We start from the raw sequence: 57,671 nt of genomic DNA, 5'->3' as shown, positions 1-57,671 counted from the left end.
GTTCCTGCGGTCATCCCACCGATCCCGCCCACACCACCAGATCCCCCCCGCCCCAAACGCCGCCTCTGGCTGTGGATGGCTGGCGGCGGGTTGGCCTTGGCGCTGGCCATCCTTGGCTATCTTCAACCCTGGAAGACAGCAGTCACGGAAGTCGCCGTCGAAACCGTCGCGGCCGCTCCGGCCACGCGGGTTCTTGCCGTGAACGGCCGCATCTCCGGTGTCCGGTCTGTCGATATCCGCCCACAGGTCAGCGGCACGCTGGTTTCCATCGCCGTCACCGAAGGTGCAGTCGTCAGCATCGGGGAGACGGTGGCACTCATTGATCCTTCGTCCCAACAAGCCGCCGTAAGGCAGGCAATGGCGGGCCTGGATGCCGCGCTGGTGGCCGAAGACGCGGCGCAGGCCAATCTTTCGCGCACACTGGCACTTGGCAACAACGCCGCCCGCGTCGTGCTGGACAGCGCGACCCGTGCCGAACAAACCGCAGCGCAAGAGGTTGCCCGCCTCTCCGCCCTTCTGGATCAGGCGCGGATTCAGTTGCAGAAGTTCACCATCCGCGCCCCCCTTTCCGGCACCGTGCTGGAAGTGGCCGCCGATCCCGGACAAAGCGTTGATCCCGCCGTCATCTTGATGACCATCGCCGACATGACGCGCCTGCTGGTCGAAACCGACGTGGACGAATCCTATGCCACGCACATCCGCACCGGCCAGCCGGCGGCCCTGCAATTGTCGGGCGAGGCGGTGGTGCGCGCAGGCCATGTCAGCTTTGTTTCCCAACGTGTCGATGCCTCGACCGGCGGTCTGGCCGTCCGGCTGACGCCGGACGTCGCGCTGGTCGCGCCCATCGGGCTGACGGTCACCGCCAACATCACCGTAGACGACCGCGCCGACGCCATCACCGTACCGCGCGCCGCGCTGATAAAGGCTGCCGAAGGCGACGCCGTCTTCGTGCTTCAGGATGGCACGGCCCGCCAGCGCGCCGTTCAGGTGATCGACTGGCCCGCCGCCCGCCTGATCGTGACCAAAGGCCTGTCGGTTGGCGACATCGTCCTTGCCGATGCCACCGGCATCGCAGACGGGCAAACCGTTTCGGCAGCACCCTGATGCCTTATGCGCTCAAGATCGCCTTGCGCTACCTCACCGCCAGCAAGGCGCAGACCGCGCTTCTTGTGCTGGGCGTGGCAATTGGGGTGTTCATCTTCATCTTCATGTCGGCGCTGATCGGGGGGCTGGCCGAATTCATCATGGCGCGCACGGCGGGCGATATGGCGCATATCACCATTCAAGCCGAAGCCGTGGACCCTGCCCTTCTGCTGCCCTCCACCGGTCGCACGATGCTGCTGGTGCAGGAACCCTCTACGCAGCGCACGGCTGTGCTGAAGGACACGCCCGCCCTTCTGCCCCTGATCGAAAACCTGCCCGGGGTGATCGGCACCTCCCCACAGATCAACGGATCGGGCTTCCTGACGCGCGGCGCTCAGGTCACGCAGGTTTCCATCAGCGGGCTGGAACCCGGCCGCGAATCCGTCATTGCCAACCTGTCAGGCTACATCACCGAAGGCACGGCGAACCTTGGCGCGGGCGGGGTGCTGATCGGCAAGACGCTGGCCGAAGACATGGACCTTCGGCTGGGCCAGACCGTCCGTCTGCAAAGTGGCAACGGGATCGACGCCTTGCTCACGATCACCGGCATCTACGAAATGGGGTCTGGCGGGCCTGATCGGCGACAGGCCTATGTCAGCCTCGCCACCGCGCGCACCCTGTTCCAGATGCCACAGGGGGTCACACGGATCGAAATCAAGCTGGCCGATCTTTACACGGCCGACACCCTCGCCCCGCGCATCAAGGCGCTCACAGGGCTGGACGCAAAATCCTGGACAGAACAGGCCGCCCAACTCCTCGAAGCACTCAAGGCACAGGCGCAGACGGGGTACATCCTCAAGGGCTTTGCGCTTCTGACTATCATCATCGGCGTGGCCTCGGCGCTTTTGCTGTCGACCTATCGGCGCAGGCCGGAAATCGGGATCATGCGCGCCATGGGGGCCGGGCGATGGTTCGTGACCATCGTCTTCGTCACCCAGGGCGCGCTGATCGGGCTGATGGGCGGTCTGTTCGGCGCCGCCTCCGGCTATGCGGTTCTTCTTGCCTTTCCCGGCCGCGAAAGCTTTGCCCCGGGGCAAAGCGGGCTGCCCATCGACATCACCCAAGGCGCCTATGGCCTAGCCATCCTTCTCACGACACTGGGCGCTATCGCCGCCTCGATCCTGCCCGCGCGCGCCGCCGCCCGGCTGGACCCGGTCACGGCCATCGGCCAATGACCGCGCTGCTTGAGGTTCGTGATCTGGTCAAAACCTTCGGCACCGGAGATGCCGAAACGCGGGTGCTGCGTGGGCTGAACCTTGCGATGAATACCGGCGAACTTGCCGCCCTGCTGGGCCCCTCCGGATCGGGCAAAAGCACACTGCTCACCATCCTCGGCACCCTGATGCATCCCACATCAGGCAGCCACACCATGCTGGGCATCGATCTGACGACTGCCACGGACAAGGCACTGACCGAATTTCGCAACCTGCACATCGGGTTCGTATTTCAGTTCCACAACCTGCTGCCCGATTTCACCGCGCTGGAAAACGTCATCTTCCCCACCGCCGTCCGCGAAGGACGCGAAACGGCGGCGGCCCGGTCTCGCGGGCAGGAACTGCTGGTGCGCATGGGGTTGGCCGAACGCATCCATTTCCCTTCTGCCAACCTGTCCGGCGGGCAGAAACAACGGGTGGCCGTGGCGCGCGCCCTGATGAACCGCCCTGAACTGGTGCTGGCAGATGAACCCACAGGCAACCTCGACCGCGCCTCCGCGCTTCAGGTGATGGACCTGATCGCCGAAATCAACCGCGACGAAGGCACGACCTTCTTGATCTCCACCCATGACGAAAAGATCGCCGCGCTCTGCCGCCGCCAGATCGTCGTGGGCGATGGCCTCGTCACCGGCTGACGTGGTCACTTTCCCCGCGCGGCAAGCCGTCCCGAAGGGGATGCGCCTAACCTGCGTCAAGCCACGGCCCGACAAGCCCCGCTACTCTTGCCCCACCACGGCGACAGGAGCCAGCAATGCGATCCACCGAGAAAACCGGGTTCCGCTTCCCCTCGGCCTTCACCATCCTCTTCGGCCTCATCATCCTGATCGCCGGGCTGACCTGGATCATCCCGGCAGGCCAGTATCAGCGCATCCCGTCCGAGGTTTTGGGAAAGGACGTCCCCGTCGCGGGCAGCTACGCGCCCACCGACGCCAATCCGCAAGGCGTGTTTGACGTGATCCTCGCCCCCATCGCGGGGTTCTACGATCCGGTCGCTTACACCGCCAATGCCATAGACGTATCGCTTTTCGTGCTGATCATCGGCGGCTTCATCGGGGTGGTCACGGCCTCTGGCGCAATCGACGCCGGCATCGCCCGCGCCATGCTGCGCCTCAAGGGGCGCGAGACGTGGATGATCCCGTTCCTGATGGCGCTTTTCGCGCTTGGCGGCACAACCTATGGGATGGCCGAAGAAACGCTGGCCTTCTACGTCCTGCTCATCCCGGTGATGATCGCGGCAAAATTCGATGCGCTGACCGCCGTGGCAGTCATCCTTCTGGGCGCAGGCGTGGGCGTTCTGGGCTCCACCATCAACGCCTTCTCCACCGTCATCGCCTCAGATGCAGCAGGGGTAACCTTTGCCGACGGGCTGATGCTGCGGCTGATCATTCTCGTCCTGTGCTGGGCTGTCACCGTGGCCTTCGTGATGCGCTACGCGGCGCGGGTGCGCGCTGATCCGACAAAATCGCTGGTCTTTGACAAGAAGGCCGCGAACGAGGCGCACTTCCTCAAGGAAACCGCGGCCGAGGCCGCCACCTTCACCGGCCAGCACAAGATCGTCCTGATCCTCTTTGCCCTGACCTTCGCCATAATGATCTGGGGCGTGTCCATCGGCGGCTGGTGGATGGCCGAAATGAGCGGCCTGTTCCTCGCCGCCGCCATCGTCATCGGACTTGTCGCCCGGTTAGGTGAAGGCAAGCTCGTGGAAAGCTTCGTGAACGGCGCGCGCGATCTTCTGGGCGTCGCGCTGATCATCGGGCTGGCGCGCGGCATCGTCGTGGTGATGGACGCGGGAATGATCACCGACACGATCCTGCACAGCGCCGAACTCTCCGTCGCGGGCCTGCCAAAGACCGCCTTCATTCTGATGGTCTACTGGATCGAGGTCGGCATGTCCTTCTTCGTCCCATCCACCTCCGGCCTTGCGGTCCTGTCGATGCCCATCCTCGCCCCAGTGGCCGATTTCGCAGGGGTAAAGCGCGAGCTTGTCGTCACTGCCTTCGCCACCGCCAGCGGCATGGTCAACCTGATCACCCCCACCTCTGCCGTCGTCATGGGCGGGCTGGCGATTGGCCGCGTGCCCTACGAACGCTGGCTGCGCTTCGTCTGGCCCCTGCTGGTGGTCCTCACCCTGATCATCATGGCCGCCCTCGCGCTTGCCGTCACCCTTGGAGCCCCCGCATGACCCTGACCTACGGCGTTCACTCCGAGGCAGGCCAGTTGCGCCGCGTCCTTGTCCATCGGCCCGGTTCGGAAATGGCGCGGCTGACCCCCGCCAATGCCGCCAGTCTGCTGTTTGACGATGTCCTTTGGGTCAAACAGGCCCGCATCGACCACATGGCCTTTGTCGATGTGCTGCGCGAACGCGGCGTCGAGGTCGTGCACCTGCGCGAGATGCTGGAAGAGGTGCTCACCCAGCCCGAAGCACGCCGTTGGCTCTTGGACGCGCGGATCAACGACAATTCCGTCGGCGTCGGCCTGTCCGCCGACCTGCACGCCTGCCTGATGGAACTGCCCGCCAACGCCCTGACCCATATCCTGATCGGCGGCATGAGCAGGGCGGAACTCCCCATCCCCGCGGCGGGGGTCGTGGTCCCCATGGTGCGCAGCGAAGATTTCCTCCTGCCCCCGATGCCCAACACGATCTTCACGCGCGATTCGTCCTGCTGGATTTATGGCGGCGTCACGCTGAATCCGATGTTCTGGCCTGCCCGTCGGTTGGAAACGCTGAACCTCGCCGCCATCTACCGCTTCCACCCCGATTTCGCCGGCGCGGGTTTCCCGATCTGGTTCGGCGATCCGATGGTCGATCACGGGATGGCCACGCTGGAGGGCGGCGATGTCATGCCCATCGGCAACGGGGTCGTCCTCATCGGCATGGGCGAACGCACCACGCCGCAGGCGGTGGGACAAGTGGCCCGTGCCCTTATTGCGGGTGGCGGGGCAGAACGCGTTATCGCCTGCCAGTTCCCCCGTGCGCGGTCATCCATGCACCTCGACACGGTCTTCACCTTTTGCGACCGCGATCTGGTGACCGTCTTCGCCGAGGTGACGGATGCCATCCAGACCTATTCCCTGCGCCCCGGCGACAAAGGCGGTGTGACAGTAACCGCCGAGACCGCGCCCTTCCTCGATGTCGTCGCAGGCGCGCTGGGGATCAAGAAGCTCCGCACCGTGCCCACGGGGGGCGATGCCTATGAATCCCAGCGTGAACAATGGGATGATGCCAACAATCTGCTCTGCATCTCGCCTGGTGTCGTCGTCGGATACGAACGCAACACCCATTCCAACACCCTTCTGCGCAAGGCAGGGGTAGAGGTGATCACCATTTCCGGCGCCGAACTCGGGCGCGGGCGCGGCGGGTCGCATTGCATGACCTGCCCCCTGATCCGCGATGCCCTGTAACGCGCGATTTCCCTGAAAGGACCACCCGATGCCGCAAAACCTGCATGGCCGCAGTTTTCTGAAACTGCTGGATTTCACGGGCGATGACCTGCGCTTTCTCCTGCGCCTTGCCGCCAGCCTGAAACAGGCAAAATCCACAGGCACCGAACGGCCCTTGCTGCGCGGCAAGAACATCGCCCTCATCTTTGAAAAAGACAGCACCCGCACCCGCAGCGCCTTCGAAGTGGCGGCCTTCGATCAGGGCGCGCATGTCACCTATCTCGGCCCATCGGGAAGCCATATCGGCACGAAAGAAACGATGAAGGACACCGCGCGTGTTCTGGGCCGTTTCTATGACGGCATCGAATATCGCGGCTTCGCGCAGTCCGATGCCGAGGTGCTGGCCAAATTCGCCGGCGTACCGGTCTACAACGGGCTGACGGATGAATTTCACCCAACCCAGGTTCTGGCAGACCTGATGACAATGCGGGAAAACACACACAAGCATTTGTCCGATATCGCCTTCTGCTTTGTGGGTGATACGGGCGGCAATATGGCCGCGTCCCTGATGGCGGGGGCGGCGCTGATCGGAATGGATATCCGCCTCTGCGGCCCGCAATCGCTCTGGCCAGACGCGGCCTTGCTCGACCAATGCCGCAAACTGGCCGAAGCCAGCGGCGCGCGCATCACGCTGACCGAAAAGCTGGCCGAAGGGGTGGAAGGCTGCGATTTCATCTACACCGATGTCTGGGTCTCGATGGGCGAGGCCGAATCCATCTGGGCAGAGCGCATCGCGCTCCTGTCTCCCTTCACCGTCACACAAGGGGTGATGGACCTGACCGGCAATCCCGATACCAAATTCCTGCACTGCCTTCCCGCCTTCCACAATCGCGACACCGTCACCGGTGAAAAGGTTTTTCAAACCTATGGGCTAGACTGCATGGAAGTGACGGATGAGGTGTTTGAATCCCCCGCCTCAAAAGTCTTCGATCAGGCCGAGAACCGGCTGCACTCCATCAAGGCGGTACTCGTCGCCACCATGTGGTCCTGACATGCGCATTGTGGCGGCCCTTGGCGGCAATGCCCTTCTCAAACGCGGCGAGCCAATGACCGCCGCGGCACAGCACACCAATGTTCGCATCGCGGCGGCCGCGTTGGCCGACCTCGCCCGCGATCATCAGATCATCGTGGCACATGGCAACGGCCCCCAGGTCGGGCTTATGGCGTTGCAGGCGGCCAGCTTTGCGCCGGGCAACCCATGGCCGCTCGATATACTGGGGGCCGAAACCGAAGGCATGATCGGCTATCTGATCGAACAGGAACTGATGAACGCCCTGCCACCCGGCACCGATTGCGCCACCCTGCTCACGCGGGTCGAGGTCGATCCCCAAGACCCGGCCTTCGACCAACCCACCAAACCCATCGGCCCGGTCTACAGCGCCGAAGACGCGAAACTCGTGCGTGCCGAACACCACTGGTCTATGGTCGAAGAACCCACTGGCGGCCTGCGCCGCGTGGTCCCCTCCCCGCGTCCTGTCGCGCTTCTGAACAGCGCGCCGATCCATCTGCTGGTCGAGGCGGGGGTCTGCGTAATCTGCGCAGGTGGTGGCGGCATCCCGGTCGTGCGGCGCAAGGATGGCGCGATGGAAGGGGTCGAGGCGGTGATCGACAAGGACCACACCGCCGCGCTTCTCGCCCGCCTGCTGAAGGCCGACATGCTGCTCATGCTGACCGATGTCGAAGCCGTGTTTCGCGATTGGGGCAGCCCGGATCAGGCGGCCATTTCCACGGTCACACCCGACGCGCTTGATGACCTGCCTTTCGCCGCCGGCTCCATGGGGCCAAAGATCATCGCCGCAAGCGATTTCGTACGGGCAGGCGGCAAGGTCGCCGGGATCGGCCGCTTGCAGGACGCCCGCCCAATCGTCGAAGGGCGGACAGGAACGCGGGTGCAGGAAGGCGACGGAACAGCCAAGCGCGCCCCCGCCACCTCCTAACCATGCCGAACTTCAGGTCGGGGCACGACCATCCCCAAGGCCCCGCATAGGGGCATCCGGATGATACCCGCTTGCCGCGAGCCCGCCTTGGATGGCGCGGCAAATGGGCTACTTTGCTGAAAAAGCTGATCCCAGCACGGCCCCGCAGGCCCCGAAACCGTCTGGACAGACTTGACTTTACACCTCTTTCCAGCCGTTTGTTAACGCGGGTCCGCTGTAGGGCGACGGTGTTTTGCGTCGCCAATGCGTGATGTGTTGGTTGAAGGTCGAGTGGTCGTATGCGGGTAAATGGTTCGATGTGGTCTAGGGCGGGCGCGGAGCGGTCTGCCCATCACGCAAGATACCTGCCCCTTATGGCGGCTTTTGCCACCCTTCTTGCGACAGCAGGCTGCTCAACACTTCCCAGCGGCTCTCCCACAGTCCGTGATGTCACGGAAGAGGTGGAAAAAGACCCCGACAGCAACGTCGTCTCGGTCAAGGCCTCTCTCGCCCTTGTCAGCGGATTGAACAAGAACGGCGCCTCCGCCACCGCCACATCCGGCTTCTTCCGCGATACCGGCCCGCAAGGCACGGTCCTCGGCGCAGGGGATGTTCTGTCCATCACGGTCATCGAACAGGCAGCCGGGGGCCTTTTCTCCGCCTCCAGCGCAACAGGCGTGCAGGTCGGCTCCAACCTTGTCACCCTGCCCGACGTTCAGATCGACTCGCGCGGGATGATCACCCTGCCCTACATCAATTCCGTCAAGGCGGCAGGTCTTACCGAACAATCGCTCGGTAAGCTGCTTGTCGAACAGCTTCAAAGCCAGACACCCTCACCCAACGTGATGGTGCAGCGCACGACCGATGTATCGAACACCGTCCTTGTGGGCGGCGTGGCGCGCACACCGGGCCCGGTCCTGCTGACCCCGGCAGGCGAAACCCTGCTGGAAATCATCGCCCGTGCCGGCGGCAGCCTGCACCCCCCAAGCGACACGCTGATCAAGATGACGCGCCGCGGTGAAACGCGCGAGGTGCGGCTGTCCGCCTTGCAGGATCGCCCGCAACTCAACATCCGCCTGCAACCCGACGACATCATTACGCTGGACCTGTCCCCCCAGAACTACACCGTCCTCGGCGCCGCAACGAGCGAGGCCAGCCAACCCCTGCCCGGCGCAGGCCTGACCCTTGCCGAAGTCATCGGCCAGGCTGGCGGTCTCGATGACGGACGGGCCGACAGCAAAGGGATCTATGTCCTGCGCCATGAACACCGCAGCCTGCTGCGGTCGCTTGGCGTCACGATCCCGGCTTCGGTCGCCCATGCCGAACGGGTGCCCACGATCTACCAGTTCGATATGGACAGCATCGACGGCATCTTCGCCGCACAGGCCTATTCCATCCGGGCCAATGACATCGTGCTGATCGCCAATGCACAAAGCGTGGACCTGACCAAGGCCTTCCGCCTGCTCACCGGTGCGACCCAACAGGTTTCCTCCACCACCACGCTCGCAAACCGCCTATGATCGGCCTGATTTTCAACCGCGACAGGGACCGCGCAAAGGCGTATTCTCTGTTCCCGTTATCTGTTGTGTGTCCGGCTGCGAAATGTGGCCTGTACGAGTGCAAGACGCGATGAAAGAACCCAGACGGCTGCAAACATCCACCGGCCCGAATGTTCAGGTTGTCGAAGGCATCCAACCAGGGGATGAGCCGGCGGCAAAGGACTGGTCCAAGGTCGTCAGCCAGCTTCCGAAACCGGCCCGCGCCCGCCGCAGTCGCACCGTGCTTGGCTGGTTCCTCATTTGCGTGATCGCCCCCCTTGCGGCCACCTGGTTCTATATCATACAGGTCGCCACCCAGCAGTATTCGGCCAGCTTCAGCTATGTCATGCAAGGGTCCGGCGGTTCGGCAGGCACAGCCAACAGCGACGGCACCGTCAGCACCAGCCCCACCTCTACCGGTGCGTCCATGGCGGAAATGATGGTCGCGAACTTCATGGTCTCCGACTACCTGTCCAGCCCGCAGGCCATCACGGACATCGAACAGAAACTCGACCTCCGCGCGATGTTCTAGCAAAGCCGGATCGACAGGCTGGCCCGCCTGCCGGAAGACGCCTCGCAGGAAACACTGGCGCGCTACTGGCAAGGTCAGATCAGCACCAACTTCGACATGATGACCGGCCTGACAACCGTCACGATCCGGGCCTTCTCTCCCGAAGATGCGCAGGCTCTGGCTGCCGAAATGGTGGTGCTCAGCGAAAACCTGATCAACGAGTTGAACCTGCGCCCTCTGGCCGACAGCGTGACCTTTCTGGAAGGTCAGGTCGCCGCCTCGGTCAAACGGTTGCAAGCGGCGCGCGATGCCGTGCAGGCCTTCCGGTCAAAGTACCTCAGCATCGACCCCGCCGCCGAAGCCAGCATGACCGATCTGCTCGTCGGCAAACTCACCGATCAATATGTTTCTGTCACCACGCAGATTGCCGTCCTGTCCTCACAGCTGACAGAGGATGCCCCTTCGGTCACCCAACTCGAACGTCAGGCCGCCGCCATTGCCGACGAAATCGTCAAGGCCCGCCAGCGCGTCGCGCAAAGCTCGGCAGAGCTGAGCAATATCAGCTCCCCCGCCTCCTATGCCGCGCAGTTGCAGGAATTCCAGAACCTGCAACTTGAACTCACCATCGCGACCAGCAATTACCAATCCACCGAGGCCGCCCTGAATGCCGCCAAACAAAGGCTAAGCCAGCAGCATTTCTATGTGCTGACCTATGTTCAGCCCTCTGCCCCACAAACATCGAACTATCCCGATCTGTTTCGGGCGCTGATCATCGTGCTGGCCGTTTCGCTGTGCTTCTGGATCGTCAGCACCCTCGTGGCGCTGTCCTTGCGCGATCATCTGTAAGGTCGGCCATGGCACCCATGCAGGCGAACAACACGGTCCTGACAGGATCATCCGGCCTGCGCCTGCGGTTCGGGGTCATGCTCGCCCTGATGCTGCACGATATCAAGGTTCGCTTCCGCATCTCTGCGATGGGGTATTTCCTCGTCCTTGCAGAACCGGTCGCCCAGTTCTTCGTGATGTTCCTGATCTTTCACGCCATTCACCGGCAACCGGATTTCGGGATCAGCCTGGGTGTTTTCCTGGCAACGGGCATCGTGCCGTTTTTCCTGTTCATGCACCTCAGTTCACGCATCATCAGTGCCATCCGGTCCGGCCGTGCCTTCAACAAAGTCCAGACTGTCGGCTTCATTGATATCGCCGTGGCACGCGCGGTTCTGGAATTCCTGACCCTCGTCATTTTTGGCACCGCCGTCTTTGCCGTGCTGGCCTTCTTCGGTGAACCGGCCATTCCGCAAAACCTGCTCGACGTCATCTATGCGGTTCTGATCCTCGCCATCACGGCCTTCGGCTTCGGTCTGATCAACGGCGTCCTGACAAAGATCTTCAAACTCTACGCGCTGGTCTATTCGCTCTTTGCGCGCGGAATGCTGTTCTTCTCGGGCGTGTTCTATGTCGTAGCAACCCTGCCCCCGCTGGCGCGGCACTACCTTTCCTACAACCCGCTGCTGCATGGGGTGGAATGGTTCCGGCTCGGTTTTTTCGAAACCTATCCCGCCATTGATCTTGATCGCGGCTATCTCGCCGCATGGGCCGTCGGCACCGTCACCCTCGGCCTCGTCATGATCAAGGCCTGTGAAGGCAGGCTCAAGGAATGATCCTCGCCTTTTCACATGTCACCAAGACGGCGCATGGCCGCCCCCTTCTTTCCGACATCAGCTTCTCTCAGCCGCCCCATGTCTCCATCGGTGTTCTGGGCGCACGGGGCAGCGGCAAAAGCACATTGATCAACATGGTTCTGGGTGCCGTAACCCCTGACAGTGGCCGCATCCAAAGGCACGGGCGGCTGTCCATGCCCATCGGCTTTCCCGCCACGCTCAACCGCTACCTGACGGGCGAAGAGAACGCCCGCTACATAGCCCGCCTCTACGGTCTGGACCCGAAAACCCTCTGCGCCTTTGTCGAGGAATTTGCGGACCTCGGCCCGATGTTCAAGCGGCGGCTGTCGTCCTACAACGCCTCGCTCCGGTCGCGGCTGGTCTTCGCCCTCAGCTATGCCATTCCCGCCGATTGCTATGTTGCGGATGGCACCATCTTCGGCGGCGACGCAGCCTTCCGCGACAAATGCCTCGCCATGGCCAAGCAGCGCCGGCAAGAGGCCGCCTTCTTCTTCACCACACGGTCCCCGCGCGACATGCGTCTTTTCGCCGATGTCGGTGCCGTCATCCAGAACCACAGTCTGGTTTTTTATCCCACCGTGGCCGAGGCCATCGCCGCATTCGGGCAGGCCGATGATGACGCACCCGCCCTCATCGCCGATCTTCCCGCCGATGATCCCAACCTCGACAGCCTGCTTCCGGATTTCTAGGAAACCCGTCGCGATCAAAGCCCCTGATCACGCCGGTCACGCGCGCGCTGCACGTTGGCCTCGCGATACAGCAAGATCACAAAGACGCACATCATCACCAGCGCCGCCCAACAGATCAAAACATCACACCACGTGATCCAAAGGCCCAGAAGCGGGAACGGCTCGGCCCCGGAAATCAGAATGGCCAGATTCATCAGAATGATGCCAAGGCGCATTTCCGTCGGCCCGAACCCCATCACGTCGATATGAAAACGCCGCGTCACCACGCTCAGAACAAAGCTGTGGATCGACAGCATGTGATAGGCCGTCAACATGAACAGCGCGGAATCCATCCGCACCCAGGGCGAAAGCCCTACGCCCAGCGCAATCACCAGATTGCCCACCACGTCAATCGTCTGGTCCAGATAGAACCCGTAATTGGGCCGCTCGATCCGGCGCACCCGAGCCAGCGTCCCATCAAGGGAATCGCCGAACCAGTGAAACAATAGCCCCAAGTTCGCCAGCCAGAGCCAATGCACCGACACAGCCGAGGCAAGGTATCCCACCAGACACACCACCGCCCCGAACACGCCAAAGCCCGTCAGACGGTCCGGCGTCACCCAGAACGGCAGGCGCAGCGCCAGCCAGCGCAGCACTTCCCGTTCATGCCGGGACAGAAGGCTCGCCTGCTTGCGCTCGATCATCCCGCTCTCCGTGCGACCGGTTGGGCCAGTTGCGGCGCCTCGGTTAGGAATGCTTCGATCATCGCCACAAAGCCTTGCCGCGCTGCTTGCAATTCGGCCGCCGCCCGCCGCGCGGGGCGATGCGTGGCGTTGCGTGCCGCCAGCACCGCCTCTGCCCATCCCGCCACATCCTGCGGGGGCAGCAATGTCCCGTTTGGCCCCATCACTTCGCGATGCGCCGGGATATCCGATGCAATCACCGGGCATCCCAACGCCCGCGCCTCCAGGATCGGCAAACCAAACCCCTCGGCCAGCGATGGCATCAGCAGGGCCCTCGCCCCGGAGATCAGCACCGCCAACCCCGGCGTGGACAGGCCAGATGCAACATGGATGAACGGCGTCGTCGCCTCACAGGCCGCGAAAGCCGCCAAAATCTCGTCCCCCCTGAAATTCGGGGTGCCCACCACGGCCAGATGTGGCGTCGCTGGCCCAAGCCGCGCCACCAGATCGCGCCAAACCTCCAGCAAAAGAGCAAGGTTCTTGCGCGGCTCTATGGCACCGCAGACCACGAAATAGGATCGGCTCGCCAGTTCCGGATCAGGACGCGTCAGCACATCAAACCCCGGATCCAAAGGCAGCATCGCGGCAAGGCTTGGAATGTCCATCCGCTCCTCCCGCCGCAGCGCCTGCAAAACAGCCGCCTTTGCCGATTGCGTCGTCACGATCACACCATCCGCATGCCGCGCCGTGGTCTTCACCATCCGGTCGTGAAACTGCACCGACGTCCGCGCCACCAGATCAGGATGTTCCAGCGGGATCACGTCATGCAACATCATCGCCGCCCGCACATCAGGCCGCCGGTCAAGCCAGCGGAACATGGATTCCAGCGCAAGGCTGATCTGCCCCACATTCAGATAAGCCGCATCCTGCGGCAGCGATGCCGTCACCGACCGCCCAAAGGAAAACCCGGTGGCTCCGATCATCGCCCCGATCCGCTGCACCTTTTGCAGCGGCGTCAGCTTGCCCACCTGCGGGGCGGGCCCCATCTGCCGTCCCAAAATACGGCTGCGCAGCCAGTGCAGCGCCCGGTCATCCTCGGCCCTGCCCTTTTCCGCCCACAGCCCCTGCAACCGGTCCAGTCCCCGCAGAACACGCCGGCTGTCATAGGTCCGCACCCCCCAGGGCGTGGGCAGAACGCCGACGGTCAAATCCGGTTGCGTGCCAAAGAAATGCTGCGCCAAAAGCAGGTCGATCCGGTCAATCCCGCGCGGCGTCCGGCTGATCGGGCCAAGAAACAGCCGCGTCACATCATAGGCGACAAAGGTCACAGACCGAACCCTTCACCCTTGCCCGGCCAAACTGCCGCGCAGGGACCGCCGCAATAAACGGCTGTGACCTGCGACGCTGTCCAGCCAGTCAGCGCGCCCGCTCCACGCGAAAATCTGTCGGGCAAAGCTCGCATCAGATCGACAACAGATGCGCCGGCAACCGGTTGTGAAACTCTTCCTCACACAGCCGCTCCAACTCTTCCGCCACAACCTGAACAGCCGTTCGTAAATCGCTTTCCTCATGCAGCGATGAAATGAAAAACCGGAGCCGCGCGGATTGCATCGGCACTGCCGGAAAGATGATCGGCAGCGCATTCACGCCCCGCGCAAGGATCCGCTCCGACAGTTTGGCCGCCAGCATGGAATCCCCCACCATGACGGGAACCACGGCATAGGGCTCGGCCAGCCCCGTATCCAGCCCGGCCTCAGCCGCGAGTTTCAGGAACAGTTTCGCATTGGCCTGCAAACGGCTCACCCGCTCCGGCTCTGCGTTCAGAATGGCCAGCGCCTCGGTGGCCGATGCGGCAAGGGCCGGGGCCAGCCCCACCGAATAGACAAACCCCGACGCGTTCGACTTAAGAATATCGATCAGCGCCGCGTTTCCACAGACATACCCCCCCGATGCGGCCAGCGTCTTCGACAAGGTGCCCATCCAGATATCCACGTCATCCGGATTCACACCAGCCGCCTCAAAAGACCCACGCCCCCGCGCGCCGACAACGCCAAGGGAATGCGCCTCATCCACCATTAGCCAGCAGCCATACTTGCGCTTCAACGCCACCAGTTCGGCCAAGGGCGGCGTATCCCCGTCCATGGAATACAATCCTTCGACCACGATCAGGGCGTTGCGCGCCCGAAACCGGTTCTCCTCCAGCAGGGCCTCCAGCGCGGACATGTCGTTATGGGCGAAACTGCGCCGCGCTGCGCCCGACAGCCGCGCGCCGATCTGAACCGAATTGTGGATGTAGGCATCGTGAAGGATCAGATCCCCCTCACCCATCAACTCCCCGATCGTGGCCACATTGGTGGCATGGCCACTCACAAAGACGATGGCCGCCGCCGTGCCATAATGGCGCGCCAACGCTGCCTCCAACGCGGCATGAACGGGGCGTTCGCCCGCCACCAACCGGCTTGCCGACGGCGATACCCCATAGCGGTCCAGCGCGGCATGCGCCTGCGCCACCGGTCGCGGATCACTGTTCAGCCCGATGTAATCATAGGACGCGAAGTTGATCACTTCACGCCCGGCGATCTCGGTCTTGTTCGATGCACGGCCTGCATGGCTGCGAAAGAACGGGTTCTCGATGCCCATGATACTGCTGGCCATACGCATCTTTTCCAGATTGCGATACTGGACCAGCTGGTCGAACGGCGTCGCGTGAAAGGCCACGGACTGCGCACTCGCCGTTGAACTGCGCCGCTCCGCGGCATAGCGCGCCTTGGCGATCAGCTTGATTCTATGATCTTGCGAATTCATGCCGGGAACCCTTGTTTTGCCGTCTTGGGCGGCACCCGCCTGAATGGCGCGATGGATGCCGTTGGCCCACCCGCCGGGGCCGGTCGCTGCGCAACGTCCGAATTGATATGCTGCTGGATCAGGGACTGGTTTGCCGACAGGGCGGGGTCCGTCCGACTGGCCTCATGCAGATGCGTCACGATCCGGTCCGAAATCTGCGCAATGCTCAGCCCATCGGAAACGGCGGTCACCGGCAGGTCACTGCCCAGGCTTTCCTGAAGCGTCAGCCCCAGTTCCACCCCCATCAGCGAATCCATCCCCAGTTCCGTGATCGGACGCCGGATGCTGACAGCCTTTTCCGACACATGCAGGATGTGGGCGATGCGCCCCAGCAAAAAGGCCGAAAGCCGCTCTTCCGCCTTGGCGCGCGGCAGGCTCAGCAGCGTGTCGCGCAGGTTTTCGGTATCGGCGCTTTCCCCTTCACGCCGCCCCAGACTGCGCAACAGCCGGAAACTCGGCCCGGTCATCGTCTTCAGCGCCGCACTCGTCGCGCCCCAGCGCATCGGCGTGACATGCACCACCGCCTCGCTTGTCGCCCCTTCCTGCAACAGACGGTCCAGCGCCGCCGTCACATCGCGCGCCGTCATCTGCACATGTCCCGACATCCGCTTCACCAGCGCCGCCTTGCCGCTGTCCCGCGTCAGATACCCCGCATCGCTGATCGCCCCTAGGCCAAGCGCCAACCCGCACAGCCCCGCGTCCCGCCGCGCCCGAGCGATCCCTTCCAGATAGGCATTGGCCGCGACATAGGCCGATTGCCCATGGTTCCCGATCAGCGTCGAAATAGACGAAAGCAGGACGAAATAGCCAAGGTCGTCCTGCCGCGTCAGCCGGTCCAGATTGGCCCCGCCGCTGACCTTGGCCGCAAGGCCCTGCTCCAGCACCGCCGGTGTCAGATCCTTCATCGGCATGTCTTGCAGCAGCATCGCCGAATGCACGATCCCGGCAATCGGCGCCCGGGTGCGGATGTCTTCCAGAACCGCGCCCAACGCTGCCTCATCGGCAACATCACAGGCCATCAGTTCAACGCTCACGCCGGCTGCCCTGCTCCGGTCGATCCAGGCCGCAGCCTCACCTGTCGGGCTGGCCGTCCGCCCCAGCAGAACCAGATGCCGCGCCCCGCGCCGCACAAGCCACCGGGCAATCTCGATCCCCAGCCCGCCCAACCCGCCGACAATCACATGCGCCCCCATCGGGTCCGCCGCATAGCGCGCCACCGCCGCGCTTTGCGGCAACCCTGCCGGCGCCCGTGGCCGCACCACGATCTTGCCCAGATGCCCCGATTTCTGCATCAGCCGGAACGCCTCGACCGCCTGCTCACCATCGAACGCACGGAATGGCAGGGGCCGCAGCGTGCCGTTTGCAAACCCGCGCATCATCTCGGCAAACAGCCTGCGGAACAGGTCCGGGCGCCCCATGATCAGCTGATCCACGTCCACGCCGAAATAAGCGATGTTCTCCTTCATCGGGCGCAGGCCGACCGCCGTATTGGCATAGAAATCCTGCTTGCCCAGTTCGATGAAACGCCCAAAGGGCGCCGTGCAGAACAGGCTCGCCTCCATGGCCTTCCCGGCCAAAGAGTTCAGCACCACATCCGCGCCGCGCCCTTCCGTCAGGCGCATCACCTCATCCGCAAAGGCGAGGCTGCGCGAATCCAGCACATGCTGCACCCCCATGCGCGACAGCACGCCCCGTTTGACACCGGACCCGGCGGTGGCAATCACCCTCGCGCCCTGCGCCAGCGCAATCTGGATCGCCGCCAATCCAACGCCGCCCGCCCCGCTGTGAATCAGAACCGTTTCACCGGCTGACAGCTGCGCCAGATGCACCAGCGCATAATGCGCGGTGAAGAACGCCACCGGCAATGTCGCCGCCGCGCTTAGATCAATTCCCTCAGGCAAAGGCGCGGCAAGGTCCGCCGCCACCGTGACATGCGACGCAAAGCTGTTCGGTCCGAAAACCGCCACCTTGTCGCCAATGGCAAAGCCGGTCACGCCCTCCCCCAAGGCGACAACCCGGCCGGAACATTCGATCCCGATGGTCGGCCCCGCAAATCCCTTTTCCAAAGCCTCTTCCGGCAGCAGCCCCATCGACCACATCACATCGCGATAGTTCAAACCGGTCGCCGCTACTTCGACCTCGATCTCGCCCGCCTGCGGCGCGCGGCGCGGGCAGGACTGCCACGAAATCTCGTCGATCCCGCTCCAGACCGGCGCGGACAAAACCGCCCTGTGCCCGCTGCCGGGTGGCGCAATGGCCCCTTTCAGGCCCTGCATCAACCGCAGGCCATGCGCCGCATCCGCCGTCAGAACAAGTTCCGTCTCGCCATGCCCCTGCGCCACAACGCCCGCCACGCGATTGGCCAGATTTGGCCCGGTCAGCTCAGGAACAGGATCGATGCAGAACACCCTGAACCGCGGATATTCATTCTGCGCGCTGCGCAAGGCCGCCCAGATCGCCACCTGTTCGGGCAAGGCGCGGCCCGCCACCGCCTGTCCGGACCCGCCCGGAACAATCGCGATCATGCGGGCCAGATTGCCCTTCGCGCTTTCCAGCAGATCGCGCAGGATCAACAGACGCGCCGCCATCCTGTCTGCCGGCTGTGCCGAAGGTTCGGGATCGAACCACAGCACCACCACGTTCTCTTGCCCGTCCGGCCGCATGTGGCGCAACCCGGCAACCCGGTCCTTCACCGGTGCGGGGGCCAATTCGGATGCCGATTGCTCGCCCGCCGTATCGCCCGGTTCATCCATCACCACCGCCCGGATCGCGGCGCGCAACGGGGCAGACCCAACCGGAAGCCGGCTCGTCTGCGCCACCTCCGCAACCAACAGCGTCGCCCCGCCCATTCCATCCGGCAGTTCCGCCGCCTGCACCGTTTCCAACCCTGCCTTGCGCACGATCCGCACCAGATCATCCGCCCCCATCAAGCGCGAAATCGGCGTCTCAAGCCCCGGCACATCGGCAAACCAGTCCCGGTCCAGCCCCAGCACAAGATCACAGAAATCCGATGGTCGCGGCTCCAGCGCGATGATCCGCCCGCCGGGGGCAAGCCGGCTGATCAGACGTTTCATCAGCTCATCCGGATTGCGCGCCTTGCCAAGCGTTGCAGGCAGCAAGATCACATGAAACAGCGGCGCCTCGGCCAATGCTTCAACCGTAGCCCCCACCACCTCCACCCGGTCCGGCGGCATTGCCTGACCCGCCGCCGCATCCCCAAAGCAATCCGCCTGCACTTCCCAGAACGCCGCGGCCTTCGCCTCGTCCAGCGTCAACAGGCGCGGCAACAGCTGCGCCCGCCCGTCACTGACTTCGGCAATCCGGAAACCACGCCCCTCTGGCCAGCGCGCCGCAAGCTTCCGGACGAGCGAAATCAGAAAGGACTGCCGCCGCTCGACAAAGATCGACCCCTCGAAAAAGTTCAGCAGCGCGCCGCGCCCAAAAGTCGCTTCCGCATCGGTCTGACTGGCGCACAGCAGCGCAGGCAAGGTTTCCGACAGACGTGCCAGCAGCGCCGTCTCCGGGCCAAGGTCGGGCCGGTCGGCCAGCAGAACCCGCAGCAAGGCATCGACCGGGGGAATGTCATCCTCTGCCATGGTCAGTTGCCAACCGGCATCCGACCGCTGGGCCAGTTCTGCCCGCTCCAGAATGCCCAGGACAGCCGCCGCATAGGCAGTGGGGGCCAAACCACCGGTCACCCCCTGAACCAGTTCCGTGTCATCCGGCCCGGACATGTCTGCAAATCGGATGCGCCCCGCCGCATCGCACAGCGCCACAGCACCTTCATGCGCAACCTGCAGCGCGACACCTTCCAGAAAGAAAAAGGCGTCATCCTCCGGCGTCAGGCTTGCAGCGCGCGCCAGATCCTGCGCCTCGGCAAGGGTCAAGGATGGTGTCGATACCGGCTCGGAAATCGGAACCGTCTCCATGCGGAACCCATGCTGCGCAAGGTTCAGCCCACGCAACCGGCTGGCCACCTGAAACCGGACGCCGTCCATGCGGGCAATTTCATCACCTTCCGCATCGAAAAAGGTGAAATCCGCCAGCAGCGACCGTTGGCCCGCCCGGCGGATCCTGATGTCACCCGATGCAATCTGAACGCCCGGCTGCGTCAGGATCATCCGCCCGATCCGAACCGGCACATAGGCCCATTGCCCCCCAAATCGGGGCGATTGCATCATGGCCCCGATGATCCCGTGGAACACCGCATCCGCGCCGATGACATCAAGGGCGAACCCTTCTTCCTTTGCGTTGAACGCCTCTCCTGGCGACAGCACAACCTCCACCCGGTCGGCGGACAGGCAGCGCACATGCTGCACCCGGCGGAACCCCGGACCGTAATTCAGGCCGATCTCCCGCGCGGCCTCATACAGAACCTCACCCGACAGATCGCCTTGCTCCGATGGCCCGCCCTCGAACCTGCGCAAATCTGCAACCGGCTGCGCCGCAAAGAACCGCGCGCGCATGTGATCGCGCCAAACGGCATCGGCACCTCGCCCCCGGCTCTCGATGCTGACCACCGATTGCGCGAGCAGGGCCGAAACCCGCACCGTCACCAGATTGCCCATCGTCAGGACAAGCGGCGCGGCAATGTCCAGATCGCGCAACTCGATCCTGTCGGTCTTCAATCCCCGCTGCGCCGCAAGGGTTGCCATTTCGGCAAATCCCATCGCCGGCAGCAGGACATCGGCACCAATCCGGTGATCCGCCATCTCGGGCAACGTGCCAAGATCCATATCCACCCGCCACGAGGTACCATCCTCCACATCCCGTATGCCCAGCAGGCGGTGGTAATCCGCGCCACTGCCGAAATGCGCATCAATCGCGGGGGTCACATCGGTCCGGTGGATTTCATTGGTCCAGGGATAACGCGGCAGATCACGATCAAACCGCAAGGGTTCCGGCATCAACGGCCCTGGCGCAATCCGCGCCCCATGGACCATCGCCCGCGCCAGCGTCCGCCGCACCGGATTGACGTCCGGCGTATCCTGCTTTTCGAAACTGTGCAGGATCGCCGCATCGGCCACGTCATTGCCAAGGCAGGCCGTCATATAGCTGGTCAGCACCGGCGCAGGGCCCACCTCCATAAAGGCCTCGAAACCCGCATCCTTCAGGCTGTTCATCGCATCGCGGAACCGCACCATCTGGCGCACATTGGCGCACCAGTAATCGGTCGTAAGCTCCTCGCCCCTGACGGCATGTCCCAGAACCGATGAAAAGAACGGAATCCGCGCCGCACGGCATTTCAGCCCGTCAAGCGACCGCGCCAGCGTCTCCAACACCTCATCCTGCGCTGAGGCGTGATAGGGATAGTCGATCGGCAGCTTCACGCAGGCCCAGCGCTTTTCGCGCCGCGCAAAGGTCACATAGGCATCAATCGCCTCGGGCGTGCCAACCAGCGTCACATGCCGGGGGCTGTTCTCCGTGGCAATCTCGATCCTGCCCCCGAACGCGGCCAGGCTTTCAACGGCCTCCTCCATCGACACGCTCAGCGCCGCCATGGCCCCCCGGCCACGCAACGGCTTTTGCGACAGGCTCCGTTGATGGATCAGCAGCAACGCCTGTTCCAGGCTCAGCGCGCCACTGGCACAGGCCGCCGCCACTTCGCCCCCCGAATGGCCCATCACCGCCGCAGGCACAAACCCCCGCGCCGCCAGGGCATTGGTCAGGGCCATCTGATCCGCAAACAACAAGGGCTGCGCTACGGCGCAATCCCGCAAGTCCTGCTCCAGCGTCGGGCTGTTCAGCGCCTCGATGATGGACCAACCCGACAATCCCTTGAACAACCGGTCGATCCGCCGCATCGCGGTGGCATAGGCCTTGTCCGTCGCCAATGCCGCCCGTCCCATGCCCGCATATTGCGACCCGTTCCCGGAATAGACGAACGCCGTCGGCGCCTCCCGCAGCATTGATCTGCCTGTGATCACCCGCGGGCTTGCCTGCCCGCCCGCAGCCTTGGTCATGGCCCGCGCGGCCCGTCCGGCATCATCGCACAGCACAGCCGCCCGCAGCGGCAGGGTCGGCCGGAACGCCCGTGCCTGCGCGGCCTCCTGCGCCAGATCGGCCGCAGTATAGGCCGCCATTTCCGTCGCAGCCCCACTCTTTGCCGCCAGCCGGTCCGACCACGCCCCCAACAGCTTGCCCAAGGACTCGGCGCTCGCCGCCGATGTCAGCAGGATCGGCGGCTCCTTACCGGCCACCGGCGCCACCGGGGCAGCCACCGCCTCCACCTGCTCCAGGATCACATGGGCATTCGTCCCGCCAAACCCGAACGAACTGACCCCCGCGCGCAAAACACCTTCACCGCTCAAGGGCAGGCTTTCCGGCACCAGCGCCAGGTTCAACCCGTCCCAATCGATATTGGGATTGACCTCGTCGGCATGCAAAGTCCGGGGATAGCATCTGCGCTCAAAGGCGATCAGCGCCTTCAACATCCCCGCCACACCCGACGCAGGTTCCAGATGGCCGATATTCGATTTCACCGAACCAACCGGCAGCGCCCTGTCGCGGTGTTGGCCCAGCGCAAGACCCAGCGCCGTCGCCTCGATCGGATCACCGGCCTGCGTTCCCGTCCCATGCGCCTCGACAAAGGCAAGCGTGGCAGGATCGACCCCTGCCGCATCATAAAGACCCGCGATCAGCCCCCTCTGCCCTTCCATCGACGGCAGTGCGACATTCACAGTCCGCCCGTCGCTGTTGGTGGCCACGCCAAGGATGGCGGCATAGGCAGCGCGGGGCAGGATGTCAGCCGCCCGCTTGCGTTCCAGCACCAGCGCAACCGCGCCCTCGGACCGCACATATCCATCGGCCTGTGCCGAAAACGGGCGACAGCGCCCCGTCGGCGACAGCATCCGCGCAGCCGAGAACCCTACGAAATGGCTGGGGTCCAGCAGGATATTCACACCTGCCACAATCGCGGTATCGATCTCGCCCCGGTCCATGGCCTGCTGCGCCAACGCCAGTGCAAAGATCGATGACGAACAGGCCGTATCCACCGTCAGGCTGGGGCCGCGCAGGTCCAGCGCATGCGATACCCGGTTCGACACCAATGACAAGGTGTTGCCCGTCATCATATAGGCGTCCGCCGTCAATGGATCATGGGCAAGCCGCGCGCCATAACCCATGGTGGATGCCCCGACGAACACCCCCACGTTCTGCCCCGCCAGCCGTTCGGGCGGCAGGCCCGCATCCTCCAGCGCCTCCCAGACAACCTGCAAAAGGACTCGCTGCTGCGGGTCCATTTGCGATGCCTCGCGGGTGGAAATCGCAAAGACAGACGCATCAAAAGACCAGATGTCGTCCAGCACACCCGCTGCGAACGTATAGGATTTCCCGCGCACTCCCGGCTGCGGATGCAGAAATGCCGACCGCGACCACCGCTCCCGCGGAATTTCGGTCACCAGATCGCTGCCCGCAAAAAGCGAGTCGGCAAATGCCTTTGGGTCATTTGCCCCCGGAAGGCGACAGGCCCGCCCGGTAATGAGGGTTTGCAAGCTCAAGGCCTACGAACCGCGTTTTCGCATGATCGATGCGCCGCAACACAGCAAAAAGCCGAACGGGCGCACGAATGATGCGGGACACAAACCCGGATCATGGCACTGGTTATCCTTTTAACTGAAGCGTTTGCCCTTCGGCTGCACGCTTCTCACCCCTTACGCACACACAGACTGACTGTATCAACGAACGACATATTCACGTCTAGACAAACCATAGGTCTACCTTGCGAACAAGCAAGTTGCACTCCGCTCCGGCCGCCCGCAGGGTGGTTAAAGCAAAATTTCGCCCAAAAAACAGGCAAAGCGCCTAAAGAACTCTCCTGCCGGTTACGATTAAGCGTCAACATACCCCCGTCCCCGGGCCCGTTCTGAGGCAAGTCTTCGGGTCTATGGTCGTTTCATCTAGGCAGTGCCGCAGCCTCGGATGGGCCGAGAATCGCCACGTATGCAGATTTTCCTTTCTGAATCCGCCGTTGACGATGATGGACAGGACAAGGAAAAACCCCTACCTCTGCGCGCAGCCGTGCAGTTCGTGGCGTGTGTGTGTGAGTAAGACGTGTTGGTACCAGTATGAACAAAGACCTGTGCGCCCGGGTTCCGGAAGACGAACCGCTGCCTCTTTCCTGGGCAGGATCGTCCACGGACATGGACTATCTGAATTTCGGCGATGCGCTCAGTCCGGTCATGGTGGCCCTGCTGTCCGGCCGCCAGATCCGCCGCGTTCCCACCCGATCCAGATCGCTCCGCATGGCGGCTGTCGGCACCATCGGCCACGGTTTCGCCGAGGGCGAGGTCTGGTTCTGGGGCACCGGCTGCTCCAGCTGGAAGAACCCCTCCGCCCCGCTGGACGAGCGCGTTCCCTTCACCGTCCCCCCCCAGTCCAAGTTCGTTGTCACCGCCACGCGCGGCCCCGTCTCGGAACAGCTTCTCGCCGGTCCTGATGGCCACAAACCGGGGGTGTACGGCGATCCGGTTTGGATCCTGCCGCAGTTCTATCGCCCGCAGGTCGAAAAGAAATGGAAGATCGGCGCCATCCTCCACCTGTCGGAACTCAAGGATCGCAGCCCCGTTGCCATCCCGCGCGACAATATCCGCCGCTTCGACATCCCGGCAGAGCTTGCAGATGACGTTCACCTGATCACCACCTGCGCGCCCATCTCGATGCAGGCCATCGGCGACAAGATCGACGAAATCCTCGCCTGCGAACGCATCGTGTCCACCAGCCTGCACGGCATGGTCATCGCCGAATCCTACGGCATTCCTTGCCTTTACTTCGCACCAAACGGTGACGTGATCGGTCCGGCGGAAAAACCGCTCGATCCGCAGGGCGATCTCGATCTGCGCATCATCGATCTGTATCGCGGCCTCGGCAAATCATCGGTCATGACCTATGTGCAGCCGCGCGACGCGTTGACGGATTGGCCCGCGGTCATGGCCGCGGTCGATCACCACTGGCGCCCCGTCACCCTCGATACGCAGCCGCTGATCGACGCCTTTCCCTTCCCGCTCAACCCTGTGGTTCCAGCACCGGGCCAGACGATCTGGCAGCATCCGGTCCTTACCGACCTGTGCCTTCAGCATGATGTCGTGGCCCTGCGACAGGCCGATGCGCGGGCCAATGCGGTTGCGACACCCCCGCGCAAGGCACCCGCGCCCCGCCGGTTCGGCCCGCAGGACAAACAAGATCTGCTGTCGCGCCTTGTGGCCGATCACGGCGGTGTTCCGCTCTCCTGGGTGGCCAGCACGCAAGGCACACCCTATGCCAATCTCGGCGATGCCCTCAGCGCCGTCGTGGTGGCCGCCCTTGCCGGCGTTCCCGTCCGCCACGCCCATTTCGACAAAGCCTGCGAACGACTGGTCGGCGTCGGCACCATCGGGCACGCGCAAAAGAATGGCACCCTGCATGTCTGGGGCACCGGCTTCGACGCCACCCGCAACGCCGTGCAACCCGATCTGGGCCATTTCATCGCCCCACCGGACACCGCCTTTCACGTCCATGCCACCCGCGGCCCCCGCAGCGCCGGGCTATTGCGCGAGGCGGGCCTGACGTCCGGGCCCTGCGCCCATGGCGATCCGGTCTGGCTTCTGCCCCGCATCTGGCCCATGGCGGATGTGGCCAAGACCACCGATATCGGCGTGATCGTCCACATCACCGAACTGGATGCGCTGCGCCCCGATGCGCCCCTTCGCGCCGCCTACCGGCGCTATGACATTCCCGAAACGCTGTCAGGCTCGATCCGGGTCATCAACACCCTTACCGAACCTACGCTTGAGGCGCTCAAGGCCAAGGTCGCCGAAATCGCGTCCTGCCGCATGATCCTGTCCACCAGTCTGCACGGCCTTGTCATTGCCGAAACCTATGGGATCCCCTGCGCCTGGTTCAGCACCGAAGGCCCTGGCACCGGCACCCGGCTGGACCTTGCCGATGACAGCGTGAAGATTGATCACCGGATGCGCGATTTCTATCTCGGCGCCGGGGCAAGCCATCTGCCCACCTTCGCCCAGGATCGCCAGGACCCCACCGATTGGCAGGCGGCAGCCGATTTCGTCATGGCAAACTGGGCCCCGCTGGAACTGGATGCCGCCGATCTGGTCCAGAGCTTCCCCCTCCCCCTCGCTCCACGGGATGCCAAGGGCCAATGGCGGCTCACATCCCGAGCCGAAACGGATTTCCGGTTCTGATCGCGCGGTGAAAGGACAGAATGTGACAACCTCTCTCAGACAGTCCGTCGCAGAAACCGGCAGCATCCCGCTGTCTTTCGTTCTGGGTGATCGTGTCGCCAACCTCGGCGACGCGCTCAGCCCGGTCATGGTCACCCTGCTCTCCGGCCTGCCCAGCAGCCACAAGGCCCAGAACAGCACAGCGATCCGCATGGCCGCCGTCGGAACCATCGCGCATGGCTTCACCGGGGGCGAGGTATGGCTCTGGGGAACCGGCACCTCGAAATACCGCAACCCCCTGCATAAGGGGCCCGGCAAGGAACCCTTCATCCCCAACAGCGTGGCCAAGTTCCGCGTCACTGCCACCCGCGGCCCGGTCACCCGCCGCATCCTTGGCGATGAAAACGCCGTCGGCACGCCCGCCTATGGCGATCCGGTCTGGCTCCTGCCCCGTTTCTATCGGCCCAAACTGAAGAAACGCTGGAAACTGGGCGTGATCGTCCATCTCGCCGATCTCAAAGATCGCAGTCTGGACGCGCAGGTGAAGGATGCCTTCCTGCGCTACCACATCCCTGAAAGCGAACGCAGCTCCGTTCGCCTGATCAACACTGTGACCGACGTCACCCCCGATGCCCTGCGCGCGCGCCTGAACGACATTCTGGAATGCGAACGCCTCGTCTCCACCAGCCTGCACGGCATGGTCTTCGCCGAAAGCTACGGTATCCCCTGCCTCTACTTCTCGCCGCGCGGCAAGGTCAGCGGTCTGTCCGAACTGGATCTTCTCGACGAAGACAGCGTCGATCTGCGCATCATCGATCTGTACCGGGGGATGGGCCGCAACAAGCTCCCGGTCTATGTGCAGGACCGCAAGAAACACACCGATTGGGCCCATCTGATGCGGACGATCGATGATGTCTGGCGGCCGATCGACTTTGACACCGACCCCTTGATCAACGCCTTTCCGCTGGACCTTTGGCCCCTCAAGGCCCCGGTAGGCAAGACGATCTTCGATCACCCGCTGATCCAGTCCATCCCGATCACCAAACGCAACCCCGAGCATCTGCGCGAGGTGTTGCAGGATTCAAAACCCATCACCGATCTGCTGCAATTCTGGCGGCGCTGATCCCAAGGCGCCCCGCACAGGGCGGAACCCCATCAAAGGCAAAGACGGCAGAATGCAAACAAGGATCATGATCGACGGGATGAACCTCGCCCTCGACAAAGGCACCGGGGTTTCCACCTATGCGCGCAACCTGTCCTATGAACTGCACAACATGGGCCTCGGCGTCGATGTGCTCTATGGCAGCCGGTCTTATGGCGGGCGGGATGGTTTGCTTCGAGAGATCGACTTCTTCGATCCCGTGACCGAAAAGTCAAAACTGGAACGCATCATTCACCAGACCACAGAGATGGCCCGCACCTTCCTGTGGTCCTCTCCAAAGGCAATCCCGCGCACCGGCAAGGTCATTTCCAAGACCTTCTCCTCACGGATGCCCTATGCAGACCAGCTTTGGAATGCGAGCAACCTTTTCGGTGCCGCTGATGCCTATTTCTATCTCACTGGACAACGCAAACCAGTGCGTCTCGCCCAACCCCCTGAAATCATGCACTGGACCTATCCGCTGCCGCTGCGGATGATGGGCGCAAAGAACATCTACACCCTGCATGATCTGGTCCCGTTGCGTCTGCCCTACACCACGCTGGACCCGAAAAAGCACTACCTCAAACTGATGCGGCGCATCGTCAAACGCGCCGACCACATCATCACGGTGTCCGAAACCTCACGCAACGACATCATCGAATTGCTGCGTTGCCCCGAAAGCAAGGTCACCAACACCTACCAATCCGTCGACATCCCGGCCAAGCTCCGCAACCGCCCCGACGACGTGGTCCAGCGCGAGGTCGAAGGCACCTTCGGCCTGCCCTACAAGGGCTACTTCCTGTTCTTCGGCTCTCTCGAACCGAAAAAGAACGTCGGCCGCCTGATCGAGGCTTATCTTTCGTCCAAGGTCGAATCCCCGCTCGTCATCGTCGGCGCGCAGGCCTGGAAATCCGAAAACGAACTGCGCCTGATCAACGACACGACCAACCGCTTTCTGGAACAGATCGGCAGCCTGACCATCACCCGCGACCGGATCCGCCGCTTTGACTATGCCCCGTTCCCCCTGCTCGTCAGCCTGATCCGGGGGGCCAAGGCCGTGACCTTCCCCTCGCTCTACGAAGGGTTCGGCCTGCCCATCCTCGAAGCGATGCTGCTGGGAACGCCTGTCATCACATCGCGCGAAAGCTCCACGCCGGAAGTGGCGGGCGACGCCGCCCTGCTGATCGACCCGTACGATCCCCGCGCCATCGCCGACGCGATCATCGAACTGGACCGCAACGCCGATCTGCGAGCGAAACTCTCTGCGGCCGGCGTGAAACAGGCCGCGCGCTATGCGCCCGAAATCTATCGCGACCGGCTGCGCGACGTTTATTTACAGGTTCTCGGCCGCCCCATCTGACGCGCCTCTGGCCCGGCCTTCCTGCACGAGAAAAGGTTCCATGCCCCTGCCCCAAGGACCGGCCATCATCACCGGAGGCTCGAGCGGCATCGGCCTTGCCACGGCGCTGCGTCTGGCCGAACGGGGCCACCCCGTCGCGCTGATAGCCCGCAAACCCGCCCTGCTGCACGAGGCTGCGCAGAGGATTCGCGCCCAAAGCCCCGGCCTGCCCGTGCATGTCGAAGCCGCCGACGTGACCGATGCTGCCGGCCTGACCGCCGCCATCCAGCGCTGCGTCGATGCGCTGGGTCCGCCGGGACTGCTGGTCTGCTCTGCCGGCATCACCGTGCCCGGCCGCTTTGCCGACATCGCGCCACAGGCGCATCTGGATGTGATGAACGTCAACTACTTCGGCTGCCTGAACGCCCTGCGCGCCACCCTGCCGCATCTTCTGCCCAAAGGACGCATCGGCCTGATCTCTTCCGCGGCGGGCCTGTCCGGGCTTTACGGCTACAGCGCCTATGCCCCCTCAAAATTCGCCCTGCGTGGCCTCGCCGAGGTTTTGCGCGTGGAACTGGCGCCGAACGGCATCGGCGTCACGCTCTGCATGCCTCCCGATACAGATACACCGCAACTCACGGCGGAACTCCCGCTGCGCCCGGCGGTCACCAGCCGGATGGCAGCCCTTGGCGGCGTCCTGAGCGCGGATCAGGTCGCCACGGCGCTGATCCGCGGCATGGCAGCGAACCGGTTTCTCGTCTTGCCGGGTACGTCGATCAAGGCGCTGCATCTGGTCGGCGGCCTTGCCGGCCCGCCCATGCGCTGGCTTCAGGCCTGGTATCTGCGCCGGTCCTGACAGGCTGCCGCGCGCCGCACCGGCACTGGGAAACGAAAAAGGGCGGGGCCTGCGCGGCCCCGCCCCCCAAATAGCCAGTTAAGTGGCTTATTCGTCCAAGCGACGCACCACGCCATCGGCAAAGGCGGCAATCAGCGCCTGATAGAACTCGTCGCTGCTGGCCGTCACGGTGGTCTGATCGAACCCTTGCGGGAAGAAGGTTGCCGCCTGCTCGACAGTCACCGTCAACTCATAGGTGTTGAAGTTGGTGTTGTCGTTCATGTCGGTCACATTCACCACGCCGACCAGACGGGTATCCGCGGCGCCCACCGCATCGGTGAACGAATTGCTCAGCTCCACTTCGGACAGGTCGATCTTGATCTCGATCCCTTCTTCCGCGGTCCGGTCCACAACCCGCGCCAGGATCGCGCCCTGCAGGTCATCGGCCGTATTGGCAAAACGCACGGCAGCCGCCGCATTGGTCAGCGCTGTGATGTCCATCTCGACATCGACGGATTTCACCTTGTCGTCCGGCGCAGCAAAGGCCGCACCAGCCAGCAAAAGCCCGACAAGCGGGCCGACAAGAACTGTGATTTTGTTGAATTGCGCCATGGGCGTCTCCGATATTTCTGTGGCCATGGGCCGAAACGGCCCTTGCGCAGAACAAACGCAAACAGGGGCCTTCCGGTTCCCCGCCTTCCGCACCCGCCACGCAGCCCGCCCCGACACCCCCACCCGCACTGATCCGCATCAGCCTTCCCCAACGGGCGCGGTGATAGGCTCACGCCCATCCCAACCGTTGCCAGATGGCACCGGACCTGCGGGTAACAGCCGGAGTCCGCGACAGCCATGCGATCCACCACAGCGACCGTCACCTTCCGCAACAGCTTCCGCCTTCCCGGCCATGACAGGGATTTCCCCTCGGGCAGCTACGATGTCCTGCGCGAAGATGAACGCCTCGACGGCCTCACGTTTGAAGCCTTCCGCCGCGTCGCCACCTATCTGCGGGTCCGGGGGCGCGGGGTGCAGGCCGGGCAAACCGAATTGCTCCCGATCACCGAAAAGGATCTCGATGCCGCCTTGCTCGCCGACCGGGGCCTGCCGGAAACCCTGATCCCGAACGACGCACCGAAAATGGAAGATCCGGCATGACGCGATCCCCCTGCCGCAAGGCGCTGGCCCTCATCGCCCCATGACGGCCCGCGCCGCCCCACCGGCGGGATCGGGCCTATGCCAATCTGCATCAGTTCCTCCGTCTGCAGAATGGCCTATACACATCCCCCGATCCGCGAATCCTCGCTGATCCGGCACAGCCCCAATCCCGGCAAACCCAACGACGTCCCCGGTCCCGCCCTCAGGCCTCACCTTCAGGCCTCGTCGGGTATTCGGCATTGTAAAGAAAGCTGCGCCCCACAAGGAACCGACCATGACGACGAAATACTTCACCTCAACCCGCGACCGGATGTCCATCGTGCGCGCTGCTTGGGAAAAAGCCCCCGCAGGTCCGAAAAAGGATGCAGCTCTGGTCCATTTTCAGGCCGCAGAGGCATCTCTCTCGGCCCATAACGATGCCGATTGCCTCAAGTCGCTCTCCGCTGCCTGTCACGCGCTTGCCTGACCCGGCCCCGGCGAACCGGGCCCGCCCGGGGCGATCCGCGCTCCGGACGGCCCCCTCTATCCCAGCAACGGCCCGTCCAGATCCAGATAGGCGCGGTCAAAATCCGCATGGGCAACCAGCGCGTCATAATCGTCAAAGGTGACCCGCCCACGCTGAAACGTCAGCAATCCCTCTTCCCGCAACTCGCGCAGCACCCGATTCACATGCACCGCGCTCAGCCCCAACGCATCCGCCAGCAGGTATTGCGACAACGGGCAGGCATAGCCGGTCCGATCCCCCAGCCCAACCATCCGCAACCGGGACCCCAGTTCCAGCAGAAAATGCGCCATCCGCACCGATGCTGAACGACGCCCCAGATCGACCAGACGCTCCACCACCATGGCTTCATCCCGCGACGCGGCCCACAGGACCGCCATGGCCAACCGGGGCGTGCGGCCAAAGACATCCAGCAGGTCCTTCTGCTGCACCTCCGATGCCTGCATCGGGGTCAGCGGTTCCACATTATGGTCCGAAGTGCGGAACAACACCGACCGCAATCCCAGAAAATCACCCGGGATCTGGAAATCCACGATCTGCCGCGAGCCGTCAGGAAGAATCTTGTAAGACGACGCCCACCCCGAGGCGAGCACATAGGCGCATTGATCTTTCTGCCCTTGATGGATCATGTCGCTGCCCACCGCGAAATGGCGGCGACGGCGATAGAGGTCCGACATCGCCTCCATTTCTTCCTGCGAAAGCCGGACGAAGGCCGAAAGTTTTCGCGCAAAGGGGCTGTCCTGCACTGACAGAACGGCGGTCGGTTCTTTCATGGCCACACTTTCCGAAGCAGGGCTCTTGGGGCACTGCTTCACTGCCATATTCTGCAAAAGAGAACGTTGAACGCTGACACAGATCAGCCCGACGCGGCACTTTCCTGCGACGATGCTGCTTAGGTGCCAAATTATGGCATGAAACCCCGTGAAAGTCGAAACCTGATGTCCACTTCCATGCACTCCGCCGGGCACGCCGCCCTTGCGATTGTCGAATCGCTGCTGCTTGCCCTGAACGACCGCAACATCCTGCCCGAGCGGGAAATTGTCGGAATCCTCAAGGATGCCGCGGCCGCCCACGCCGATGCCCCGCCCGGAGACGGCGACGAAGAGTTGCACAAAGCTGTGGCGAAACGGATCAATCAGATCATTGACGGCGGCAATTCCGTCCGTCGCCGCTGACGCTAACCCTGCTGGCGTCCCGGCTCTGCCCGCCCCGGCCAAAGCCACAGCGCCATCCCCAGCACGGATGTCAGCAGGAACACCACGCCAAAGGCCGCACTGGCCGCAAAGCCCTCGGCCCCCGTCGCACCTGCCAGCGGAAACAGCACCACTGCCGCCCCCTCGCGCAGGCCCCAGCCGCCGATGGTCAACGGCACCAGCATGGTGAATAGCACCAGCGGCAGGATCACCAGAACCGCGCCCAAGGGCAGCCAGACGCCCACCGCCGCCGCACAGGCCGCAAAGGCCAGCAGGTTCGCCGCCACCGTCCCCAGGCTCAACACCACTTGCTGCTGCCAGACCCCGTGCGCAAACACCGCCCGCGCCGCCGCCGCGCGCCATGCCGCCAATCGCGGCCACCGCGCGCCCGCCAGCACAAACAACCCTGCCGCGACCCCAAGCCCCACCGCCACCAAGCCCAGCCCCGCCAGCATCGCGCCGGGCAACACGATCCCCCCCGGCGCAAGGCTCACCACAAGCGCAGCCAGCAGCACCACCGCAACCAGCGCCGCTTGTCCCGCCAGCCGCTCGAACACCACCGCCTGCCCGGCCCGCTCCAACCCCGCCACCGCGCCCGCGCGCACCGCCCGCCCCGCATCGCCCAGCACCCCACCGGGCAAGGCAAGGTTCACCACCTGCGCCAGAAAATACTCCCGCACCGCGCGCCGCAGCCCCATCTGATGGCCAAGCTGCGCCGCCGTCAGCCGCCAGCGCAGCGCCGACAGCACGGTCTGCGCCAGCAGCAGGCCAATCGCCACCGCCACCCAACCGGGCCGCAGTGCGCGCAGCCGCGCCGCCACCTCGGCCCCGTCCACCATCCGCCAAACCAGCGCAATCACGGCCACCGCCGCTGCTGCCCGCAAGGCCTGCCGCAGCCCCGGCCTCACGGCGCCACCCCGCTGGAAAAGGTGGTGACAAACAGATCGCGCATCGCCTCCATCGGCAGCGCCTCCTGCGCCTCGGGCGGGGTCAGCCCGGGCACAAAGCCCCAAGCCCCCGCCCGCTCCACCAGATCGGCCGGCCCGATCACATGCACCGGCACATCCAGCCGGTCCTCTTGGGCCACGAACCCCGCCGCCTGATGATCGCCCAGCACCACGATGAGCGGCATCTCCTCCGCCGTTCGCGCGGCCCAGCCGAACGCCGCCTCCAGCGCATAGCCGACCGACTGGCGATACTGGTCGCGCACGCGGTCCCGGTCGCGCCACACCACATTCGGCGGATCGCCTTCCTGCGCCATAGCGTTGAACACCGTGCCGTCCCCCACCGCATCCCAATCCACCATGCGCGGCACCGGCACCCAGGGCGCGTGCGACGAAATCAGCACCACTTGCGCGAACAGCCGCCCTGCACGCGCCGCATCCTGCCGCACCAGCCTGTCAAACGCCGCCAGCGTGAACTGATCCGGCATCGTCACCCAGTTGAACGGCAACCCGCGATAGCCCAGATCCGCCGCCGCAAGGATGCGGTCAAACCCCATCCCCCGTCCTTCCGGCCAGGCCATGGTGATCGCCGGCATCACCGCCGCCGTCTCAAACCCCGACCGCCGCGCGATGTGGAACAACCCTTCCCGCCCGCTCACCAACAGCGCGCGATAGCGCACCTGATCATTGATCCGCAGTCCGTTGGCGAATGTCGCATGGGCCAGCCAGCTCTGCCCCCCCTTGGTAGAGGATGTCAGGTATCCCGACCGCATCGCAAACCCCTGCGCCCCCAGCGCCCGTTCCGCCTCGGCCAGCACCGCCCGCGTTGTCGCGGCATAAAGCGGCCCTTCCACATTGGCCCGCCCATAGCTCTCGATGAACACCACCACCACATCCCGGTCGATCCGGTCCAAAAGCCCGTCCTGCCCCCGGAACGGATCCGCCACCGCCGCCACCCGGAAGGTCCGCAGATCCGCAACCGTGCGCAGCACCAGCCGCACCCGCTCTGCCGCTACCCGAGATGTAAAGGCCGCACCGGGCGGGTCGAAGGGCATCTTCCAGCGGTTCATGATCGCCGCCGCTTCCCAAACCCCGGCCACCGCGCAGATCAGCGCCACCACCCCCGCGCCTCGCCGCAACCACGGCCGCGCGCCAAAAAGCGGCAACCGCGCCCAAACCCCCATCGCCCACCACAGCGCCCAGCCCAGCGCCAGCAACACTGCCGCAATCGCCCCATAGGCCAACACCGCGCCCAGCACGCCCACCGAACCCGACAACAGGTTGAACCCCGCCACCGCCAGCGGCAGATCGCCCACCGGGTTGAATCCCCGGCCAAAGGCCGTGAACATCGCAAAATCCGCTGCCTTCAGCACCACCAGCAGGACCAGCAACGCCGCCAGCACCCCGCGCAACCATCGCCCCGCGCGCCCGTCCCCAAGCAACGGCAAGCCCAGCAGCAACACCGGCAATTCCAGCGGAAACAGCCGCAGGGCCCCCCATGTCATCGCGCCGGGATGATTGGGCTGGATCAGTACCAGATGCAGGATCACGGCAGCCAACACCGCGCGCCAGATCATCCCCCCACTCATCCCCGATGCCTCCACAGCCACAGCACATCCCGCCCGAAGGACCAGACCAGCGCCGCCACCGCGCCCCATGCCACCACCTGCGCCACCTCGGGCATCAGCCCCGGCACCTGCAACAGGATCAACGCGGCGATCTGCACCACGCACACCACCTTGCGCCCGAACCTGTCAGGCAGGGCCGCCGCCAGCCACGGAAATGGCCAGAAGGCCGCCACAAAGGCGTATCGCATCGCCCCCAGCAGCAGCACCTCCGCCCCCGTCATGCCCCCCAGCCAGACATGCGCCGCCAGCACCAGCGCCAGCGCCGCATCCGTCTCCATGTCGAACCGCGCGCCAAAATCTGACAACAGCCCGCTGCGCCGCGCCAGCCAACCATCCACCCCGTCCAGCGCCAGCGCCACGCTGGCCAGTGCCAGCACATCCCATCCCTGCGGCCCCTGCCACAGCATCCCCGCCAGCGCCGCCACCATCGCCGCACGCGCCAGCGTCACCACATTGCACAGGCCAAACCGCGCATGGGGGAAATGCAGCGCCAGCTTGCCCCGGATCAGCACAAGAACCGCCCCCGTCCCCGCCAGCGCGATCAGAGCCGCTCTCACACCACCCTCAGGCCGCAGCACCAGCGGCACCAACGCGACCAGCAGGGCCAGAAGCGCCGCAGGCCAGAACCCGGCAGGCAAGCCAACCCTTGATCTGATCTTCTCAACCTCTACTGTCATGGGATCACAAAAGGCAGGCTCAGATGCAGACACCGTCTCCCGGATACAGCAGCGGCCAACGCGCCCTTCACTGGATCATCGCGCTGATGATCCTTCCCATGATCGCCGCAGGCTTTCTGATGGTGCAAGAGGGCCTGCCCCGCGCGCTCGGCAACACGCTGTTCATCATGCACAAAAACATGGGTGTCGTGGTCCTCATCCTTGTCGTGCTGCGCATCGTCGTGAAACTGCGCCACAAGGCCCCGCCCTTGTCCGACCGCCTGCCCGCATGGCAGCGCCGCGTCGCCCATGCCAGCCATGGCCTGCTTTATGTGCTGATGCTGGTCATGCCGTTGTCGGGCTACATCCGTGTCCGCGCCGGCGGCTTTCCGATCGAGGCGCTGGACAGGCTCGGCCTGCCCACGCTCGTGCCGAAATCCGAAACCCTCGCCGCCACGGCCAAGACGGTGCATGAACTGGGCGCCTATGCCATCGCCGCGCTTCTGGCGCTGCACATCGCCGCCGCCCTGCACCACGCGCTGATCCTGCGCGATGGCACATGGTCCCGCATCTGGCCGCCGGTCCGCCGTTAGCATCCCACGCCCTACCGCGCCCGCAGGGCGCGCGTGCCCTCCGCCACCAACCGCGCCGCGTGAACCGGCTGCCAGGCCATCGCAGCACTGGGCGTTAATGCGCAATCAAAAACCACCTCGGGGCCAAGCCCATAGGCCCGCGTCTCTGGCCGCATCGCATCCGACAGCCGCGCCACCGGGCTTTGCAGCGTCAATCCCTGCGGCCCGCCCCCGATCAGCAAGGGCGACACCGCCACCTGCAACCGGTTCAACAATCCCGCCTCCAGAAACCGCGCGATGGTGATCCCGCCGCCTTCGACCATGACGCTGTTCAGCCCAAGGTCATGCAAGGCTGCCAATATCTCGGCGGGGTCCAGCCACCCGTCATGCAACGGCAGGGTAACCACCTCCACGCCCTCGGGCCGCGCCTGCGCCACGCCTTGCACCACGATCCGCCGCGCGCCATCGGCACGGAACAGTGCGACGTCATCCGGCAAACGCCCGCGCGGGTCTACCACGATCCGCGCCGGGTTCGGTCCGCTGCACATCCGCACGGTCAGTTGCGGCTGGTCATGGATCGCGGTCCGCACTCCGATCAACACGCCATCCACCAGCGCCCGCATCCGGTGCAGATGCGCCAATCCCTCTGGCCCCGAAACATCCCGCGCATCGCCCGTCACCGTGGCCACCCGCCCATCCAGCGATTGCCCGATCTGCGCTACCGTCACCGGCCCCAGATCACGCCGGGCCAGAGGCGCGTACAGGTCCAGCGCCGCACGCTCGCCCGGCGTCCACCGCCCGCAGCAGGCACAACCGTTACCCGCCCGGATCGACAGGATCCGCTCCCAGACCTTTGGCGTGACCTCAACCGTGTGCATCCTCAGCCTCCCTCACCCGCCGCCAAAGCAGGCGGCAGGGCCAGCAGATCGCGATGCCCGATCCGGCATTCCCCCTGCCCCAGCCTTGCCCGCCGCGCCGCCAGCCACGCATCCGCTCCGGCAAACCCTGCCTCGCCCGCCGCCTGCGCAATCCCGCGCAGCAATTCCCCCTGCAACGCCGCCTGATCCGGCCCCAGCCGCCAAGGACTGTCGGCTTCGCGCACCGCATAGCCCGCCGCCCGCAACCGCGCCGCCAGATGATCCGCCGCCTTCGGCCCCAGCGCCGGGCCGAACCCCTTGTCGCCCCCCTGATGCCGGTTGAACGCCGCCGTCACCGCCGCGTCTTCCGGCAAGGCAGGCTCCCAAACCATCACCCCATCGTAATTCAGCGCCGCATAGACGGGCAGCCGCAACTCCGCCACCCGCGCAACGAACCGCTCAACCCACTCTGCCGACACCAGATCAAACAGCGCCGAAGCCGTCACCAACCCTGCCCCTTCCAAAGGCAAAGCCTCCACATCGTTCAGGTCAAGGCAATGCCCCTCCCCCCCCGCCAGATGCAGCAACCCCGCATCCGCATCCACCATCCGCCACAGCGCACCCTCGGCCAGCCCACCAAAAGCCCGCCGCGTCGATCCCGTGCCACAGCCGAGGTCCACGATCACCGCCCCCGCCACCTGCGCCGCCGCAGCCAACAGCGCGCCATCCCGCGCCGCATGGTCGGCAGGTTCACGCAAGGCCAGCCAGTCGGCGGAAAAGCCCATCCCTCAGACCTCACCCTCACACCAGGCCCGCGCCATATGGCTTTCCCCAAGCGTGATCCGCAGCCGCTTCACACGGCCCGCATCCTTCAACTCACCCGCCCGCAACCGCGCCACCATGGCCTTGTGGATCACGCCGCACAAAAACTCCGTCGTGGTGAACTTGCCCGCAAACTCCGGCACCTCGTCCAGATTGCGATAGCGCAGCGGTTGCAACACCGCCGCCAGCGCATCCACCGCCAGTCCGATATCCACCACCAACCCGTGATCGTCGATATCCTCGGCAAAGAACGCCGCATCCACGGTAAACGTCGCCCCATGCATCCCCTGCGCCGGGCCGAACACCGGCGAGGGCAGCGAATGCGCGATCATGATATGGTCCCGGACCTCAACAGCGAACATGTGTCTTTCCTTTGTTCAATAGCGAATACGATGGCACAGCGTGCCGGGCGCGGACAGCACCGCGCCATAGGTGTCGGGCAGGTCGTCAAACCCGCTCTCCCCCGAAATCATCACCTCCAGCACCGGATCGCGCAGCAAGTCCAGCGCCTTCTCCAGCCGCCGCCGATAGGTCCAGCGTGGCGCGCGCGCAGGCGGCACCTGCCCCACCTGCGAACTGACCAGCCTCAGCCGCCGGCTGTGGAACGCCCCGCCCAGCGGCACGGGCGTCTCCCCCGCGCCATGCCAGCTTGCCTCCACCACCACGGCCTCAGCCCCCGCACAGCCCAGCGCGGTCGCCAACCCGGCGGCCGAGGCACTGGCATGGATCACCACATCGCACTCCCCCGGCGCATCTTTGGGCAAAGCAAACCCACAGCCCAGCGTCGCCGCCAGCGCCGCGCGTTCCGGCTGGCTGTCCACCAGCACAACCTCGGCCCCCGGCAACCGCACGCACAGATAGGCCACCAGCGCCCCCACGACACCCGCGCCGATCACTGCGATCCTGTCCCCGGCCCCGGCCCCGCTGTCCCACAGGATGTTCAGCGCCGTCTCCATATTGGCAGCCAGCACCGCCCGCGCGGCAGGCACGCCATCCGGCACCGCGATCAGCGCCGCCTCGGCCAAGCGGAATGCCGTCTGATGCGGAAACAGCGCAAACACCGCCCGCCCCGCCAGCGCACCCTCGGTCGCCTCACCCACCATACTGTAGCCGTATTTCACCGGAAACGGGAACGCGCCTTCCTGAAACGGCGCGCGCATCCGCGCCCATTCCGCCTCAGGCACGCCACCGCCAAACACCAGCCGCTCCGTCCCTCGGCTGATGCCGGACCAAAGCGCCCGCACCGCCACGCCCTCGCCCATCGCCGCATCGCGGATTTCGGCCTGCCCGGGGGCCACGCACCACAGCGCCCGCGCCGTCATGGCAGCAGATGCCCGGATTTCTGTGCCTTGACTGCCAGATATCGCGCGTTCTGCGCCGTCCGGCCCACGGCCAGCGGCACCCGCGCGGCCACACGCACCCCCTGCGCCGTCAGCATGGCCACCTTGGCCGGATTGTTGGTCATCAGCCGCACTTCGGAAATCCCCAAACGCGCCAGCAGCGCCGCCCCAATGCGGAAATCCCGCTCGTCATCCTCGAACCCAAGGTGATGGTTCGCTTCCACCGTGTCCAGCCCACGTTCCTGAAGGGCATAGGCGCGCATCTTGTTGGCCAACCCGATCCCGCGCCCCTCTTGGTTCAGGTAAAGCAGCACCCCGCCCCCGACCTCGGCCATCGCCGCCATCGCCGCCTGCAATTGCGGGCCGCAATCGCATTTCCGGCTGCCCAGCACATCGCCCGTGAAACAGGCCGAATGCAGCCGCACCAGAACCGGCCCCACCCGATCAACAGCCCCCACCTCGATGGCATAGTGCTCTGCCCCGCCGTCATCCGGGCGGAACACATGCACCCGGCCCGCCTCAGACACCGCCATCGGTAGTGCCGCCGCGCTTATCTCATGCTGCGGCGCCATCCGCGCCAGCTCGGTCAGCACGTCCCCGGCCGAAACCAGCGTCAGCCCCTGATCCTGCGCCAACCGCCCGGCATCGGCCAGCGGCACCGACATCACCGAAGGCAGCAATTGCGCCGCCCGGGCCAGCGCGATCCCCGCCTCTTGCACCACACCGCCCGGCAGCACCTGCACCGCGACCGGCCCCCGCAGCGCGCCGTCTCGTATCGGGTCTGCCAGACGCTGCACCTGCGCGAAACTGTGGCCGCCCACCTCCAGCCTGACAACCGGCGCGGCACCATCCAGCCCCAGCGCCACCGCCCGCCTGCCCGTCAGCACCAACTCGGCCCCGCCCGCCTGCACAGCCGCCGCAAACCGCGCTTCCGACAGCCCCTCAACGGCCAGCACCATCAAGGCCCCGCCGGGCCCTGTCACCACCACCGGCAAACCCAGCCGCAGATCGCCGCGCGCCCGCATCACCTGTTCGCGGCTTGTCGGCATAAACTGGTTTTCAATCAATGGGTCCGCACGCAGCGCGCGGTTAGAAACAGTCATGGGCAATCCCGGGCAAAGTGGCACACGTTACGTAGTCCTGCGACTCACGCGACAAGGGCGATGACAGAAAATCGATAATCAGATCACGTTTCCGTGGGTCAAAGCTTTCCGCCTCGAAAGTGCCACACCCGTCCTACTCTCAACCTGCGGCAGTGTGCGCGTCACGGCAGGGGGAGTTTATGGGTATCCGCATTTGGCTCGGTCTGGCCCGATCCCTTATCATTTACAACAATCCTGCCCGTACCATTCCCCTGCGTCGCTTCTACCGAAGCCTGCTGTCCCCCGGCGATCTGGTCTTTGATGTCGGCGCCCATGTCGGCACCCGCGCCCGCGCCATGCGCGCCGCCGGGGCGCGTGTTGTAGCGCTTGAACCGCAAGAACCCTTCGCCACCTTCCTGCGCCGCACCTTGCCGCCAGACATCACCCTGATCGAGGCCGCCGCAGGCCCGCAGGAAACCACCGCCACCATGGCCGTTTCCTCGCTGCATCCCACCGTCTCATCGCTGCACCCGGATTTCGCAGCCACAGCCGGGGCCACCCCCGGCTTTGCCCATGTGAAATGGGACCGGCAGCAAAGCGTCCGCGTCACCACGCTCGACCGCCTGATAGAAACCCACGGCCTGCCCGCCTATGTGAAAATCGACGTCGAAGGGTTCGAACTTGACGTCCTTTCTGGTGTCAGCCGCCCTCTGCCGCTCGTCTCTGTCGAATACCTGCCCGATCTGCCCGATCAGACAGTCCGCGTGATCGAACGGCTGCAAACCCTTGGCCCCTACCGCTTCAATCCCGTGCGCGGGGAAAGCGGGCGGTTCCTCTGGCAAGACTGGCGCAAGGCAACCGATACCATCGCATGGCTGCGCGCCCTGCCGCCCGGCGCAAAATCAGGTGATCTCTACGCCCGGCTTCAATCCGCGAAATAGCGCCCCATCACCCGGTCCAGATCGACCCGCGCGCGCAGCCGCGCCACCAGCAGATACAGCCCCCCGAACTTGCGATGCAGGAACAGCACCTCGGGCGGCGGCACATGCCACAGGTCGCGGTCCATCCCCAACGCCATCCCCCGGTCGCGCAACTCCATCACAAAGTCACGCCGCGCGAAATCGTAAATTCCCCCCGCCCGCAGCGGCCCGAATGCCAGATCGGCCAATTCCACCACCGCCCGCCGATGCCCCTCGGCCAAGGCTTCGGGCAGATACCCCATCGCCGTCATCGCCCGCAGCATCGCCTCCGGCTCCCCCGCAATCCCGGCCCGCACCACCGCCCGGAACCGCGCCGCCAACCCATCGGGAAAGCTCCGCGCCGCGCCGAAATCCAGCAGCACCACCCGCCCCGTCTCCGGCTGCCAGCGAAAATTCGCGAAATTCGGGTCGGTCTGCATCAGGTTGAAGTCGAACAACTCCTCCAGCACCAACCCGATCAGCCGCGCCGCCACATCATCCCGAACTTCTTGCGGCGCCTGCTCCAGCACCTCGATGGGCAGGCTGTCCACATAATCCATCGCCAACACATCGCCGCCCGACAGATCCTCCTGCGGCACCGGCACCACAAACCCCGTCCGCCCCGCCAGCAATTCCCCGAACCGCCGCATCTGCGCCGCCTCGCGACAGTAATCCGCCTCCTCATGCAACTGCCGCTTCGCCTCGGCCAGCAGCGGCTTCACGTCCAGCCGCCCCGGCACCAGCCCCGACATCCGCATCAGCGCCGCCACATTATCCACGTCGCTGTCGATGCTCGCCCGTATCCCCGGATACTGCACCTTGATCGCCAGATCGCGCCCGTCCTTCGTCTGCGCCCGATGCACCTGCCCGATCGAGGCCGACGCGATGGGTCGCACATCAAACCGCCGGAACCGCGACAGCCACCCCGCACCCCAGGCCCCGTCCAGCACCCGCCGCAACTGCGCGGGCGGCATCGGATCGGCATCCGCCCTCAACCGCGCCAGGATCGCCGCCAACTCCGCTGGCAGCATCTCCCCCGCATCCATCGACAACAGCTGCCCCACCTTCATCGCCGCCCCGCGCATGTGCGCCAGCTGATCCGTCACCCGCCGCGCATTGCCCGGTGTCAGCAGCAGGTCCGGCAACCTTGGCCGCTCCCCCTGCACCAGCCGCATCGCCCCCTCGGCCAACACCCGCCCGCCGATGCCCGTGGCCAGCCCGCCCAGCGCCATCATCCGCCGCAGCCGTCCCGCCGGAACCTCGCGCCCCTCGCGCGGATCATCCATCCCGCAAAAGCCCGGCAAAGCGGTCAAACAACGCCGGCACCGCCGTCACCACCGTTCCCGTCGCCCACGGGTCCTCGCCCGCGTCCAGCCCCTCCAACCGCGCGCCAGCCTCTGCCAGCAGCGCCAGCCCCGCAGCGATGTCCCACCGCTGCAACCGTCGCTCCCAGAACCCGTCCAGCCGCCCCGCCGCCACATAGGCCAGATCCAGCGCCGCCGCCCCCATCCGCCGCACGCCTGCGCAATGCGGCATCAACCGCGCGATATCGGCGGCATGATCCGCGATATGTGCCATCCCGCCGAACGGCACCCCCGTCCCGAACAGCGCCCCCGTCATATTCACCGTCCCGGCCAAGCCCACCGCCCGCCCGTTCAGCATCACCCCGCCCCCCGGCGCGGCGGCAAAGGTCTCGCCCCGCAGCGGGTCATGCACCACGCCCAGCACGGGGCGCCCCCCTACCTCCAGCCCGACCGACACGCACCAATGCCCGATGCCGCGCAGAAAGTTTGTCGTTCCGTCCAGCGGATCAACCACCCAGCGCCGCCCGCCGTCCGCCGCTGCCGTTTCCTCACCCAGCCAGCCATCACCGGGAAACGCCCCCAGCAGCCGCCCGCGCAGATGCGCCTCGGCCGCCACATCCGCCTCGGACACGAAATCCCCCGCCCGTTTTGACGCCACCGTCAGCCGGTCCCGCGCCTGGTAATGGCCCAGCAGAATCTCACCCGCCTCCTGCGCCGCAGTCACCGCCAGCGCCAGCTCCGCCACCAACCCGCTCATGCCGCCACCCCCGCCAGAACCGCCGCCGCCCGCCGCGCCACATCGTCCCAGCCGGGCAGCGCCGCCCCGGCCTGCGCCGCCCCTGCCGCCATCCCCGCGCGCAGCCCCCGGTCCTCCAGCACTCGCCGCAAGGCCCCGGCAAAACCCGCCGCGTCATCCACCCCCACCAGCAGCCCCGCATCCGGCGGCACGGTATCCGGCACCGCTCCCGTCCGGCAGGTCACAATCGGCAACCCCTGCGCCAAGGCCTCGTTGAACACGATGCCATAGCCCTCGTAGCGCGTCGCCAGCGCGAACACCGATGCCGCACCATAAAGCCTGTCCCGCTCGGCCATCTCCACCGCGCCCGCCAGCCGGATACGCCCCGCCATCCCCGCATCGGCAATCCGCCAGCCCAGATCGGCCACATGCGCCGCATCCCACGGATTGCCCACGATGATCGCCTGCCAATCCAGATCTCCTATCGCCGCCAGCGCCGCGATCAGCACATCATGCCCCTTGCGCGGATGCAAAATCCCGACCGACAGGATCAGCGGCGGATCGGCCTTCTCCACCGCCGCTCCGGCCACCCTGTCGATCCCCGGCACCAGAACGGTGATCTTGTCAGCAGCCACCCCATATTCGGCCACCAGCACCGCCTTGGTGTGCGGGCTGGGCACCAACACATGCCGCGCATATCCCAGATTGTCCCGCTCCCGCGCCCGCAAGGCCCCCGCCACCGCCGCATCAAGCCCGGTCTCCAGCGCCAGCGGGTGATGCACCAACGCGATGATCGGCGCGGCCATCCGCGCCACCCCCTCTGTCGGCAGCGCGCCAAAGGCCAGCCCGTCAACGATCACCGGCATCTCCGCAGGCAACATCTGCAACTGCGCCAGCGCCACCCGCATCGCCGCCTCACCCGGGTCGGGAAAGCCGTCGGGCAGTGTCACCAGCCGGATATCATGGCCCAGCCCGCGCAGGCCTTCGACCAAACGCCGGTCATAGAAATACCCCCCCGTCAGGGTGGTCAACGCGCCGGGAACGGCGAAGGCGGCGGTCAGGGGCATACGGTATCCAGAATACTGCGACGCGGCGATGGTACCGCGCCCGCCGCTCAGGTAGCAGCCCACCCGATGACATCAACTCCCCCCGGACCTGCTCAAACGCACAAAGGCGATCCGCCGCACGGATCGCCTTCTCCTCAGCCCACCGAAAACCGCAGGATCGACCCAACCCCTGCACGCTGACCACCTTCCGCCGCATGGCACCCCCGCACCACACCGGCTTCCGGCATCCTCGTACCCCCGCAGGTGATCTGCGCGCCCCCCCCGGCGCCACAGATCTGGTCAGGCCGATCACTGCAGCCGGGCGCTACGTCGCGGCAACCGCCGCGTCGCAGATCTTGCGTCCCGCCGCAGGTTCCATCCGGACCCCCACGATGCTGACATCCGGTCCCGTCCGGGCGATCAGATCACCCAGTCGCGGCACACCGCTGAACACATGTTCCACAATCCCGTCGCCGTTTTTCGACGTCTGGATGATGCAGGCCATCCGGCGCCCCAGCGCCTCATCCCGCCGCCGCCGCGCGCGCTCCAGCAGGCTTTCGGACGTGCGATACTGTTCGATGAAGGTGATGTGTGCGCTGCTCATGCCATGCCCTCCGTCAGGGGCAGAATGCGCCCCGCAGGTCCGACTGGCGCAAACGCCATCCACAACGTCAATCTTGCTGTCATTCACCTTCTCCGACTCGTCTGCACAGATGTGCGGGCACTGTGGTGAATGTGGCAAAATTTTGGCTGTCTTGTGACCGGAGAGAGGTCCAGCGATTTTTTGGCCAAAGGTCTCAGACCTTCGATAGCCGGAACGATAGGGCGATCCGGGGCATCTTAACCACCGTCTGACCCAAGGCATCGCCGCAGAAAAATGCGTTATCTCAGATTGACAAGGTCTGAACATCCCGTCCGCTGCGTGCATACGCCTGTCTGCACAGCCATCTGCACCGCGCGCTGCATCCGCAACCCAGACGTGTTTCCCGGATTGAGAGTGATACGGACTCTCATTCCGGGACTCGTCTCCCGCTCAGAACGCCGTACCCGGGCGCAGGCCCAGCTTCTTCATCACCATCGCCGCCGGGCAAAAGCCGGTAAAGGACGACTGGATCAGGTTCACCCCGATGAACACGGTAAACCACAGAAAATAGGGCGAAACAAAGCTGGTCAGCAGCACGCTCACCAGCACCATCACACCGGCAAAGGCCATCACGGCACGGTCAAGGGTCATGTTGTCTACTCCATCTTGCAGCCCATCCAGCGGGCCGCGATGACTCTCATCTACAGCATGAAGGCTTAATATTCAAGATAGTGAATGTGTAATCGTAATATCCACACCCCCGCAGGTCCGCCGAATTAACCCCAATTTTCTTGATTTTCTGGCCTTTTGTGCTCATATCCCCGTTGCGACGTTAACTCTACTCGACTTCTGTTTCGGATTTTCCGGCCACAGCATCGACCAGGCTGACGGGGCCAGGCCGCCGCACAGTGCGGGCGGCAGACTTGACAGGAGACTTCACGATGGCCAAGGGCACCGTGAAATGGTTCAATGAAACCAAAGGCTACGGCTTCATCGCCCCGGAAGGCGGCAAGAAGGACGTGTTCGTTCACATCACCGCACTGGAACGTGCAGGCCTGCGCGGCCTGAAAGACGGCCAGGCTGTGACCTTCGATATCGAAGCCGGCCGTGACGGTCGCGAATCGGCGACCAACCTCTCGCTGTCCTGATCCACAGCGAAAGATCCGATCCAGCCAAGGGCGCAACGCAAACCGTTGCGCCCTTTCGCTTTTCTCGGGAAGGCAGTGTCGCGCCCTGCGCCGAACGCGACATGCCGGCCAGTCGAAATCGCCTAGCCAAGGCCGTCGCTCTGCCCCAAACTTCCGCCCATGACGCAGCCCGATTACGCCCGGATCATTGACGCACCGACCTGGGACTTCATCCGCAGGTCCGAAGCCGCCTATCCCCCCGATACCGCTAGTCTGACCATCGCCCAGCAACGTGCGATCTACGATGCCATGTGCCGCGCCTTCCATCGCGGCTATCCGACCGGTGTCACGGCCCAGGACCGCCCTTTCGGCGGCGTCCCCTGCCGCCACTACCCCGGCCACGGTGGCACCGTCATCTACTTCCACGGCGGGGGTTTCGTTGTGGGTGGCCTGCACAGCCATGATGACGTCTGTGCCGAAATCCGCGCCGAAACCGGCTTTCATGTCGTCTCTGTCGACTACCGCCTTTGCCCCGAACACCCCCACCCCACCGCCTTCGATGATGCCTGCACCGCCACCCGCGCCATCGCAGCAGAGTTGCCCGCGCCGCTCCTGCTGGCAGGTGACAGCGCCGGTGGAAACCTCGCGGCTGCCACCGCCCATGCGATTGGCCGCAAAGGGAATTTTGGTATTCGCGGTCAGGTTCTGATCTACCCCGGTCTCGGCGGAAACATGGATGCAGGGTCCTACCTTACCCATGCCAATGCCCCGATGCTCAGCCGCGATGACGTGCAGTTCTACGCCGCCATCCGCCACGGCACCGCCCCAGAACCTGCACCCGACCCCAGCTTTGCGCCGTTGTCTGACAACGACTTCAGCCACCTGCCCCCCACCCTCGCCATCGCCGCCGAATGCGATCCGCTGGCCGATGACGCCACCACCTACGCCGCCCGCATCACCGCCGCCGGGGGAACGGCAAGGGCCGTCACCGAGCCCGGCCTCGTCCACGGCTACCTTCGCGCCCGCGCCACAGTGCCCCGCGCCGCCACCAGTTTTGCCCGCATCACCCGCACCCTCACCGCCATGGCCCACGGCACATGGCCCTAACCCGAGGCCCCCGCATGAACGCCCCCATCCCAAACCTGACTCATTGGCAGGAACGCTGCGACATGGCCGCCGCCTTCCGCTGGACCGCCCGCCTGAACATGCATGAGGCGGTGGCGAACCACTTCTCCCTTGCCGTGAACCCCGAAGGCACACGCTTCCTGATCAACCCGAATGGCCGTCATTTCAGCAGGATAACCGCCTCCAGCCTGGTCGAGATTGATGCCAACGATCCCGCCACCATGGCCCGCCCAGATGCCCCCGACCCAACCGCATGGGGTCTGCACGGGTCCATCCATCGCGCCCTGCCCCATGCCCGCTGCGTCATGCATGTCCATTCCATCCACGCCACCGTTCTGGCCAGCCTTGCGGATTCGCGCCTTCCCGCCATCGACCAAAACAGCGCCATGTTCCACAACCGCCTGGTGGTGGATGACCACTACGGCGGCATGGCGTTCGAAGAAGAAGGCGCCCGCTGCGCCACGCTGCTGGCCGATCCCAGGACAACCGTCATGGTCATGGGCAATCACGGTGTCCTTGTGGTGGGGCAAACCGTGGCCGATGCGTTCAACCGCCTTTACTACTTTGAACGCGCCGCCGAGACCTATATCCGCGCCTTGCAAACCGGCCGTCCCCTGCGCGTGCTGCCCGATGACATCGCCGAAAAGACCGCCCAGGAATGGGAGGCATATCCCCGCTTTGCCGAGGTGCACCTGCGCGAATTGCGCGCGATCCTTGATACAGAGGCTGACGATTACGCGGCCTAAGCCGCGCTATCCCACCATGAAAGGTGCGGCTTTCATGGTGGCCGGAACGGTCACCCCCATCCGCGTCAGGATGGACGGCGCCAGCGCCAACTGGTCCAACACCACATCGCGGGGCGGCATGTCGGAACCGCCAAAGTAGTAAAAGGCAAAGTCCTGCTGCAATTCGCCCGTCCCGCCATGATGGCCACGCGCATCCTGCCCGTGGTCCGCCGTGACGATCACCTCATACCCGGCATTCCGCCAGCGATGGATGAACGGGGCCAACTGCTCATCCAGCAGATAGCAGGCATGGTCCATCTGCGCACAGTCGTGGAAATAGCGGTGTCCCATGCTGTCCAGCGTGCAGGAATGATAGATACCGTAGTCGATCCCCTTCACCTCACACAGCCTTGTCAGGGTGGCGAAAAGGTCGTGATCTGACGGGGTCATCTGGTTGTCATGGCCATAGCCCGCCATGGTGTGAAACCGCCCGTGATGGATCGGCCCCGCCTCTTCGTCATATTCGATATCGCGCACGGTATCGAAAGGCGCGCGCTGAAAGAATTCTGACCAGAAGGAATGCGTCACCGCCCCCGTCCGCCGCCCCGCCTTGGCCAGTTCGGAAAACACATCCGGCAGGTCAATCTTGCGCACCGCTTGATTGCCCCAAATCCCATGCACCTGCGGCGGCACCCCCGTATGGATCGACGCGTAACACGAGGCCGAAGTTGAAGGCAGCACCGCCCGCATCCGCCAAACCCGCGCCTCGCCGGATTGGACCCAGCCTTCCAGATTGCCGAACAGACGCCGCCAGTTGCGATAGGGCACGCCATCAATGATGATCAAAAGCAGCTTGCGCGCCATCAGTTGCCTGCGCTTTCCATCCTGCGATGGGCCAGCACCGCTTCCAACCAGCCCAACCGCATCTCGGGAACCGACGACAGCAACAGGTCGGTGTAATCATCAAAGGGCGGCGTAAGCACGTCCGTCTTTGATCCGTACCGCACCACTTGGCCCCGATACATCACGGCGATCTTGTCGGCGATGGCCTTCACCGTGGCCAGATCATGGGTGATGAACAGATAGGCGACATGCGCCTCGGCCTGCAAATTCAGCAACAGCTTCAGAATGCCATCCGCCACCAGAGGGTCCAGCGCCGAAGTCACCTCATCGCAGATGATCAGCTTGGGCTGCGCCGCCAGCGCGCGCGCAATGCAGACGCGCTGCTTCTGCCCACCCGAAAGCTCTGCCGGGTAGCGGTCGATATAGCCTTTCCCCATCTCGATCTGGTCAAGCAAATCCTGCACCCGCTTGCGCTTGGCCTCGCCCGTCATGCCGAAATAGAACTCAAGCGGCCGCCCGATGATCGTGCCCACGGTCTGGCGCGGGTTCATGGCCACATCGGCCATCTGATAGATCATCTGCAACTCGCGCAGATCATCCTTGCTGCGGTCCTTCAGTCCGCCGCTCAGCGTGCGCCCGGCAAAAGTGATCCGCCCCTGGCTGGGTGGCAGCAGGCCCGTGATCGCCCGCGCCAGCGTCGATTTGCCCGATCCGCTTTCGCCCACCACTGCCAGTGTCTGTCCGGCAGGCAGATCGACCGTGACATTCTTCAGCACATCGAAATTCGTCCCCGAATAACGGGCGGTCACATTCTGCACCGAAAGGATCGGCGGCGCCTCGGCCTTTTCCACATGGTCGATGGAGCGGACGGAAACCAGCGCGCGGGTGTAATCCTCATGCGGTTCGGTGATGATCTGCTTTACCGGGCCGTACTCCACCTTCTTGCCTTGCCGCAGGACCAGAATATCGTCGGCCACTTGCGCCACCACGGCCAGATCATGCGTGATATACAGCGCGGCAACCCCGGTATCGTGGATCGCCTCCTTGATTGCAGCCAGCACCTCGATCTGCGTTGTCACGTCAAGCGCGGTGGTGGGTTCGTCAAAGATCACCAGATCGGGTTTCGGGCACAGCGCCATTGCCGTCATTGCCCGCTGCAACTGCCCGCCCGATACCTGATGCGGATAGCGGCTGCCGAAACTCTCCGGGTTCGGCAAGCCCAGCTTTGCAAACAGCATGACGGCGCGCTTTTCCACCTCGGCCCGGCCCATCAGGCCATGGGTCAACGTGGTCTCAATCACCTGTTCCATCAACCGCTTTGCCGGGTTGAACGCCGCCGCCGCCGATTGGGCGACATAGGTCACTTCCCGCCCGCGCAGCGCGCGCAGACCCGCGGGGTTCATGCCCCGGATGTTGCGCCCGTTCAGCAGGATCTCGCCCCCCGTCAGGCGCACGCCGCCCCGGCCATAGGCCATGGCCGACAGACCGATGGTCGACTTGCCCGCCCCGGATTCCCCGATCAGCCCCAGCACCTTGCCCTTGGCCACGCTGACAGACACGTCATCCACCAGCACCACATCACGCGGCGGCTCACCCGGCGGGTAACTCGTCGCCTCGATCCGCAGGTTCCGTATCTCTAGCAATTCAGCCACCGCGCCCCCCTTTCAGGCTTGTGGTGCGCGACAGGATCCAATCCGCCACAAGGTTCACCGAGATCGCCAAAAGTGCGATGGCCAGCGCGGGCATAAGGGCGGCGGATTTGCCGTAGATCAGCCCGTCCTTGTTTTCCTTCACCATCCCACCCCAATCCGCCAGCGGCGGCTGGATGCCAAGGCCAAGGAAAGACAGGGTAGAGATGAACAGCACGGCAAAGATGAACCGCAGCCCGAATTCCGCCACCAGTGGCGACAAGGCGTTGGGCAATATCTCGCGGAAGATGATCCAGCTTTGTCCCTCACCGCGCAGCTTTGCCGCCTCGACATAGTCCATCACCGCGATGTCCATCGCCACGGCGCGCGACAGGCGGAACACCCGCGTCGCGTCCAACAGCCCCATGATCAGGATAAGCACCGTCAGGTTGATGGGCAGCACCGACAGCACCACCAGCGCCACGATCAGCGACGGAATGGCCATCATAAGATCGACCAGACGGCTTAACCCCTGATCGACCCAGCCCCCGCGCACAGCGGCCAGAAAGCCAAGGAAAGACCCCAACCCAAAGGACAACAGGGATGAAGCCAGCGCCACGAAAATGGTGATCTGCCCGCCATGTATCATCCGGCTTAGGATATCACGGCCGATCGTATCGGTGCCCAGCCAGTGCCGTTCCGACGGCCCCTCCCAGACGCCGCCGATCACGGCATCCAGCGGATAAGGCGCGATCCATTGCGCAAAGACCGCGCAAAACAGGAAGGCCCCGGTCAGGATCAGGCCAATCAGGGCGGAAAGCGGCATCTTCATTTCGGGTGCCTCAGTCGCGGGTTGGCGATGATGGAAATGACGTCGGCCAGAATGTTCAGCCCGATATAGACGGCAGCAAAAATCAACCCCACCGCCTGCACCACGGGCAGGTCACGCTTGGCCACATGGTCCACCAGATACTGGCCCAGCGCATTATAGCCGAACACCACCTCGACCACGACAACACCCACCACCAGATAGGCGAGATTCAACACGACCACCGAAATGATCGGCGCAATAGCATTGGGAAAAGCGTGCTGCCAGATCACCCGCATGGGCGAAAGGCCCTTCAATTCAGCCGTTTCGATATAGGCCGATTGCATCACGTTCAGGATAGCCGCCCGCGTCATCCGCATCATATGGGCCAGCACCACCAGAACCAGCACAATCACCGGCAGGGCCACGGCCTGCAACCGGTCCAGAAAAGACATGCCGGGAAACACCATCGCCACCGGCTGAAAGATCGGGATTACCTGCGTCAGCAGAAAGATCACGAAATAGGCCGCCACGAATTCGGGCAGCGAAATCGTCGACAGCGTGATCCCGGAAATCACCTTATCCGGCCACCGCCCATTGTAGCGCGCCGCGATCAACCCCAGCAAAATCGCCAGCGGCACCGAAATCACCGCCGCACAAGACGCAAGGAACAACGTGTTTCCCAGCCGCTGCCCGATGGCCTGCCCGATGTCCTGCCCATTCGTCAGCGCAACGCCGAAATCCCCGGTCAGGATCCCCCCCAACCAGTCGAAATAGCGCACATAGGCAGGCCGGTTCAGGCCAAGCGATTCCCGTAGGTTGGCCAAGGCTTCCGGCGTTGCGGATTGGCCAAGAATGGCCTGCGCCACATCACCCGGCAGCGCCTCGGTGCCAAGGAAGATCAGCAGTGACACTGCAAAAAGCAGCAGCAGGCCCAGCGTTACACGCTGGGCCACGAGTTTAAGGACAGGATGCACCTTGCAATGGCCTGATCAAGCCGTCAGCCAGCACTTGGCCAGCGCCCGCCCGTTCATCAACTCGCCGTTCGGATCGGGCAGCCAGCCGGCCACTTCTGCCCGCTTCGCTTCGACAAAGTCATTGAACATCGGGCAGATCAGGCCGCCATCATCGCGCAGGATGTTCGCCATTTCGGTGTACATCGCCTTGCGCTTGGTCGAGTCCAGTTCCGCCCGCGCGGCGACCAGCAGCTCGTCGAACTTGGCGTTCTTGAACTTGGTGTCGTTCCAGTCTGCGGTCGACAGATAGGCCGTCGAATACATCTGATCCTGCACCGGACGCCCGCCCCAATAGCTCGCGCAGAAGGGTTCGACGTTCCACACGTTGGACCAGTAGCCGTCATCCGGCTCAACCTTCACCTCCAGCGGAATACCCGCCGCAGCCGCCGATTGCTGGAACAGCTGCGCCGCTTCCACCGCGCCGGGGAATGCACCCGGTGCCGTCCGCAGGATGATGGGCGAACCATCATGGCCCGATGCCTTGTAAAGCTCGGCGGCAGCGGCAGCGTCATATTCCCGCTGCGGGATCGAATCGTCGAACAGCGGATAGGCCGCATTGATCGGGAAATCATTGCCCTTGGTGCCATAGCCACCCAGAATCTTGTCCACCATTTCCTGCCGGTTGATGGCCAGCTTCAGCGCGTTGCGCAGGTCCTTGTTGTCGAACGGTGCCTTGTCGCAATGCATGATGAACACATAATGCCCGCGTCCGGCCACATGCTCGATCGAAATGCCGGGAACGCCCTTCAGAAGCTCCACGATCTTGGGATCAACCCGGTTGATCATGTGCACCTGACCTGCCTGCAACGCAGCGGTCCGGGCCGTATTGTCATTGATCACAAGGATCTCGACCTGATCGGCATGCGCCATCGTGCTGTCAAAGTAATTGGCGTGCCGTTCGAACACATGGCGCACGCCCGGCTCGTTCGCGACAACCTTATAGGGGCCGGCACCGATGGCCGCCGTCGGATTGTCGACCCCGCCGCCCGGCTGGATCACCAGGTGATAGTCCGCCATCAGGAACGGCAAGTCGGCATTGCCTGAGGCCAGCGTCAGGGTGACCATGTCACCTTCGGCCTTCATGTCGGAAATGCCCTGCACGATGCCCAGCGCGCCCGACTGCGATTTTTCATCCGTATGGCGGCGCAGCGTGGCCACCACATCGTCGGCGGTCACGGTCTTGCCATCGTGGAATTCCACCCCAGCGCGGATCTTGAACTTCCATTCCGTCGCATCGGCATTGGCCGAAATCTCTTCGGCAATGCGATAGTCGATCTCGCCCTTGGCGTTCACGTCGACCAGCATCTCGCCCCAGGTCATGTTGACCATGAACGGAACTTCTGACGCAGCCAGCGCGGGATCGAGCGAGTTGGTGGATTCCCCGCCCGCCATTCCGGCCCGCAGCACGCCGCCCTTCACGGGTTCCTGCGCCCGCGCGGCCGAAGCCAGCAGCGTGTTGGCCATCGCGGCCGAAATCCCCATGGCCGAGGCACGGCCTAGGAATTCCCGGCGGCCCATCAGGCCACGCGCCGCGCGCTTGAGCATGTAGTCGAACTCATTGTTCATTCTGTCGGTCTCCCTGTTGTCGGCACGGAACTTTTCTTCCCCCCGGCCGTTTTTCTTGATTGTCCAATCAGTAACCCGCGAATCTTGGCGCGGGCAAAGGTTTTTTCCCACTCCAGCGTCACGATTTTCAGACAAACCGCCGTGATACGCGGTCATCCCAGTTTCGTTCAAAGACCAGCACCTCGCCTTCCCAGGCCTGAAGGCGCGCTATCATTCGAAAATCGGTGGCGTTTCCGGTCATCTCAGCCTCGGCCCGCGTGCGCACCGACCAATCTCCGCGCGACAGTCGTTGCTCCCACACATGCACTGCCCGCGCCGTTTGCGGATCATCCGGCCGGATTTCCCAGCGTTCGGTCATCGTCTCGCCGCTGCACAACCCGTGGGTCAGGTTCTCTGCTTCCCCAAGGTCGTCCTCCACCACCAGCGCATGGGTGCCCGTGATCAGGTCTTCCTCCACATAGCGGCGCGTCCTGCCTTCGCGCAGCACCCGGTGCTTCCACGGTGGCGCGTGTTCCGCAGGCGGCGGCGACCATTCCGCCGTGCTGCCCGCATGCACCGGCAGGCGCAGTTGTCCGCCTGAAAGGGTCAACGCCCCCGCCTCGGGTGATGGCCAGACGAAGGGCCAATAGCTGTTGGACAAGGCCAGCCGCAGCCGGTGACCGGGGGCCAGCCGATAGGCCATCTGGTCCAGCCGGAACGTCACCTCCACCTCCTCATCCGGCACCATCGGGCGGGGATGTTCCATGCTGTCACGGTGGCACAGGTTCAGCATCCCATGCGCAATACGCACCGATGCCCCGTCCGGCGCCACATCGCACAGCCGCACCACGACAAAGCCCAAAGGCTTGTCCGACGACAGGCGCAGCGTCACCTCCGCCGCACCCATCAGGTCCAGGTTCTCAGTCAGCACATCACCATCGAAACAGACCGAAAGCGCATCATCCCGGCACTGGTCTCCCGGCATCTCGGCGTTCAGACCCATGGGGAAGAACTCACCCGCCAGCAGCCCCAGAGTCTGCGGCGTGGCGATGATCGTGGCGAACGCTGCCCCCTCACCTTGGCCCAAACACCCATGCGATGCCTCTCCCCCTCGCGCCGGCATCAGGTTCAGCACCTGCGGCGCAATTCGCGGGGATGGCCACTCTGTTTCGGCCACCCAATGCCCCGGCCTGTGGCGGGCGCTGGCATCCGGCGGGGCGCTGTCCATCATCCAGACGCGATAGGCCGGGTCATCCTCGGCCCCGTTTTCAATCCCTTTCAACCACCGGTCCCACCAGCGCAGCGCGATCTGCAAGAACCCCACCTGCGGCCCCGGCACCGCCGTATGCGGATACTGATGCACCCAAGGCCCCACGATCCCTTTGCAAGGCGCGGGGACATTCTCCGCCAGATGCGCCACGGTGTTCATGTAGTTATCCGCCCAGCCGCCCCAGATCAGCACCGGCGTCTGCATCCGGGCATAGTCCTCGCCCACCGACCCATGCTTCCAAAAGGTCCCCCGCTCCTGCAAAGCAGCCCAGCGCGGCGCGAGCCAGGGTTCATTCTCCAACCGCTCCAGCCACATCTCGCGCCAATCCGGGCGCAGGACCGGGTCCGGCGGGCGGCTGGAATAGGACAGCATCACCGCGCCCCAGCCAAAGTTCTCGCCCAGCAGGCAACCGCCTTTGTAATGGATGTCATCGGCAAACCGGTCTGTCGTGGCGCAGACCGACACCACCGCCTTCAGCGCCGGGGGCTGGTTGAACGCCGCCTGCAGGCAATTGAACCCACCCCAGCTTTTCCCCATCATGCCGACCGCGCCATTGCACCACGGCTGGCGTGACAGCCAGTCGATCACGACAAGCGCATCGTCCATTTCCTGTTGCGTATACTCATCGGACATCAGCCCTTCGGAATCGCCATTCCCCCGCATGTCCACGCGCACGCAGGCATAGCCATGCCCCGCCATATAGGCGTGCATCATCTCATCGCGCGGCAGGGTTCCGTCGCGCTTGCGATAGGGGATGTATTCCAGGACGGCCGGCACCGGATGCGCCCCGGCATCGTCCGGCAACCAGACCCGCGCCGACAGGCGGCAGCCATCGGGCATCACGATGCCCATATCCTCATGCTCCACGATCCGGCAGGGGTAGTCCGTCCGAATGGTCATGCGCCGCGCTCCCTCTGACCCCGGCATCAGATGACAGCCCGACAGTGCCGCCGCGCCCGTTCCCGCCCATCGACAGGCAGAACGCGACACAGCGCAGAGATTCCCCGCCACAGCTTGCCCGCAAGGGTGTATATTGGCCCTCGGGCAATCCCATTGCACACCCACCAGCGCCCTCCGAAAGGATCCGCCATGCCGGCCCCCTCAGACCGGATCGAAGTCCGGAACGTCACCTCGCCCAATCACGTGACCCACGTGGACCGCACGACGTATGACGCGATGCGACATGCGCTCATGGCCGTTCTGCCGGATGCACCCCCCGGCATGACCGTAGCCGAGGCGCAGACCGCCCTGCTCGCCCATCTGGACGCGGCGCTCTTCCCCGGCGGGGCCAAGGCCGGATGGTGGATGAAATGCGTCCAGCTTGATCTGGAAGCGCGCGGCGTTCTGGCACGCGGCCCGAAATCCCCCGTCCGCCTGTTCCGCACCGGGAATGTCGGCTGAAGGCAGCGACAGGGCGTTTCGGCCCTATCTGGGCTGATACGGCTGAAATAGTCTGTCGTCGCACCCAATGCCGGAGATCGCGATGACCACCCGCCCCAATATCCTGATCCTCATGGTGGACCAGCTGACGGGGACGCTGTTTCCCGATGGCCCTGCGCCCTTCCTGCACGCCCCGAACCTGAAGCGCCTTGCCGAACGGTCAGTCCGTTTTGCCAACAGCTACACCGCCTCGCCCCTCTGCGCCCCCGCCCGTGCGGCCTTTATGTCGGGCGCCCTGCCCAACCGCACGCGCGTCTATGACAATGCGGCAGAGTTTGCCTCAGACATTCCCACCTACGCCCATCACCTGCGCCGCGCCGGTTATCAGACGGCATTGTCGGGCAAGATGCATTTCGTCGGCCCCGATCAGCTGCACGGGTTCGAGGAACGCCTGACCACCGACATCTATCCCGCCGATTTCGGCTGGACGCCGGATTACCGCAAGCCCGGCGAACGGATCGACTGGTGGTATCACAACCTTGGCTCCGTCACGGGGGCGGGCGTCGCCGAAATCACCAACCAGCTGGAATATGACGATGACGTCGCCTTTCAGGCGGTGCAGAAACTCTATGATCTCTCGCGCGGTCAGGACACCCGGCCGTGGTGCCTGACCGTAAGCTTCACGCACCCGCATGACCCCTTCGTCGCCCGCCGCAAATTCTGGGACCTCTACGAAGGCGCAGCGGAATGCGCGCCCCCCGCGCCGATCGCCTATGCGGATCAGGACCCCCATTCCCAGCGCCTGATGGATGCCTGCGATTGGCGCGCCTTCGATATCTCGGACACCCATATCCGCCGCGCGCGGCAGGGCTATTTCGCCAACATCTCCTATGTCGACAGCAAGATCGGCGAAATCCTCGATACCTTGGAGGCAACACGGCAAGAGGCGATCATCCTGTTCCTGTCAGACCATGGCGAAATGCTCGGCGAGCGGGGCCTATGGTTCAAGATGAACTTCTTCGAAGCGTCCGCCCGCGTGCCGCTGATGATCGCCGCACCCGGCCTTGCCCCGCAACGGATCGATACGCCTGTATCGACCATCGACGTGACGCCCACCCTTGGCGCATTGGCCGGGATCGACATGGATGCAATTCGCCCGTGGACCGATGGCGAAAACCTTGTCCCGCTGGCGATGGGCACAGACCGAACCGCGCCGGTCGCCATGGAATACGCAGCCGAAGGCACCGTGTCGCCCATGGTCTGCCTGCGCGAAGGGGACTGGAAATATGTTCTCTGCCGCGCCGATCCGGACCTGTTGTTCAATCTCGCCGATGATCCCGCCGAACGCCACAACCTTGCCGATGACCCGGCCCATGCCGCCACCCTCGCCGCCTTTCGCGCCAGGGCCGAGGCACGCTGGAACCTCGCCGCCTATGACGCAGCCGTCCGCGAAAGCCAGGCCCGCCGCTGGGTGGTCTATGAGGCGCTGCGCAACGGGGCCTATTTCCCTTGGGATCACCAACCCCTCCGTGCCGCGTCCGAGCGTTACATGCGCAACCACATGGATCTGAACGTGCTGGAAGAAAACAAACGCTTCCCACGCGGGGAATAACACCTTCGACCGGTGTTCCCGGCATGGAAGTGGAATTTGGGTATTTGTGCCAAGATGAAGCCATCCATGTATTTCATCTTGGGAAAAATACCCAAACACACCCA

Annotated in this window: 51 protein-coding genes (1 of these 51 cut by a window edge); 26 read left to right on the top strand and 25 right to left on the bottom strand. The window is 64.5% G+C overall.

What is annotated here, in order from left to right:
- From RSE12_05160 to RSE12_05105, 12 genes are all read left to right on the top strand, one after another.
- A protein-coding gene (locus RSE12_05160) for an efflux RND transporter periplasmic adaptor subunit (protein WRH63730.1) crosses the window boundary here: on the top strand, positions 1-1,104 show its 3' portion. 90 nt of this gene lie to the left of the window's left edge; the window shows 1,104 of its 1,194 coding nt (coding positions 91-1,194); the start codon falls outside the window, past its left edge; the stop codon is at positions 1,102-1,104.
- Complete coding sequence (locus RSE12_05155) at positions 1,104-2,318, top strand: ABC transporter permease (protein ID WRH63729.1); 1,215 nt, start codon at positions 1,104-1,106, stop codon at positions 2,316-2,318. The genes RSE12_05160 and RSE12_05155 overlap by 1 nt, the downstream gene beginning before the upstream one ends.
- Positions 2,315-2,992, top strand: coding sequence for an ABC transporter ATP-binding protein (locus RSE12_05150; GenBank protein WRH63728.1), 678 nt, complete (start codon positions 2,315-2,317; stop codon positions 2,990-2,992). The genes RSE12_05155 and RSE12_05150 overlap by 4 nt, the downstream gene beginning before the upstream one ends.
- A 116-nt stretch (positions 2,993-3,108) precedes the next feature.
- On the top strand, positions 3,109-4,539 hold the full coding sequence (locus tag RSE12_05145; protein WRH63727.1) for a YfcC family protein: 1,431 nt from the start codon (positions 3,109-3,111) through the stop codon (positions 4,537-4,539).
- Positions 4,536-5,759 carry an arginine deiminase gene (gene arcA / locus RSE12_05140; GenBank protein ID WRH63726.1) on the top strand — a complete coding sequence of 408 codons (1,224 nt, stop codon included), beginning with the start codon at positions 4,536-4,538 and terminating at the stop codon, positions 5,757-5,759. The genes RSE12_05145 and arcA overlap by 4 nt, the downstream gene beginning before the upstream one ends.
- A gap of 28 nt (positions 5,760-5,787) precedes the next feature.
- Complete coding sequence (argF, locus tag RSE12_05135; GenBank protein WRH63725.1) at positions 5,788-6,789, top strand: ornithine carbamoyltransferase; 1,002 nt, start codon at positions 5,788-5,790, stop codon at positions 6,787-6,789.
- Position 6,790: 1 nt separating this feature from the next.
- Positions 6,791-7,735, top strand: a complete 945-nt coding sequence (arcC, locus tag RSE12_05130) for a carbamate kinase (protein WRH63724.1) — start codon at positions 6,791-6,793, stop codon at positions 7,733-7,735.
- Positions 7,736-8,175: 440 nt separating this feature from the next.
- The gene (locus tag RSE12_05125) at positions 8,176-9,234 is read left to right on the top strand and encodes a polysaccharide biosynthesis/export family protein (protein ID WRH63723.1); all 1,059 of its coding nucleotides are present in this window, start codon (positions 8,176-8,178) and stop codon (positions 9,232-9,234) included.
- 109 nt (positions 9,235-9,343) lie between these two features.
- A complete protein-coding gene (locus tag RSE12_05120; GenBank protein ID WRH63722.1) occupies positions 9,344-9,784 on the top strand; it encodes a hypothetical protein in 441 nt (146 codons plus the stop codon).
- 96 nt (positions 9,785-9,880) lie between these two features.
- Positions 9,881-10,609, top strand: a complete 729-nt coding sequence (locus tag RSE12_05115) for a hypothetical protein (GenBank protein ID WRH63721.1) — start codon at positions 9,881-9,883, stop codon at positions 10,607-10,609.
- 17 nt (positions 10,610-10,626) lie between these two features.
- Positions 10,627-11,424: an ABC transporter permease gene (locus RSE12_05110; GenBank protein ID WRH63720.1), complete on the top strand. Its 798-nt coding sequence runs from the start codon at positions 10,627-10,629 to the stop codon at positions 11,422-11,424.
- Positions 11,421-12,134: an ATP-binding cassette domain-containing protein gene (locus tag RSE12_05105; protein WRH63719.1), complete on the top strand. Its 714-nt coding sequence runs from the start codon at positions 11,421-11,423 to the stop codon at positions 12,132-12,134. Before RSE12_05110 ends, RSE12_05105 begins: the two co-directional genes overlap by 4 nt.
- Positions 12,135-12,148: 14 nt before the next feature.
- On the opposite strand, the gene RSE12_05100 is transcribed toward RSE12_05105, so the two are convergent.
- The 4 genes from RSE12_05100 to RSE12_05085 form a co-directional block, all read right to left on the bottom strand.
- Positions 12,149-12,817 (bottom strand): CDP-alcohol phosphatidyltransferase family protein, encoded by a 669-nt coding sequence (locus tag RSE12_05100; GenBank protein ID WRH63718.1) that lies wholly within the window; start codon positions 12,815-12,817, stop codon positions 12,149-12,151.
- Positions 12,814-14,124 (bottom strand): glycosyltransferase family 1 protein, encoded by a 1,311-nt coding sequence (locus tag RSE12_05095; GenBank protein ID WRH63717.1) that lies wholly within the window; start codon positions 14,122-14,124, stop codon positions 12,814-12,816. The genes RSE12_05100 and RSE12_05095 overlap by 4 nt, the downstream gene beginning before the upstream one ends.
- 133 nt (positions 14,125-14,257) lie before the next feature.
- Positions 14,258-15,601 carry an aminotransferase class I/II-fold pyridoxal phosphate-dependent enzyme gene (locus tag RSE12_05090; GenBank protein WRH63716.1) on the bottom strand — a complete coding sequence of 448 codons (1,344 nt, stop codon included), beginning with the start codon at positions 15,599-15,601 and terminating at the stop codon, positions 14,258-14,260.
- Positions 15,598-23,133 (bottom strand): SDR family NAD(P)-dependent oxidoreductase, encoded by a 7,536-nt coding sequence (locus tag RSE12_05085; GenBank protein ID WRH63715.1) that lies wholly within the window; start codon positions 23,131-23,133, stop codon positions 15,598-15,600. Before RSE12_05085 ends, RSE12_05090 begins: the two co-directional genes overlap by 4 nt.
- Before the next feature lie 648 nt (positions 23,134-23,781).
- Between RSE12_05085 and RSE12_05080 the strand changes: the two genes are divergently transcribed.
- The 4 genes from RSE12_05080 to RSE12_05065 all read left to right on the top strand — a co-directional run bounded on the left by RSE12_05080 (position 23,782) and on the right by RSE12_05065 (position 29,133).
- On the top strand, positions 23,782-25,818 hold the full coding sequence (locus RSE12_05080; GenBank protein ID WRH63714.1) for a polysaccharide pyruvyl transferase family protein: 2,037 nt from the start codon (positions 23,782-23,784) through the stop codon (positions 25,816-25,818).
- Between the two features lie 22 nt (positions 25,819-25,840).
- Positions 25,841-26,920 (top strand): polysaccharide pyruvyl transferase family protein, encoded by a 1,080-nt coding sequence (locus tag RSE12_05075; GenBank protein ID WRH63713.1) that lies wholly within the window; start codon positions 25,841-25,843, stop codon positions 26,918-26,920.
- Between the two features lie 67 nt (positions 26,921-26,987).
- Positions 26,988-28,298, top strand: coding sequence for a glycosyltransferase family 1 protein (locus RSE12_05070; protein WRH63712.1), 1,311 nt, complete (start codon positions 26,988-26,990; stop codon positions 28,296-28,298).
- Positions 28,299-28,338: 40 nt separating this feature from the next.
- A complete protein-coding gene (locus tag RSE12_05065; GenBank protein ID WRH63711.1) occupies positions 28,339-29,133 on the top strand; it encodes an SDR family oxidoreductase in 795 nt (264 codons plus the stop codon).
- A gap of 87 nt (positions 29,134-29,220) precedes the next feature.
- On the opposite strand, the gene RSE12_05060 is transcribed toward RSE12_05065, so the two are convergent.
- The gene (locus RSE12_05060) at positions 29,221-29,724 is read right to left on the bottom strand and encodes a hypothetical protein (protein WRH63710.1); all 504 of its coding nucleotides are present in this window, start codon (positions 29,722-29,724) and stop codon (positions 29,221-29,223) included.
- A gap of 237 nt (positions 29,725-29,961) precedes the next feature.
- Here RSE12_05060 and RSE12_05055 point away from each other — a divergent pair, with 237 nt between their 5' ends.
- Together RSE12_05055 and RSE12_05050 are read left to right on the top strand one after the other, a co-directional pair.
- Positions 29,962-30,264: a hypothetical protein gene (locus RSE12_05055; GenBank protein WRH63709.1), complete on the top strand. Its 303-nt coding sequence runs from the start codon at positions 29,962-29,964 to the stop codon at positions 30,262-30,264.
- Between the two features lie 274 nt (positions 30,265-30,538).
- On the top strand, positions 30,539-30,730 hold the full coding sequence (locus tag RSE12_05050) for a hypothetical protein (GenBank protein WRH63708.1): 192 nt from the start codon (positions 30,539-30,541) through the stop codon (positions 30,728-30,730).
- A 56-nt stretch (positions 30,731-30,786) separates the two neighbouring features.
- Here RSE12_05050 and RSE12_05045 read toward each other — a convergent pair whose 3' ends face one another.
- Positions 30,787-31,539 (bottom strand): Crp/Fnr family transcriptional regulator, encoded by a 753-nt coding sequence (locus tag RSE12_05045; protein ID WRH63707.1) that lies wholly within the window; start codon positions 31,537-31,539, stop codon positions 30,787-30,789.
- Between the two features lie 165 nt (positions 31,540-31,704).
- On the opposite strand from RSE12_05045, the gene RSE12_05040 reads away from it, so the two are divergent.
- A complete protein-coding gene (locus tag RSE12_05040) occupies positions 31,705-31,941 on the top strand; it encodes a hypothetical protein (GenBank protein ID WRH63706.1) in 237 nt (78 codons plus the stop codon).
- A 2-nt stretch (positions 31,942-31,943) separates the two neighbouring features.
- Here the strand turns inward: RSE12_05040 and RSE12_05035 are convergent, their stop codons facing one another.
- The 3 genes from RSE12_05035 to RSE12_05025 are packed head-to-tail and all read right to left on the bottom strand — an operon-like array spanning position 31,944 to position 35,208.
- On the bottom strand, positions 31,944-32,867 hold the full coding sequence (locus RSE12_05035; GenBank protein ID WRH63705.1) for a lysylphosphatidylglycerol synthase transmembrane domain-containing protein: 924 nt from the start codon (positions 32,865-32,867) through the stop codon (positions 31,944-31,946).
- Positions 32,864-34,492 (bottom strand): sulfatase, encoded by a 1,629-nt coding sequence (locus RSE12_05030; protein ID WRH63704.1) that lies wholly within the window; start codon positions 34,490-34,492, stop codon positions 32,864-32,866. The genes RSE12_05035 and RSE12_05030 overlap by 4 nt, the downstream gene beginning before the upstream one ends.
- The gene (locus RSE12_05025; protein ID WRH63703.1) at positions 34,489-35,208 is read right to left on the bottom strand and encodes a CDP-alcohol phosphatidyltransferase family protein; all 720 of its coding nucleotides are present in this window, start codon (positions 35,206-35,208) and stop codon (positions 34,489-34,491) included. Before RSE12_05025 ends, RSE12_05030 begins: the two co-directional genes overlap by 4 nt.
- Before the next feature lie 23 nt (positions 35,209-35,231).
- Here RSE12_05025 and RSE12_05020 point away from each other — a divergent pair, with 23 nt between their 5' ends.
- Complete coding sequence (locus RSE12_05020) at positions 35,232-35,780, top strand: cytochrome b/b6 domain-containing protein (protein ID WRH63702.1); 549 nt, start codon at positions 35,232-35,234, stop codon at positions 35,778-35,780.
- A gap of 11 nt (positions 35,781-35,791) precedes the next feature.
- Here RSE12_05020 and RSE12_05015 read toward each other — a convergent pair whose 3' ends face one another.
- The 5 genes from RSE12_05015 to ribA are packed head-to-tail and all read right to left on the bottom strand — an operon-like array spanning position 35,792 to position 39,827.
- Positions 35,792-36,637: a RibD family protein gene (locus RSE12_05015; GenBank protein WRH63701.1), complete on the bottom strand. Its 846-nt coding sequence runs from the start codon at positions 36,635-36,637 to the stop codon at positions 35,792-35,794.
- 2 nt (positions 36,638-36,639) lie between these two features.
- Positions 36,640-37,401 (bottom strand): class I SAM-dependent methyltransferase, encoded by a 762-nt coding sequence (locus tag RSE12_05010; protein WRH63700.1) that lies wholly within the window; start codon positions 37,399-37,401, stop codon positions 36,640-36,642.
- 3 nt (positions 37,402-37,404) lie between these two features.
- Positions 37,405-37,800, bottom strand: a complete 396-nt coding sequence (locus RSE12_05005; GenBank protein WRH63699.1) for a 6-carboxytetrahydropterin synthase — start codon at positions 37,798-37,800, stop codon at positions 37,405-37,407.
- A 15-nt stretch (positions 37,801-37,815) separates the two neighbouring features.
- The gene (locus RSE12_05000) at positions 37,816-38,760 is read right to left on the bottom strand and encodes a zinc-binding alcohol dehydrogenase (protein WRH63698.1); all 945 of its coding nucleotides are present in this window, start codon (positions 38,758-38,760) and stop codon (positions 37,816-37,818) included.
- Positions 38,757-39,827: a GTP cyclohydrolase II gene (ribA, locus tag RSE12_04995; protein WRH64741.1), complete on the bottom strand. Its 1,071-nt coding sequence runs from the start codon at positions 39,825-39,827 to the stop codon at positions 38,757-38,759. The genes RSE12_05000 and ribA overlap by 4 nt, the downstream gene beginning before the upstream one ends.
- A gap of 233 nt (positions 39,828-40,060) precedes the next feature.
- Here ribA and RSE12_04990 point away from each other — a divergent pair, with 233 nt between their 5' ends.
- Positions 40,061-40,801, top strand: a complete 741-nt coding sequence (locus tag RSE12_04990) for an FkbM family methyltransferase (GenBank protein WRH63697.1) — start codon at positions 40,061-40,063, stop codon at positions 40,799-40,801.
- Here RSE12_04990 and RSE12_04985 read toward each other — a convergent pair.
- The 5 genes from RSE12_04985 to RSE12_04965 form a co-directional block, all read right to left on the bottom strand.
- Complete coding sequence (locus RSE12_04985; GenBank protein WRH63696.1) at positions 40,786-42,105, bottom strand: AarF/ABC1/UbiB kinase family protein; 1,320 nt, start codon at positions 42,103-42,105, stop codon at positions 40,786-40,788. The two genes, RSE12_04990 and RSE12_04985, sit on opposite strands and share 16 nt — an antisense overlap.
- Positions 42,098-42,880, bottom strand: coding sequence for an inositol monophosphatase family protein (locus RSE12_04980; protein ID WRH63695.1), 783 nt, complete (start codon positions 42,878-42,880; stop codon positions 42,098-42,100). The genes RSE12_04985 and RSE12_04980 overlap by 8 nt, the downstream gene beginning before the upstream one ends.
- Positions 42,877-43,926: a glycosyltransferase family 4 protein gene (locus tag RSE12_04975; GenBank protein ID WRH63694.1), complete on the bottom strand. Its 1,050-nt coding sequence runs from the start codon at positions 43,924-43,926 to the stop codon at positions 42,877-42,879. Before RSE12_04975 ends, RSE12_04980 begins: the two co-directional genes overlap by 4 nt.
- Positions 43,927-44,230: 304 nt before the next feature.
- Positions 44,231-44,509 (bottom strand): hypothetical protein, encoded by a 279-nt coding sequence (locus RSE12_04970; GenBank protein WRH63693.1) that lies wholly within the window; start codon positions 44,507-44,509, stop codon positions 44,231-44,233.
- A 429-nt stretch (positions 44,510-44,938) separates the two neighbouring features.
- The gene (locus RSE12_04965) at positions 44,939-45,139 is read right to left on the bottom strand and encodes a DUF2892 domain-containing protein (protein ID WRH63692.1); all 201 of its coding nucleotides are present in this window, start codon (positions 45,137-45,139) and stop codon (positions 44,939-44,941) included.
- Between the two features lie 290 nt (positions 45,140-45,429).
- Between RSE12_04965 and RSE12_04960 the strand changes: the two genes are divergently transcribed.
- From RSE12_04960 to RSE12_04950, 3 genes are all read left to right on the top strand, one after another.
- Complete coding sequence (locus RSE12_04960; protein WRH63691.1) at positions 45,430-45,636, top strand: cold-shock protein; 207 nt, start codon at positions 45,430-45,432, stop codon at positions 45,634-45,636.
- Positions 45,637-45,795: 159 nt separating this feature from the next.
- Positions 45,796-46,722, top strand: coding sequence for an alpha/beta hydrolase (locus tag RSE12_04955; GenBank protein ID WRH63690.1), 927 nt, complete (start codon positions 45,796-45,798; stop codon positions 46,720-46,722).
- 14 nt (positions 46,723-46,736) lie between these two features.
- Positions 46,737-47,486, top strand: a complete 750-nt coding sequence (locus tag RSE12_04950) for a class II aldolase and adducin N-terminal domain-containing protein (protein ID WRH63689.1) — start codon at positions 46,737-46,739, stop codon at positions 47,484-47,486.
- 6 nt (positions 47,487-47,492) lie between these two features.
- On the opposite strand, the gene RSE12_04945 is transcribed toward RSE12_04950, so the two are convergent.
- The 6 genes from RSE12_04945 to RSE12_04920 all read right to left on the bottom strand — a co-directional run bounded on the left by RSE12_04945 (position 47,493) and on the right by RSE12_04920 (position 55,475).
- On the bottom strand, positions 47,493-48,329 hold the full coding sequence (locus RSE12_04945) for an alkaline phosphatase family protein (GenBank protein WRH63688.1): 837 nt from the start codon (positions 48,327-48,329) through the stop codon (positions 47,493-47,495).
- A complete protein-coding gene (locus tag RSE12_04940) occupies positions 48,329-49,960 on the bottom strand; it encodes an ABC transporter ATP-binding protein (protein ID WRH63687.1) in 1,632 nt (543 codons plus the stop codon). Before RSE12_04940 ends, RSE12_04945 begins: the two co-directional genes overlap by 1 nt.
- The gene (locus RSE12_04935; GenBank protein ID WRH63686.1) at positions 49,953-50,768 is read right to left on the bottom strand and encodes an ABC transporter permease; all 816 of its coding nucleotides are present in this window, start codon (positions 50,766-50,768) and stop codon (positions 49,953-49,955) included. Before RSE12_04935 ends, RSE12_04940 begins: the two co-directional genes overlap by 8 nt.
- Positions 50,765-51,721: an ABC transporter permease gene (locus RSE12_04930; protein ID WRH63685.1), complete on the bottom strand. Its 957-nt coding sequence runs from the start codon at positions 51,719-51,721 to the stop codon at positions 50,765-50,767. Before RSE12_04930 ends, RSE12_04935 begins: the two co-directional genes overlap by 4 nt.
- A 15-nt stretch (positions 51,722-51,736) precedes the next feature.
- Positions 51,737-53,326, bottom strand: coding sequence for an ABC transporter substrate-binding protein (locus tag RSE12_04925; GenBank protein WRH63684.1), 1,590 nt, complete (start codon positions 53,324-53,326; stop codon positions 51,737-51,739).
- 127 nt (positions 53,327-53,453) lie between these two features.
- Positions 53,454-55,475, bottom strand: coding sequence for a CocE/NonD family hydrolase (locus tag RSE12_04920; GenBank protein ID WRH63683.1), 2,022 nt, complete (start codon positions 55,473-55,475; stop codon positions 53,454-53,456).
- Positions 55,476-55,664: 189 nt separating this feature from the next.
- On the opposite strand from RSE12_04920, the gene RSE12_04915 reads away from it, so the two are divergent.
- Both RSE12_04915 and betC read left to right on the top strand, forming a co-directional pair.
- Positions 55,665-55,976 carry a hypothetical protein gene (locus RSE12_04915; protein WRH63682.1) on the top strand — a complete coding sequence of 104 codons (312 nt, stop codon included), beginning with the start codon at positions 55,665-55,667 and terminating at the stop codon, positions 55,974-55,976.
- Between the two features lie 82 nt (positions 55,977-56,058).
- On the top strand, positions 56,059-57,567 hold the full coding sequence (gene betC / locus RSE12_04910) for a choline-sulfatase (protein WRH63681.1): 1,509 nt from the start codon (positions 56,059-56,061) through the stop codon (positions 57,565-57,567).
- Positions 57,568-57,671 lie beyond the last annotated feature (104 nt).

Origin of the sequence: Fuscovulum sp. (genome assembly GCA_035192965.1) — a bacterium.
Lineage (GTDB): Bacteria > Pseudomonadota > Alphaproteobacteria > Rhodobacterales > Rhodobacteraceae > Paragemmobacter.
Note: the sequence above shows the minus strand (reverse complement) of the source record. Positions and strands in the feature narration are given on the sequence as shown.

Coding starts and splice junctions, on each gene's coding strand:
- RSE12_05155 (WRH63729.1), top strand. CDS start 1,104: ATGCCTTATGCGCTCAAGATCGCCTTGCGCTACCTCACCGCCAGCAAG.
- RSE12_05150 (WRH63728.1), top strand. CDS start 2,315: ATGACCGCGCTGCTTGAGGTTCGTGATCTGGTCAAAACCTTCGGCACC.
- RSE12_05145 (WRH63727.1), top strand. CDS start 3,109: ATGCGATCCACCGAGAAAACCGGGTTCCGCTTCCCCTCGGCCTTCACC.
- arcA (WRH63726.1), top strand. CDS start 4,536: ATGACCCTGACCTACGGCGTTCACTCCGAGGCAGGCCAGTTGCGCCGC.
- argF (WRH63725.1), top strand. CDS start 5,788: ATGCCGCAAAACCTGCATGGCCGCAGTTTTCTGAAACTGCTGGATTTC.
- arcC (WRH63724.1), top strand. CDS start 6,791: ATGCGCATTGTGGCGGCCCTTGGCGGCAATGCCCTTCTCAAACGCGGC.
- RSE12_05120 (WRH63722.1), top strand. CDS start 9,344: ATGAAAGAACCCAGACGGCTGCAAACATCCACCGGCCCGAATGTTCAG.
- RSE12_05115 (WRH63721.1), top strand. CDS start 9,881: ATGATGACCGGCCTGACAACCGTCACGATCCGGGCCTTCTCTCCCGAA.
- RSE12_05110 (WRH63720.1), top strand. CDS start 10,627: ATGCAGGCGAACAACACGGTCCTGACAGGATCATCCGGCCTGCGCCTG.
- RSE12_05105 (WRH63719.1), top strand. CDS start 11,421: ATGATCCTCGCCTTTTCACATGTCACCAAGACGGCGCATGGCCGCCCC.
- RSE12_05100 (WRH63718.1), bottom strand. CDS start 12,817: ATGATCGAGCGCAAGCAGGCGAGCCTTCTGTCCCGGCATGAACGGGAA.
- RSE12_05090 (WRH63716.1), bottom strand. CDS start 15,601: ATGAATTCGCAAGATCATAGAATCAAGCTGATCGCCAAGGCGCGCTAT.
- RSE12_05080 (WRH63714.1), top strand. CDS start 23,782: ATGGACTATCTGAATTTCGGCGATGCGCTCAGTCCGGTCATGGTGGCC.
- RSE12_05070 (WRH63712.1), top strand. CDS start 26,988: ATGATCGACGGGATGAACCTCGCCCTCGACAAAGGCACCGGGGTTTCC.
- RSE12_05065 (WRH63711.1), top strand. CDS start 28,339: ATGCCCCTGCCCCAAGGACCGGCCATCATCACCGGAGGCTCGAGCGGC.
- RSE12_05060 (WRH63710.1), bottom strand. CDS start 29,724: ATGGCGCAATTCAACAAAATCACAGTTCTTGTCGGCCCGCTTGTCGGG.
- RSE12_05055 (WRH63709.1), top strand. CDS start 29,962: ATGCGATCCACCACAGCGACCGTCACCTTCCGCAACAGCTTCCGCCTT.
- RSE12_05050 (WRH63708.1), top strand. CDS start 30,539: ATGACGACGAAATACTTCACCTCAACCCGCGACCGGATGTCCATCGTG.
- RSE12_05045 (WRH63707.1), bottom strand. CDS start 31,539: ATGAAAGAACCGACCGCCGTTCTGTCAGTGCAGGACAGCCCCTTTGCG.
- RSE12_05040 (WRH63706.1), top strand. CDS start 31,705: ATGTCCACTTCCATGCACTCCGCCGGGCACGCCGCCCTTGCGATTGTC.
- RSE12_05030 (WRH63704.1), bottom strand. CDS start 34,492: ATGAGTGGGGGGATGATCTGGCGCGCGGTGTTGGCTGCCGTGATCCTG.
- RSE12_05025 (WRH63703.1), bottom strand. CDS start 35,208: ATGACAGTAGAGGTTGAGAAGATCAGATCAAGGGTTGGCTTGCCTGCC.
- RSE12_05020 (WRH63702.1), top strand. CDS start 35,232: ATGCAGACACCGTCTCCCGGATACAGCAGCGGCCAACGCGCCCTTCAC.
- RSE12_05015 (WRH63701.1), bottom strand. CDS start 36,637: ATGCACACGGTTGAGGTCACGCCAAAGGTCTGGGAGCGGATCCTGTCG.
- RSE12_05010 (WRH63700.1), bottom strand. CDS start 37,401: ATGGGCTTTTCCGCCGACTGGCTGGCCTTGCGTGAACCTGCCGACCAT.
- RSE12_05005 (WRH63699.1), bottom strand. CDS start 37,800: ATGTTCGCTGTTGAGGTCCGGGACCATATCATGATCGCGCATTCGCTG.
- RSE12_05000 (WRH63698.1), bottom strand. CDS start 38,760: ATGACGGCGCGGGCGCTGTGGTGCGTGGCCCCCGGGCAGGCCGAAATC.
- ribA (WRH64741.1), bottom strand. CDS start 39,827: ATGCCGACAAGCCGCGAACAGGTGATGCGGGCGCGCGGCGATCTGCGG.
- RSE12_04990 (WRH63697.1), top strand. CDS start 40,061: ATGGGTATCCGCATTTGGCTCGGTCTGGCCCGATCCCTTATCATTTAC.
- RSE12_04985 (WRH63696.1), bottom strand. CDS start 42,105: ATGGATGATCCGCGCGAGGGGCGCGAGGTTCCGGCGGGACGGCTGCGG.
- RSE12_04980 (WRH63695.1), bottom strand. CDS start 42,880: ATGAGCGGGTTGGTGGCGGAGCTGGCGCTGGCGGTGACTGCGGCGCAG.
- RSE12_04975 (WRH63694.1), bottom strand. CDS start 43,926: ATGCCCCTGACCGCCGCCTTCGCCGTTCCCGGCGCGTTGACCACCCTG.
- RSE12_04970 (WRH63693.1), bottom strand. CDS start 44,509: ATGAGCAGCGCACACATCACCTTCATCGAACAGTATCGCACGTCCGAA.
- RSE12_04965 (WRH63692.1), bottom strand. CDS start 45,139: ATGACCCTTGACCGTGCCGTGATGGCCTTTGCCGGTGTGATGGTGCTG.
- RSE12_04960 (WRH63691.1), top strand. CDS start 45,430: ATGGCCAAGGGCACCGTGAAATGGTTCAATGAAACCAAAGGCTACGGC.
- RSE12_04955 (WRH63690.1), top strand. CDS start 45,796: ATGACGCAGCCCGATTACGCCCGGATCATTGACGCACCGACCTGGGAC.
- RSE12_04950 (WRH63689.1), top strand. CDS start 46,737: ATGAACGCCCCCATCCCAAACCTGACTCATTGGCAGGAACGCTGCGAC.
- RSE12_04945 (WRH63688.1), bottom strand. CDS start 48,329: ATGGCGCGCAAGCTGCTTTTGATCATCATTGATGGCGTGCCCTATCGC.
- RSE12_04935 (WRH63686.1), bottom strand. CDS start 50,768: ATGAAGATGCCGCTTTCCGCCCTGATTGGCCTGATCCTGACCGGGGCC.
- RSE12_04925 (WRH63684.1), bottom strand. CDS start 53,326: ATGAACAATGAGTTCGACTACATGCTCAAGCGCGCGGCGCGTGGCCTG.
- RSE12_04920 (WRH63683.1), bottom strand. CDS start 55,475: ATGACCATTCGGACGGACTACCCCTGCCGGATCGTGGAGCATGAGGAT.
- RSE12_04915 (WRH63682.1), top strand. CDS start 55,665: ATGCCGGCCCCCTCAGACCGGATCGAAGTCCGGAACGTCACCTCGCCC.
- betC (WRH63681.1), top strand. CDS start 56,059: ATGACCACCCGCCCCAATATCCTGATCCTCATGGTGGACCAGCTGACG.